Origin of the sequence: Nocardioides zhouii, from assembly GCF_004137345.1 — a bacterium.
Taxonomy (GTDB): Bacteria; Actinomycetota; Actinomycetes; order Propionibacteriales; family Nocardioidaceae; genus Nocardioides; species Nocardioides zhouii.
This window is the reverse complement of the sequence record NZ_SDWV01000002.1, coordinates 171,983-227,093: the sequence shown is the minus strand read 5'-3', so window position 1 is coordinate 227,093 and position 55,111 is coordinate 171,983. Positions and strand designations below refer to the sequence as shown.

60 protein-coding genes (2 of these 60 cut by a window edge) are annotated in these 55,111 nt (G+C 71.7%); 43 read left to right on the top strand and 17 right to left on the bottom strand.

Translation table 11 applies throughout. From position 1 onward, the window contains the following. The 6 genes from folP to EUA94_RS02850 form a co-directional block, all read left to right on the top strand. Positions 1-279, top strand: partial view of a dihydropteroate synthase gene (gene folP / locus EUA94_RS02875; protein ID WP_129424655.1) — the final stretch only. 534 nt of this gene lie to the left of the window's left edge; 279 of the gene's 813 nt are visible here — the last part of the coding sequence; its start codon lies off the left edge, out of view; its stop codon occupies positions 277-279. Beyond that, on the top strand, positions 276-650 hold the full coding sequence (gene folB / locus EUA94_RS02870; RefSeq protein WP_129424473.1) for a dihydroneopterin aldolase: 375 nt from the start codon (positions 276-278) through the stop codon (positions 648-650). Before folP ends, folB begins: the two co-directional genes overlap by 4 nt. Then, complete coding sequence (gene folK, locus EUA94_RS02865; RefSeq protein WP_129424471.1) at positions 643-1,212, top strand: 2-amino-4-hydroxy-6-hydroxymethyldihydropteridine diphosphokinase; 570 nt, start codon at positions 643-645, stop codon at positions 1,210-1,212. Before folB ends, folK begins: the two co-directional genes overlap by 8 nt. Positions 1,213-1,236: 24 nt before the next feature. Further along, positions 1,237-1,728: a DUF3180 domain-containing protein gene (locus tag EUA94_RS02860; RefSeq protein WP_129424469.1), complete on the top strand. Its 492-nt coding sequence runs from the start codon at positions 1,237-1,239 to the stop codon at positions 1,726-1,728. A gap of 9 nt (positions 1,729-1,737) precedes the next feature. Further along, positions 1,738-2,355, top strand: a complete 618-nt coding sequence (locus EUA94_RS02855) for a hypothetical protein (protein ID WP_129424467.1) — start codon at positions 1,738-1,740, stop codon at positions 2,353-2,355. 338 nt (positions 2,356-2,693) lie between these two features. Then, positions 2,694-3,776 (top strand): GNAT family N-acetyltransferase, encoded by a 1,083-nt coding sequence (locus EUA94_RS02850; RefSeq protein WP_207210371.1) that lies wholly within the window; start codon positions 2,694-2,696, stop codon positions 3,774-3,776. A gap of 27 nt (positions 3,777-3,803) precedes the next feature. Here the strand turns inward: EUA94_RS02850 and EUA94_RS02845 are convergent, their stop codons facing one another. Beyond that, positions 3,804-4,787, bottom strand: a complete 984-nt coding sequence (locus EUA94_RS02845; protein WP_422879877.1) for an ABC transporter ATP-binding protein — start codon at positions 4,785-4,787, stop codon at positions 3,804-3,806. Between the two features lie 3 nt (positions 4,788-4,790). Between EUA94_RS02845 and EUA94_RS02840 the strand changes: the two genes are divergently transcribed. Genes EUA94_RS02840 through EUA94_RS02830 form a run of 3 tightly spaced genes read left to right on the top strand, consistent with a single transcriptional unit; the run spans position 4,791 to position 7,254 of the window. Then, on the top strand, positions 4,791-5,489 hold the full coding sequence (locus EUA94_RS02840) for an ABC transporter permease (protein WP_207210370.1): 699 nt from the start codon (positions 4,791-4,793) through the stop codon (positions 5,487-5,489). Next, positions 5,486-6,250 (top strand): ABC transporter permease, encoded by a 765-nt coding sequence (locus EUA94_RS02835; RefSeq protein ID WP_129424466.1) that lies wholly within the window; start codon positions 5,486-5,488, stop codon positions 6,248-6,250. Before EUA94_RS02840 ends, EUA94_RS02835 begins: the two co-directional genes overlap by 4 nt. Positions 6,251-6,303: 53 nt before the next feature. Continuing rightward, positions 6,304-7,254 (top strand): ABC transporter substrate-binding protein, encoded by a 951-nt coding sequence (locus tag EUA94_RS02830; RefSeq protein ID WP_129424464.1) that lies wholly within the window; start codon positions 6,304-6,306, stop codon positions 7,252-7,254. 20 nt (positions 7,255-7,274) lie between these two features. Here EUA94_RS02830 and EUA94_RS02825 read toward each other — a convergent pair whose 3' ends face one another. Continuing rightward, on the bottom strand, positions 7,275-8,390 hold the full coding sequence (locus EUA94_RS02825; protein WP_129424462.1) for a glycosyltransferase family 2 protein: 1,116 nt from the start codon (positions 8,388-8,390) through the stop codon (positions 7,275-7,277). A gap of 35 nt (positions 8,391-8,425) precedes the next feature. Here EUA94_RS02825 and EUA94_RS02820 point away from each other — a divergent pair, with 35 nt between their 5' ends. The 10 genes from EUA94_RS02820 (at position 8,426) to EUA94_RS02775 (ending at position 19,673) form a co-directional block, all read left to right on the top strand. Beyond that, a complete protein-coding gene (locus EUA94_RS02820; RefSeq protein WP_242494638.1) occupies positions 8,426-9,541 on the top strand; it encodes a sulfotransferase family protein in 1,116 nt (371 codons plus the stop codon). After that, complete coding sequence (locus EUA94_RS02815) at positions 9,538-10,488, top strand: glycosyltransferase (protein ID WP_129424460.1); 951 nt, start codon at positions 9,538-9,540, stop codon at positions 10,486-10,488. The genes EUA94_RS02820 and EUA94_RS02815 overlap by 4 nt, the downstream gene beginning before the upstream one ends. Positions 10,489-10,712: 224 nt before the next feature. Further along, positions 10,713-11,612, top strand: coding sequence for a Rossmann-like and DUF2520 domain-containing protein (locus EUA94_RS02810; protein WP_129424459.1), 900 nt, complete (start codon positions 10,713-10,715; stop codon positions 11,610-11,612). Next, positions 11,609-12,547 (top strand): pantoate--beta-alanine ligase, encoded by a 939-nt coding sequence (gene panC / locus EUA94_RS02805; protein WP_129424457.1) that lies wholly within the window; start codon positions 11,609-11,611, stop codon positions 12,545-12,547. Before EUA94_RS02810 ends, panC begins: the two co-directional genes overlap by 4 nt. A 5-nt stretch (positions 12,548-12,552) precedes the next feature. Beyond that, positions 12,553-12,969, top strand: a complete 417-nt coding sequence (panD, locus tag EUA94_RS02800) for an aspartate 1-decarboxylase (protein ID WP_129424455.1) — start codon at positions 12,553-12,555, stop codon at positions 12,967-12,969. 22 nt (positions 12,970-12,991) lie between these two features. Next, positions 12,992-14,725: an L-aspartate oxidase gene (locus tag EUA94_RS02795; protein WP_129424453.1), complete on the top strand. Its 1,734-nt coding sequence runs from the start codon at positions 12,992-12,994 to the stop codon at positions 14,723-14,725. Then, positions 14,722-15,621, top strand: a complete 900-nt coding sequence (gene nadC, locus EUA94_RS02790) for a carboxylating nicotinate-nucleotide diphosphorylase (RefSeq protein ID WP_129424451.1) — start codon at positions 14,722-14,724, stop codon at positions 15,619-15,621. The genes EUA94_RS02795 and nadC overlap by 4 nt, the downstream gene beginning before the upstream one ends. After that, on the top strand, positions 15,618-16,388 hold the full coding sequence (locus tag EUA94_RS02785; RefSeq protein WP_129424449.1) for a type III pantothenate kinase: 771 nt from the start codon (positions 15,618-15,620) through the stop codon (positions 16,386-16,388). Before nadC ends, EUA94_RS02785 begins: the two co-directional genes overlap by 4 nt. 111 nt (positions 16,389-16,499) lie before the next feature. After that, positions 16,500-16,826: a histone-like nucleoid-structuring protein Lsr2 gene (locus tag EUA94_RS02780; RefSeq protein WP_129424447.1), complete on the top strand. Its 327-nt coding sequence runs from the start codon at positions 16,500-16,502 to the stop codon at positions 16,824-16,826. Between the two features lie 249 nt (positions 16,827-17,075). Then, the gene (locus EUA94_RS02775; protein ID WP_129424445.1) at positions 17,076-19,673 is read left to right on the top strand and encodes an ATP-dependent Clp protease ATP-binding subunit; all 2,598 of its coding nucleotides are present in this window, start codon (positions 17,076-17,078) and stop codon (positions 19,671-19,673) included. 15 nt (positions 19,674-19,688) lie between these two features. On the opposite strand, the gene EUA94_RS02770 is transcribed toward EUA94_RS02775, so the two are convergent. Continuing rightward, positions 19,689-20,570, bottom strand: coding sequence for an HhH-GPD family protein (locus EUA94_RS02770; protein ID WP_129424443.1), 882 nt, complete (start codon positions 20,568-20,570; stop codon positions 19,689-19,691). 67 nt (positions 20,571-20,637) lie between these two features. Here EUA94_RS02770 and EUA94_RS02765 point away from each other — a divergent pair, with 67 nt between their 5' ends. Continuing rightward, complete coding sequence (locus tag EUA94_RS02765; protein WP_129424441.1) at positions 20,638-21,450, top strand: hypothetical protein; 813 nt, start codon at positions 20,638-20,640, stop codon at positions 21,448-21,450. 264 nt (positions 21,451-21,714) lie between these two features. Here EUA94_RS02765 and disA read toward each other — a convergent pair whose 3' ends face one another. After that, the gene (disA, locus tag EUA94_RS02760) at positions 21,715-22,797 is read right to left on the bottom strand and encodes a DNA integrity scanning diadenylate cyclase DisA (RefSeq protein ID WP_129424439.1); all 1,083 of its coding nucleotides are present in this window, start codon (positions 22,795-22,797) and stop codon (positions 21,715-21,717) included. Positions 22,798-22,900: 103 nt separating this feature from the next. Beyond that, a complete protein-coding gene (radA, locus tag EUA94_RS02755; RefSeq protein ID WP_129424437.1) occupies positions 22,901-24,301 on the bottom strand; it encodes a DNA repair protein RadA in 1,401 nt (466 codons plus the stop codon). 540 nt (positions 24,302-24,841) lie between these two features. Between radA and EUA94_RS02750 the strand changes: the two genes are divergently transcribed. The 3 genes from EUA94_RS02750 (at position 24,842) to EUA94_RS02740 (ending at position 27,706) form a co-directional block, all read left to right on the top strand. Further along, positions 24,842-25,885 carry a LacI family DNA-binding transcriptional regulator gene (locus tag EUA94_RS02750; RefSeq protein WP_129424435.1) on the top strand — a complete coding sequence of 348 codons (1,044 nt, stop codon included), beginning with the start codon at positions 24,842-24,844 and terminating at the stop codon, positions 25,883-25,885. A 64-nt stretch (positions 25,886-25,949) separates the two neighbouring features. After that, positions 25,950-26,450, top strand: coding sequence for a SigE family RNA polymerase sigma factor (locus EUA94_RS02745; protein ID WP_129424433.1), 501 nt, complete (start codon positions 25,950-25,952; stop codon positions 26,448-26,450). Continuing rightward, positions 26,447-27,706, top strand: coding sequence for a hypothetical protein (locus tag EUA94_RS02740; RefSeq protein WP_129424431.1), 1,260 nt, complete (start codon positions 26,447-26,449; stop codon positions 27,704-27,706). The genes EUA94_RS02745 and EUA94_RS02740 overlap by 4 nt, the downstream gene beginning before the upstream one ends. Before the next feature lie 6 nt (positions 27,707-27,712). Here EUA94_RS02740 and EUA94_RS02735 read toward each other — a convergent pair whose 3' ends face one another. The 3 genes from EUA94_RS02735 to EUA94_RS02725 all read right to left on the bottom strand — a co-directional run bounded on the left by EUA94_RS02735 (position 27,713) and on the right by EUA94_RS02725 (position 29,908). Continuing rightward, a complete protein-coding gene (locus EUA94_RS02735) occupies positions 27,713-28,396 on the bottom strand; it encodes a class I SAM-dependent methyltransferase (RefSeq protein ID WP_242494637.1) in 684 nt (227 codons plus the stop codon). Between the two features lie 2 nt (positions 28,397-28,398). Further along, positions 28,399-29,037, bottom strand: coding sequence for a VOC family protein (locus tag EUA94_RS02730; RefSeq protein WP_129424429.1), 639 nt, complete (start codon positions 29,035-29,037; stop codon positions 28,399-28,401). 94 nt (positions 29,038-29,131) lie between these two features. Next, complete coding sequence (locus EUA94_RS02725; RefSeq protein ID WP_129424427.1) at positions 29,132-29,908, bottom strand: DUF3109 family protein; 777 nt, start codon at positions 29,906-29,908, stop codon at positions 29,132-29,134. A 45-nt stretch (positions 29,909-29,953) separates the two neighbouring features. Here EUA94_RS02725 and EUA94_RS02720 point away from each other — a divergent pair, with 45 nt between their 5' ends. The 5 genes from EUA94_RS02720 to EUA94_RS02700 all read left to right on the top strand — a co-directional run bounded on the left by EUA94_RS02720 (position 29,954) and on the right by EUA94_RS02700 (position 34,050). After that, positions 29,954-30,898: a Ppx/GppA family phosphatase gene (locus tag EUA94_RS02720; RefSeq protein ID WP_129424426.1), complete on the top strand. Its 945-nt coding sequence runs from the start codon at positions 29,954-29,956 to the stop codon at positions 30,896-30,898. A 3-nt stretch (positions 30,899-30,901) separates the two neighbouring features. Then, complete coding sequence (locus tag EUA94_RS02715) at positions 30,902-31,705, top strand: sugar phosphate isomerase/epimerase family protein (RefSeq protein ID WP_129424424.1); 804 nt, start codon at positions 30,902-30,904, stop codon at positions 31,703-31,705. Between the two features lie 7 nt (positions 31,706-31,712). Next, positions 31,713-32,306, top strand: coding sequence for a TetR/AcrR family transcriptional regulator (locus EUA94_RS02710; RefSeq protein WP_129424422.1), 594 nt, complete (start codon positions 31,713-31,715; stop codon positions 32,304-32,306). Between the two features lie 278 nt (positions 32,307-32,584). Continuing rightward, entirely contained in the window at positions 32,585-33,316 is a 732-nt protein-coding gene (locus tag EUA94_RS02705) for an ABC transporter ATP-binding protein (RefSeq protein WP_129424420.1), read from the top strand. Next, the gene (locus EUA94_RS02700) at positions 33,313-34,050 is read left to right on the top strand and encodes an ABC transporter permease (RefSeq protein ID WP_129424418.1); all 738 of its coding nucleotides are present in this window, start codon (positions 33,313-33,315) and stop codon (positions 34,048-34,050) included. The genes EUA94_RS02705 and EUA94_RS02700 overlap by 4 nt, the downstream gene beginning before the upstream one ends. Before the next feature lie 12 nt (positions 34,051-34,062). Here EUA94_RS02700 and EUA94_RS02695 read toward each other — a convergent pair whose 3' ends face one another. Continuing rightward, positions 34,063-34,440, bottom strand: coding sequence for a hypothetical protein (locus EUA94_RS02695; RefSeq protein ID WP_129424416.1), 378 nt, complete (start codon positions 34,438-34,440; stop codon positions 34,063-34,065). A gap of 83 nt (positions 34,441-34,523) precedes the next feature. On the opposite strand from EUA94_RS02695, the gene EUA94_RS02690 reads away from it, so the two are divergent. From EUA94_RS02690 to EUA94_RS02680, 3 genes are read left to right on the top strand one after another with little or no spacing between them, the layout of a single operon-like run. Further along, positions 34,524-35,459 (top strand): proline dehydrogenase family protein, encoded by a 936-nt coding sequence (locus EUA94_RS02690; protein ID WP_242494636.1) that lies wholly within the window; start codon positions 34,524-34,526, stop codon positions 35,457-35,459. A gap of 41 nt (positions 35,460-35,500) precedes the next feature. Continuing rightward, positions 35,501-36,301, top strand: coding sequence for a pyrroline-5-carboxylate reductase (proC, locus tag EUA94_RS02685; RefSeq protein ID WP_129424414.1), 801 nt, complete (start codon positions 35,501-35,503; stop codon positions 36,299-36,301). 34 nt (positions 36,302-36,335) lie between these two features. Continuing rightward, entirely contained in the window at positions 36,336-37,481 is a 1,146-nt protein-coding gene (locus EUA94_RS02680) for a Kelch repeat-containing protein (protein WP_129424412.1), read from the top strand. A 4-nt stretch (positions 37,482-37,485) separates the two neighbouring features. Here the strand turns inward: EUA94_RS02680 and EUA94_RS02675 are convergent, their stop codons facing one another. Genes EUA94_RS02675 through EUA94_RS02660 form a run of 4 tightly spaced genes read right to left on the bottom strand, consistent with a single transcriptional unit; the run spans position 37,486 to position 39,488 of the window. Further along, positions 37,486-38,154 carry a TetR/AcrR family transcriptional regulator gene (locus EUA94_RS02675; RefSeq protein ID WP_242494635.1) on the bottom strand — a complete coding sequence of 223 codons (669 nt, stop codon included), beginning with the start codon at positions 38,152-38,154 and terminating at the stop codon, positions 37,486-37,488. A 10-nt stretch (positions 38,155-38,164) separates the two neighbouring features. Then, positions 38,165-38,650 (bottom strand): hypothetical protein, encoded by a 486-nt coding sequence (locus tag EUA94_RS02670; RefSeq protein WP_129424409.1) that lies wholly within the window; start codon positions 38,648-38,650, stop codon positions 38,165-38,167. After that, entirely contained in the window at positions 38,647-39,066 is a 420-nt protein-coding gene (locus EUA94_RS02665; protein WP_129424407.1) for a thiol-disulfide oxidoreductase DCC family protein, read from the bottom strand. Before EUA94_RS02665 ends, EUA94_RS02670 begins: the two co-directional genes overlap by 4 nt. Further along, positions 39,057-39,488: a hypothetical protein gene (locus EUA94_RS02660; protein ID WP_129424405.1), complete on the bottom strand. Its 432-nt coding sequence runs from the start codon at positions 39,486-39,488 to the stop codon at positions 39,057-39,059. Before EUA94_RS02660 ends, EUA94_RS02665 begins: the two co-directional genes overlap by 10 nt. Positions 39,489-39,606: 118 nt before the next feature. Here EUA94_RS02660 and EUA94_RS02655 point away from each other — a divergent pair, with 118 nt between their 5' ends. The 5 genes from EUA94_RS02655 (at position 39,607) to EUA94_RS02635 (ending at position 43,565) form a co-directional block, all read left to right on the top strand. After that, positions 39,607-40,788, top strand: a complete 1,182-nt coding sequence (locus EUA94_RS02655) for an acetoin utilization protein AcuC (protein WP_129424403.1) — start codon at positions 39,607-39,609, stop codon at positions 40,786-40,788. A gap of 190 nt (positions 40,789-40,978) precedes the next feature. Continuing rightward, positions 40,979-41,185 (top strand): helix-turn-helix domain-containing protein, encoded by a 207-nt coding sequence (locus EUA94_RS02650; RefSeq protein WP_129424401.1) that lies wholly within the window; start codon positions 40,979-40,981, stop codon positions 41,183-41,185. A gap of 109 nt (positions 41,186-41,294) precedes the next feature. Next, on the top strand, positions 41,295-41,396 hold the full coding sequence (locus EUA94_RS02645) for a 30S ribosomal protein bS22 (RefSeq protein WP_008356322.1): 102 nt from the start codon (positions 41,295-41,297) through the stop codon (positions 41,394-41,396). Between the two features lie 11 nt (positions 41,397-41,407). Continuing rightward, positions 41,408-42,385: an NAD-dependent epimerase/dehydratase family protein gene (locus EUA94_RS02640; RefSeq protein WP_129424399.1), complete on the top strand. Its 978-nt coding sequence runs from the start codon at positions 41,408-41,410 to the stop codon at positions 42,383-42,385. Continuing rightward, positions 42,378-43,565 carry a lysophospholipid acyltransferase family protein gene (locus tag EUA94_RS02635; RefSeq protein ID WP_242494634.1) on the top strand — a complete coding sequence of 396 codons (1,188 nt, stop codon included), beginning with the start codon at positions 42,378-42,380 and terminating at the stop codon, positions 43,563-43,565. Before EUA94_RS02640 ends, EUA94_RS02635 begins: the two co-directional genes overlap by 8 nt. Positions 43,566-43,587: 22 nt before the next feature. On the opposite strand, the gene EUA94_RS02630 is transcribed toward EUA94_RS02635, so the two are convergent. The 3 genes from EUA94_RS02630 to EUA94_RS02620 all read right to left on the bottom strand — a co-directional run bounded on the left by EUA94_RS02630 (position 43,588) and on the right by EUA94_RS02620 (position 46,646). Then, entirely contained in the window at positions 43,588-44,832 is a 1,245-nt protein-coding gene (locus tag EUA94_RS02630; protein ID WP_129424397.1) for a DUF5667 domain-containing protein, read from the bottom strand. 82 nt (positions 44,833-44,914) lie between these two features. Beyond that, positions 44,915-45,673 carry a sigma-70 family RNA polymerase sigma factor gene (locus tag EUA94_RS02625; protein ID WP_129424395.1) on the bottom strand — a complete coding sequence of 253 codons (759 nt, stop codon included), beginning with the start codon at positions 45,671-45,673 and terminating at the stop codon, positions 44,915-44,917. Between the two features lie 88 nt (positions 45,674-45,761). Next, a complete protein-coding gene (locus EUA94_RS02620; protein WP_242494633.1) occupies positions 45,762-46,646 on the bottom strand; it encodes an HAD family hydrolase in 885 nt (294 codons plus the stop codon). 52 nt (positions 46,647-46,698) lie between these two features. On the opposite strand from EUA94_RS02620, the gene EUA94_RS02615 reads away from it, so the two are divergent. The 7 genes from EUA94_RS02615 (at position 46,699) to hemB (ending at position 54,375) form a co-directional block, all read left to right on the top strand. Beyond that, complete coding sequence (locus EUA94_RS02615; protein WP_129424391.1) at positions 46,699-48,246, top strand: class I adenylate-forming enzyme family protein; 1,548 nt, start codon at positions 46,699-46,701, stop codon at positions 48,244-48,246. Positions 48,247-48,310: 64 nt separating this feature from the next. After that, positions 48,311-48,562, top strand: a complete 252-nt coding sequence (locus EUA94_RS02610) for a glutaredoxin family protein (RefSeq protein ID WP_129424389.1) — start codon at positions 48,311-48,313, stop codon at positions 48,560-48,562. A 264-nt stretch (positions 48,563-48,826) separates the two neighbouring features. After that, entirely contained in the window at positions 48,827-49,501 is a 675-nt protein-coding gene (locus EUA94_RS02605) for a redox-sensing transcriptional repressor Rex (RefSeq protein WP_129424387.1), read from the top strand. Beyond that, a complete protein-coding gene (locus EUA94_RS02600; RefSeq protein WP_129424385.1) occupies positions 49,498-50,787 on the top strand; it encodes a glutamyl-tRNA reductase in 1,290 nt (429 codons plus the stop codon). The genes EUA94_RS02605 and EUA94_RS02600 overlap by 4 nt, the downstream gene beginning before the upstream one ends. Further along, positions 50,784-51,728, top strand: coding sequence for a hydroxymethylbilane synthase (hemC, locus tag EUA94_RS02595; RefSeq protein ID WP_129424383.1), 945 nt, complete (start codon positions 50,784-50,786; stop codon positions 51,726-51,728). Before EUA94_RS02600 ends, hemC begins: the two co-directional genes overlap by 4 nt. Then, a complete protein-coding gene (locus EUA94_RS02590; protein ID WP_129424381.1) occupies positions 51,725-53,380 on the top strand; it encodes a bifunctional uroporphyrinogen-III C-methyltransferase/uroporphyrinogen-III synthase in 1,656 nt (551 codons plus the stop codon). The genes hemC and EUA94_RS02590 overlap by 4 nt, the downstream gene beginning before the upstream one ends. Continuing rightward, positions 53,377-54,375: a porphobilinogen synthase gene (hemB, locus tag EUA94_RS02585; protein WP_129424379.1), complete on the top strand. Its 999-nt coding sequence runs from the start codon at positions 53,377-53,379 to the stop codon at positions 54,373-54,375. Before EUA94_RS02590 ends, hemB begins: the two co-directional genes overlap by 4 nt. Before the next feature lie 181 nt (positions 54,376-54,556). On the opposite strand, the gene EUA94_RS02580 is transcribed toward hemB, so the two are convergent. Continuing rightward, on the bottom strand, positions 54,557-55,111 hold the end of the coding sequence (locus EUA94_RS02580; protein ID WP_207210369.1) for a lytic transglycosylase domain-containing protein. 642 nt of this gene lie beyond the right edge of the window; only the last 555 of its 1,197 coding nucleotides appear in the window; its start codon lies off the right edge, out of view; its stop codon occupies positions 54,557-54,559.

The window sequence follows — 55,111 nt, the reverse complement described above, 5'->3', positions numbered from 1 at the left end:
CCGCACCACAACTGGGAGCTGCTGGCGGCGCTCGACGTGCTGGCAGGGCTCGGCTGCCCGCTCCTGGTCGGCGCCAGCCGCAAGTCGTTCCTCGGGTCCCTGCTGGCAGACGAGGGCAGTCCCCGACCGGTCGACGAGCGCGAGCACGCCCACGCCGCACTCGTGGCGCTGCTGGCCGCCCGCGGCGTCGACTACCTCCGCGTGCACGACGTACGCGCCACCCGCGACGCGCTCGCCGTCGTTGCGGCGATGTCCCCCGACGAAGGAGAAGAGCGATGACCGACGAGCTGTCCGTGACCGGGATCGAGTGCTTTGCCCATCACGGTGTCTTCGACTTCGAGAAGCGGGACGGCCAGACCTTCGTCGTCGACCTCGTGCTCGGCCTCGACACCCGCGGGGCGGCCGCGTCGGACGACCTGGCGCAGACCGTGAACTACGGCACGTTGGCGCTCGACGTGAAGGCCGCGGTGGAGCGCGATCCGGTCGACCTGATAGAAACCGTGGTCCAGCGCATCGCCGATGTGTGCCTGTTGGAGAGTCGTGTTGAATGGGCGCGAGTCACGCTCCACAAACCTGATGCACCCATCGACGCGACGTACTCGGATGTCGCGCTGACGATCACCAGAACGCGAGGCAACGCTCATGACTGAGACCCCCAACCCCAACATCGTGGACACCGACTCCCTCACCGGCGAGATGCACCCGATCCGCCGCGTGGTCCTCGCCCTCGGGTCCAACCTCGGGGAGCGCCTCGCGTCCCTGCAGGGCGCGGTGGACGCACTCGCCGACACCCCCGACTTCTTCGTCACCGGCGTCTCGCCGGTCTACGAGACCGACCCGGTCGACGCGCCCGAGGGCTCCGGCCCCTACCTCAACGCCGTGCTGCTGGCCGACACGACGCTCCCCGCCGCCCGCCTCATGGAGCGAGCGCTGGCCGTCGAGGACGCCTTCGAGCGCGAGCGCAGCGAGGTCCGCAACGCGCCCCGCACCCTCGACGTCGACCTGATCGTGGTGGGCGACCGGCGCTCCAACGAGGACTTCCTCCGCCTGCCCCACCCGCGCGCCCACGAGCGTGCCTTCGTCCTCCAGCCGTGGCACGACCTCGAGCCCGACGCCGTCTTCCCCGACCGTGGCCCGATCGCGGACCTGCTCGGCGCGACGGACTCCACGGGAGTGCGCAAGCGCGAGGACATCGCGCTCGAGGTCGAATGACCACGACCGAATGAGCGAGACCGCGTGAGCGAGACCGGTCCGGAGGACCCTCCGGAACCGCGCGGCACGCTCCACCCCACCTCCGCCCGCGCCCTCACGGCCTGTGTCGTCGTCGGGCTGCTCGGCGGGTGGGCGATCCACCCCGTCATGAGCCGCGTCGCCGGCCGCCCGCCGCTCGTGTCGTGGACCCAGGCCCTGTCCCTGGTCCTGGTCGCGGTGATCATGGGCTTCCTCGCGTGGCACACCTGGCAGACCGTGCACGTGCGCGGCGAGCGCTTCGAGCCGCACCAGGCGATGAACCGGCTCGTGCTGGCCCGCGCGTGTGCGCTCGGGGGCGCGCTGGTCACCGCCGGCTACGTCGGGTACGCCGTCAGCTGGCTCGGTGACGGGTCCCAGCTCGCCGACCGGTGGATCCTCCGGTCGGTCGTCGCGGCTCTCGGCGGGCTCGGCGTGATGCTCGCCTCGCTCGCCCTCGAGCGTGCGTGTCGCGCCGACGGCGGTCGGCCGCAGCCCTAGTCTGACCCCATGCCTTCCCAGCAGCCCCAGCAGACACAGGCGTCACGTACGCCCGCTCGCCGGCGCCAGCGCAGCACGCGCCTGGTCGTCGCCATCGCCCTGCTCGCGGTCGCTGCCGCGGTCGTGCTCGGCGCCCTCGCGTCCTCCTCCGCCGTCCTCACCGCCGTCGCCGCCGTCCTGGCCGTGGTCGCGGGTGCCGCCGCCACGCGCATCACCCACACCGAGCTGATGCTGGCCCGGGTCGAGGCCGCGCAGGACCGCGCCGTCCAGGCCCAGGAGTACCGCGCCATCACCGAGCGTCGTACGGCCGAGTCGGCCGCGTTCGCCGCCGACATGCGCCGCAAGATCGTCGAGCGCGAGGAAGCGCTCGATGTCCTCGAGCGCGCGCTCTCCACGGCCCAGAAGAACGCCGCGGAGCAGACCGTGAAGCGCGCCCAGGAGGCCCGCCGGGCCGACTCCGCCGAGCGGGGTCGCACCACCGCCGAGCTCGGTCGCGACCAGGCCGACCACCGCGCCGCCGAGGCCATCGTGGCCGTCGCCGAGCTCGAGGCCGAGGTCGACGCCCTCCGTGCCGAGGTGGAGGCGCTCCGCGCAGCCGCCGCCCGGCGCGACCACCGCAGCGCCTGATCCGCACCTTCATCGCTCGCCTGCCGAGCGGTGTGCGAGACATGTTCTGACCCCTCGGAACCTGCGCCGCGCACCGCTGGAGCCGTACGCCCGTTGCGAGCGGTGAGTGAGACATCTTCCGAGCGCTGAGAACCTGCGCCACGCACCGCTGGTGCCGTACGCGAGCGGTGCGTGAGGAGGGCTCCGAACCGCCGGCATCCGCCTCACACACCGCCCATCGGCGTGTCCTCGTACGACGCGCCGGCGAGCGGTGGCTGAGGGGTGTTCGGCGGCCCCGGAATGCCCGTCACACACCGCTCGGCGCGGACTCCCATCCGCGTGCGGAAGGATGGTCCCTCGTGATCCCCGACGACAACCGGTTCGCGAGCGACCCCGACGACGTGCTGCCCCAGGACCCGGGCCTGCCGGAGGGCTGGGTCGCGGACGTCCCCGACGGCACGGACCACGGGACGGTCGAGCGGCTGACCGAACTCCTGCGCGCCCACGAGCGCGCCGGACGTGGGTGGGCGGGGGCCGGTGAGGAGGACGTCCTCGTCGAGGTTTCCGACCGCGGCCTGAGCACGCGCGAGAACCTCGTCGTACGCGATCCCGAGGGCCGCATCCAGGCCTGGGGGAGCGTCCACGACCGCGCCGAGGGCCGGATGCTCTTCGTGCACGTCGTCGACCGCGAGATCGACGAGCGGCTGGCCGACCGGTGCAGCGAGGTGCTCTTCGAGTGGGCCGACGCGCAGGCCAAGGCGGTCGGCGCGGCCCGCGGACTGCCGACCCAGCAGGTCGACACCGGCGCCTTCGCCGACGACGAGCGCCAGCACGGCTGGCTCGCCGACGCCGGCTTCGACCGCGTCCGCACCTGGTGGCAGATGAGCCGGTCGGTCGAGTCCGCGGAGTCCGAGCTGGTGCCCGACCCCGCGCGATGGGAGCGCAACGGCGTCGTGTTCCGGCTGGTCGAGCGGCAGGGTGACGGCCTGCCCGACGAGGCCGACCTCCGCGCCGTCCACGAGGTGCTCGAGGGCGCGTTCACCGATCACTTCAACTCCGCCGAGGAGACCTTCCACGAGTTCATCCACCGGCTGCGCGAGGACCCCGGTCACCGCTGGGACCACTGGTGGCTCGCGGAGATCATCGACGGCGACGAGCCCGAACCCGCCGGTGCCCTCGTCGGCACGGTGAGCGAGTCCTCGACGGGCCCCGACGGGTCGTACGTGTCCTACCTCGGCGTCCTCGAGTCGGCGCGGGGGCGCGGCGTCGCCACCGGGCTGCTCCGCACGATCATCGCCGACGCTGCCTCGCGGCAGCGCGACCGCGTCGGCCTCGAGGTCGACGCCGACTCACCGACCGGTGCCGACGGGCTCTACACCTCGTTGGGGTGGGGCACGAAGTACGTCACCGAGTCCTGGCACCGGGATGTGCCGGTCACGTAGAGCGCGAGGAACGAGCGCTCGGGAGACTCAGCGCAGCGACTCGCGCAGCGCGCGGTGCACCCCGGCCGGGGTGAGCACGCCGACGAAGGTCGGGCCGCGGCGTACGCCGATCATCGGCTTGTCGTCGCGGAGCATCGCGGCGAGCGCCTGCTCGAGCGAGGAGTCGATGTCGATCGCCGAGCCCAGGTCGCCGGTGGCGATGCCGTCGAGCGGCTCGAGGTGCTCCTCGCGGAGCCGCGTGACGGTCAGCGTGCGGAGGCCGCCGGCGCCGACGAAGTCGGCGACCTGCTCGTCGGCCGGGTGGGCGAGGAGCTCAGACGGTGTGGCGTACTGCGAGAGCACCCCGCCGCCGGCGAAGACGGCCACGCGGTCGCCCATCCGGATCGCCTCGTCGATGTCGTGGGTGACGAGGACGACGGTCTTGCCGAGCTCGGCCTGGAGCCGGCGGAACTCGTCCTGAAGCCGGCCGCGGACCACCGGGTCGACGGCGCCGAAGGGCTCGTCCATCAGCAGGACGGGCGGGTTCGCGGCCAGCGCACGTGCCACGCCGACGCGCTGCCGCTGACCACCCGAGAGCTCGTGCGGGTAGCGACGGGCGTACTGCTTCGGGTCGAGGCCGACGGTGTCGAGCAGCTCGTGGGCCCGCTCCCGCGCGGTCGCCTTCGACTCGCCGTAGAGCAGCGGGACGGTCATGACGTTCTGCTCGATGCGCTGGTGGGGGAACAGGCCGATCTGCTGGATGACGTAGCCGATGCCGCGGCGCAGCTCGACGGGGTCGGCGTCGGTGACGTCCTGGCCGTCGAGCCAGATGCGGCCGGTGGTGGGCTCGATCAGGCGGTTGATCATCTTCAGCGTCGTGGACTTGCCGCACCCTGACGGACCGACGAGGCAGACCATCTCGCCGCGGGCGACCTCGAGGTCGAGCTCGTGGACTGCGACCGTGCCGTCGGGGTAGGTCTTGCCCACTCCCTCGAGCCGGATCATCGCGTCGCCGCTCCGTGTAGCGTCCATGCGGTGACCTTACTGGGAGCCGCCGACGACCCGAGCTGCTACAGCCGCCTCGTCAACGACTGGGTCTGCATGGACTACGTCACCGACCGGCAGCAGGAGATCGTCGAGGCGACGATCCAGCACATCGGCATCACCGTCGTGTCCGTCGTGCTCGGGCTGCTCATCGCGTTCCCGCTCGCGCTGCTGGCGCGTCGGGTGCCGCGCCTCGAGTCGGCGATCCTCGGCATCACCACCGGGATCTACACCGTGCCGTCGCTGGCACTCTTCCCGCTCCTCGTGCCCTTCACCGGACTGACGGCGACGACGGTGGTGATAGGGCTGGCGCTCTACGCGCTGACGATCCTCGTGCGAAGCCTGCTCGAGGGGCTGCGGTCCGTGCCCGACGACGTACGCGAGTCCGCGACGGGCCTCGGCTACGGCCGCGGCCAGCTGCTGCTCAAGGTCGAGCTCCCGCTGGCTCTTCCGGTCGTGATGGCCGGCCTCCGCGTCGCCACGGTCTCGACGGTCGCGCTGACGACGGTCGGCTCGCTCGTCGCGTACGGCGGGCTGGGCAACCTCATCAAGGACGGGGTGCTCACCAACTTCCGCGCCGAGCTCTTCACCGCCTCGCTGCTCTGCGTCGTGCTGGCCTTCGCCCTCGACGCGCTGCTGGTGCTGGTGCAACGCATGCTGACGCCCTGGACGAGGGGAGTCCGCGCATGAGGGTCTTCTCCGACATGTGGGCCTACCTCTCCGACGGCGCCAACTGGGCGGGGAGCGACGGCATCGCCGCCCTCCTCGGCCAGCAGCTGCTGCTCACGGTGACGGCGCTGCTGATGGCCATGGTCGTCGGCCTGCCGATCGCCCTGTGGCTCGGCCACCTCGGTCGCGGTGGCTTCCTGGCGATCAACATCTCCAACGTGGGCCGCGCCATCCCGACCTTCGCGCTGCTGGCCCTGCTGGTCGTCGCGTCGTGGCCGGGCACCGACGTGCTCGGCCCGTACGGCCGTGCCGGGCTGGCCACGCTGATCGCGCTGACGCTCTTCGCGCTGCCGCCGATCATCACGAACTCGTACGTCGCCATGCGCGAGGTCGCGCCCGACGTCCGGGAGGCCGCCCGGGGCATGGGCATGACGGGGCAGCAGCGCTTCTGGCGGGTCGAGCTGCCGCTCGGCCTGCCGCTCGTGGTGTCGGGCCTCCGGCTCGCACTGGTGCAGGTGTGGGCCACCGCGACCATCGCCGCGCTCGTCGCCGGGCCGGGGCTCGGCCAGATCATCACCGACGGCTTCTTCCGCTCCAACTACGGCAAGGGCATCGCCGGTGCGCTGGTCGTGGCGGCGGTGGCGCTCGTCCTCGAGCTGCTGGCCGCGCTGGTCCAGCGGGCGGTCGACCCCACGCGTCGTGGCACCCCTTCAGGTGGTCACACGGACGCGTTGTCGGTGACCGGGGCTACCGTTGAGTCGCCCGCCGAATCCGTCGGCTGACGACGCACATCCGGACACGCGCAGCCGACGCTGCGGGACACAAAAGGAACACCATGCACCTCGCACGCTCCCTGGCCGCGGTCCTCGCCGCCAGCGCACTCGCCCTCACCGGCTGCGCCGGTGACGACCTCGCCGACGACAACGCCTCCGACGACTCGAGCCCGTCGGCCAGCGCCGACAAGGGCTCGGTGACCATCGCCGGCCAGAACTTCCCGGAGGCGACCCTCGTTGCCTCGATGTACGAGCAGCTCCTCGAGGACGCCGGCTACACCGTCGAGACCAAGCTCGTCGACTCCCGTGACGCCTACATGCCGACGTTCCCGGGCGATGTCGACATCGTCCCCGAGTACGTCGGCGGCATCGTCAACTTCCTCAACTCGCAGGAGAACGGCGACTCCGCCGAGCCGTTCGAGGCCGGTGACGGCCAGCAGCTGGCCGACGACGGCGCCGACCTCCTCGAGGCAGCCGGCATCGAGCTCCTCGACGTCTCGCCGGCCACCGACACCAACGCCTTCTTCGTCACCCAGGAGTACTCGGACGCCGAGGGCGTGACCACGCTCTCCGACCTCGAGGGCACGAGCGTCGTACTGGCCGCTGCCCCCGACTGCGAGGGTCGTCTCGACTGCGAGGGCGGCCTCTCCGACGAGTACGGCATCGACGTCACCAAGGTGCTCGAGCTCGGCTACGCCTCGGACCAGACCTACCAGTCGGTCATCGACGGTGAGTCCCAGCTCGGCGAGACCTCGACCACCGACGGCACCCTGGAGTCCCAGGGCCTCGTCGTCCTCGAGGACGACAAGGCGATCCAGCCCGCGCAGAACCTCGTGCCGGCGATCTCGGCCGACTTCCTCGAGGCCAACCCGGACGTCGCCGACATCCTCAACCCGCTGATGGCGGCCCTGACGACCGAGGGGCTCACCGAGCTCAACGGCCAGATGGCCGTCGACCGCGCGAAGCCCGAGGACGTGGCCAAGGAGTTCCTCGAGTCCGAGGGCCTGCTCTGAGACGTGCGGCGTATCGAGATCTAGTGAGTGACTTCGTGGTCCCGGAGTGCCAAGGCCTCCGGGGCCACGGTCGTCTCGTCGAGCACTGACGGCGGCACCCAGAGCCTCCAGTCACCCGTCGCGACGTCCTGGACGCGGGGCGCCGGTCCGTCGAGGGTGGCGACCCACTCCATCAGGGCGGTGATCTCCGCGCGCCGGTCCTCCTCGACGAGCCAGCCGGCGAGCCGGTGGACCGGCGGCAGCCCGCTGTGCACCAGCGACCGCTGGCCCCACAGCTCGAGCACACCCGCCCGCAGCAGCCGCCACCACTCCTCGGGCGCCCCGGGCACCAGCAGGAAGTAGCGCCAGAGGTCGCCCGCCAGGACCCGATCGACGAAGACCTCCTCGACCTCGGCCGAGCCGTACGCCCGCACCGAAGCCAGTGACTGGCGCTTCGTCTCCCAGCGGTCGGCGAGGTCCTGCACCGACGAGGCGCGGGTCTGGGTGATCGATCCCTCGCGGATCCGCCAGTGGTACGTCGTCTCGGGCAGCACGTCGAACCGGCCCGCGAGGAACGCGCGGGTGGTCGTCGGCTGGTCCTCGTAGCGCACGCCCTCGGGCCAGGTCAGCCCCGCGGAGTCCCAGAACGACCGGCGGAACACCTTGTTCCACGCGAACACGTCGCCGAGGATCTCGGGCCGGTCCTCGACCCGCGCGCCGCGGAGGGGCCGGTGGAGCCGGCGCATCCACGGCGGCTCGACCAGGTCGTCGCCCTCCCAGCGCACGATCGAGCCGGTGGCGAAGTCGGAGCCCGAGTCCTGGAGCGCGGCCACCAGGTCGGCGTACGCGGTGGGCGGGAGCACGTCGTCGGAGTCGAGGAAGGCGAGGTAGTCGCCGCGCACCTGCACCGTGCCGAGGTTGCGGGCCGCGCCGAGGCCGCCGTTGACCGAGTGGACAACGGTGATGCGCGAGTCGCGGTGCGCCCACTCGTCGGCGATCTCCCCGGTGCGGTCCGTCGAGCCGTCGTCGACGATGACGGCCTCCCAGCGGCGGTGCGTCTGGGCGAGGAGGGACCGGATGCAGTCGTCGAGGTAGTCCTCCACGCCCCACGCGGGGATCACCACGCCGAGAAGGGGAGCGCGGGAGAAGAGGCTCATGAGGCCGGACCCTAGCCGCCGGTAGGCTGCCCGCCGTGACTGAGCAGGCCAGAGCGATCGACGAGATGAACCCCGACGGTGTGCCGCGGAAGGTCCTCTTCGTCGCCGGTGCCGGTCGCAGCGGCACGAGCACGCTGGCGGGCGTCGTCTCCCGGCTCGGCATGCACGTCCCGCTGCCCGAGGTGCCGCCCGACGACTCCAACCCGCGCGGCTTCAGCGAGCCGCAGTGGGTGGTCGACGTCCACGACGAGTGGCTCGCCGAGGCGCTCGTGCAGGTCAGCGACTCGCGTCCCAACGCCTGGTTCGACACCGGGCGCATCTGCAGCCGCGAGCCCGCCCGGATCCGGGTCAGCGAGTGGCTCGAGCCGCACTTCGACCAGCACCCCGAGCTCGTCATCAAGGACCCGCGGCTCAGCTGGTTCCTCGGCCTGTGGCGCGTCGCCGCGATCCGCACCGGCGCCACCCCGGTCTTCGCCACGATGCTGCGCCCGCCGGCGGAGGTCGTCGGCTCGAAGCAGAAGTACTACGCCAACAAGCTCGGCTCGGCACACCTGGCCGCGAGCTGGGTCAACATGCTGCTCCACACCGAGCGCGCCACTCGCAGCGTCGAGGGCCTGGGCGACGGCGGAGCTGGTCAGGGCCGGGTCTTCGTGCGCTACGAGGACCTGCTCACCGACTGGGTGAAGACGACCACGGCGCTCGGCCACTCCCTCGACCTCCAGACGATCATCCACACCCGCAGCGACCAGATCCGCGAGGTGCACCGCTTCATCGACCCGCACCTGCGCCGCGTCACCTCGACCCTCGACGACCTCGCCCTGCCGAAGCGGCTGCACGACCTCACCGGCCAGACGTGGGAGGAGCTCAACAAGCTCGCCGACGAGGGCGGCGACACCGCCGAGGCGCACGCGACGTTCGACCAGCTCCGGGAGGCGTACGTCGAGCTCTACGAGGAGGCCGAGGCGATCAGCCGCTCGACCGCCGAGCACGCGCGCCTCCAGGCGAGGCGCCGGGCGCGGGCCGAGGGTGCCGACGAGCCCCGCTCGCTCGCCGACCGCGTGCCCCACGACGTACGCGCCGCGATCCCGCCGTCGGTGCGGCGCGGGATGCGCAAGGCGCTGGGCCGCTCCCGCGAGCCGGGCGAGCAGTGACCGTCCCGATCGGCTCGGGGCACGGCCTCACCAACCTCGAGGGCCACGAGGACTTCGACATCGTCTGGCCATGGAACCAACCGGGCGGACTCCGCCGCGGCGCCACCGCGGTGCTGCGCGTCAAGAACGAGGCGCCCGGCCTCCGCTTCGTGCTGCCGCCGCTGCTGCGGGCGTGCGACCACGTGCTGATGGTCGACAACGGGTCGGACGACGGCACCGGCGACGAGGCGTTGCGCGTCGCCGCCGAGCACGGCCTCGCCGACCGGTTCACCCTGAAGGAGTACCCCTTCCAGGTCGCGCGCGCCGGTGGCGAGCACCTCTCCGTCAACGAGCGGTCGGTCCACTCGCTCGCCTACTTCTACAACTGGTGCTTCTCCCACGTCCGCACCCGCTACTCGTGGAAGTGGGACGGCGACATGGTCCTCACCACCGAGGGCGAGGTGTCGATGGCCGACCTGTCGTGGCAGGTCGGGATGGCCGAGGCGGTCATCCGGTTCCCGCGCCACGGGCTCTACATCGAGTCGGACCGCAAGGCCTACCTCGACCTCGGCCTGCGCAACATCGAGGAGTGGGGCTTCCCGATGAGCCCCGACTACGTCTACACCAAGGCGCCGGAGTGGGAGATCCGTACGACGCCGGACCGGATCGAGCAGTTCGCCCTGCCGCAGGGCCTCTGCGTCGAGCTCAAGTGGCTCGACGGCGACGAGTTCGCCCACTGGACCAACCCGGAGGCCTTCGCCACCTCGATCCGCAACCGCCGCAAGCGGCGCGAGTGGCTCGTGTGGAACGCGCTCCACGACGGCGAGGTCCCCGAGGGCGTCGTCGAGATCGTCGCGCCCGAGGGCGTGCACGTGGTCGACCACGTCACCCACACCTGGCTGCCCCGCGCGCCCCGCCCGTTCGTGGTCGACGACCCCGACCACGCCCAGCTCCACCTGCGCGCCTGACAGTCCGCGCCCGCGCTCGGCATCTAGGGACGTTCTGGTAGGTCGATCGAGCTCTCCACCTACGAGAACGTCCCTAGATACCCGGGCGGCGACGGGGCGTACGTCGCGGGCGACGTGGCGTGCGTCACCCCTTCGGGGCGTTCCACCGCGGAATCGGCAGGCGTACGCTCGAGGTTGATCGCAGTAGATCGGTACCCGCGAGGGACTGAAACGAAGAGGTCGACATGACGAAGCACTCCATTGGCGTGATCGGCGCAGGCCGCGTCGGCGCCGTCCTGGCCGCCGCGCTCCGCGCCGCGGGCCACGAGATCGTCTCCGCTGCCGGCGAGTCCGACGCCTCGCGCCGGCGGATCGAGGCGCTGCTTCCCGGGGTCGAGGGGGCCAAGCCCACCGACGTCGCCCGCGGGTGCGACCTCCTGCTGCTGACGGTGCCCGACGACATGTTGTCCAACGTCGTCACGATGCTCGCCGCGAGCGGAGCGATCCGCGAGGGCCAGGTCGTCGTGCACACCAGTGGGCGCCACGGCCTCGCCGTGCTCGCGCCCGCCCGCGCGGTCGGCGCCCGCACCATCGCGATGCACCCGGCGATGACCTTCACCGGCACCGCCCTCGACCTCACCCGCCTCTCCGGCTGCGTCTTCGGGGTCACCGCCGACGACGCCGACCGGGCCCTCACGGAGAGCCTCGTCGCCGACCTCGGCGGGCGCCCGATGTGGGTCCCCGAGGACCGTCGCACGCTCTACCACGCAGGCCTCGCCCACGGCGCCAACCACCTCGTCACCCTCGTCACCGAGGCCATGGAGATCCTGTCCGCGGCCGGAGCCGACGCCCCGGCCGCGACCCTGCGCCCGCTGCTCACCGCAGCGCTCGACAACGCGCTCGACCACGGCGACGCGGCGCTGACGGGCCCGATCGTCCGTGGCGACGTCGAGACGGTGCGGGCCCACCTCGCCGACCTCGTCACCACCGCGCCGCAGACGCTGCCGTCGTACGTCGCCATGGCCCGCGCCACGCTCGACCGCGCCGTCACCGACGGGCGGCTCCTGCCGATCCGCGCGTCGAAGATGCTGCGGGTGCTCGACGCCGCCGAGGTCGCCGCCCCGGTGGACCACCGCGCTCGATGACCTCGAGCCCCGTCCTCGCCCACACCCGCGAGGAGCTCGCCGACCTGCTCGCCGACGCCCGCCGGGCAGGCGCGCCGGTCGCGTTCGTGCCGACGATGGGCGCGCTCCACGAGGGCCACGCCAGCCTGATGCGTACGGCCCGCGAGGCGACGGCCGGGCCTGTCGTGGTGAGCATCTTCGTCAACCCGATGCAGTTCGCCCCGACCGAGGACCTCGACCGCTACCCCCGCACCCTCGAGGCCGATCTCGAGGTCTGCGCGGCCCAAGGGGTCGACGTGGTCTTCGCGCCCGCGGTCGAGGAGATGTATCCCGGCGGCTTCACCCACGACTCCGTCCACGACGGCGTGACGGTGGCGCCCGGTGTGCTCGCCACGATCCTCGACGGGAAGTCCCGCCCGGGACACTTCGACGGCGTGCTGACCGTCGTCGCCAAGCTCTTCGGCCTGGTCCGCCCCGACGTCGCCGTCTTCGGGCAGAAGGACTACCAGCAGCTCACCCTGATCCGGCTGATGGTCCGGGACCTCTGCCTGGGCATCGAGATCATCGGCGGCGAGACGGTCCGTGAGCCCGACGGCCTCGCGCTGTCGAGCCGCAACCGCTACCTCGACGCCGACCAGCGGCGTACGGCCGTCGCGCTGAGCCGGGCGCTGCGGGCTGCCCGGGAGCGAGCGGCGTACGGCGTGCCCGCCGCGCGCTGGGCCGCGATGTCGGTCCTCAAGGACGAGCCGGGACTCGAGCTCGACTACCTCGCCCTCACCTCGACCGACCTCGGCGAGGCACCGGAGACCGGCGAGGGCCGGATCCTGGTGGCCGCGCGCGTGGGGACGACGCGCCTGATCGACAACATGCCGATCGTGTTCGACCGGATGACTCCAGATCTCGTGACGGCGGGGACCGCATCCGCGGCCTCGACCACCTCGGAAGGGAACGGCTGAGACTGATGTTGCGCACCATGATGAAGTCCAAGATCCACCGGGCCACGGTCACCCAGGCCGACCTCCACTACGTCGGCTCGGTGACGGTCGACGAGGACCTGCTCGACGCCGCCGACCTGCTGGCCGGCGAGCTCGTCCACATCGTCGACGTCACCAACGGCGCCCGCCTCGAGACGTACACGATCGCCGGCGAGCGCGGCTCCGGCGTGATCGGCATCAACGGCGCCGCGGCCCGACTCGTGCACCCCGGCGACACCGTCATCCTCATCGGCTACGGCCAGATGGAGACCGCGGAGGCCAAGCAGCACCAGCCGCACGTCGTATTCGTCGACGCCGACAACAAGATCATGGCGACCGGCTACGACCCCGCCGAGACCTTCGGCGAGAAGTCCCTCACGCGCGGCGACCTCCTCGCCCGATGACCGCACTCGCTAGCCTCCACGAATGACTCGACACCGGCCGGTCCCCGGCCGCCTGCGCGCACCGGCGCCCGGCTGGACCACCCGCGCCGACGTCGTGGTCGTGGGCTCCGGCATCGCCGGGCTGACGGCCGCGCTCCGCATCCACGCCGCCGACCCCTCGCTGCACCTGCTGGTGGTCACCAAGGACGTCCTGGCCGCCGGCTCGACGCAGTGGGCGCAGGGCGGCATCGCGGCCGCGCTGGGCCCGGGCGACACCCCCGAGCAGCACGAGCGCGACACCCTCGTGGCCGGTGCGGGCGCGTGCGACGTCGAGGCCGTACGCGTGCTGGTGACCGAGGGCCCGGAGGCGGTCCGCGAGCTGATCGCCCTCGGCACGCAGTTCGACCACCACCCCGACGGCGAGCTGTCGCTGACCCGCGAGGGCGGCCACCACCGCGACCGGATCGCCCATGCGGGCGGCGACGCCACCGGCGCCGAGATCCAGCGCGCCCTCATCGCCGCCGTCGAGCGGGCGCCGGAGATCGAGGTCATCCAGCACGCGCTCGCGGTCGACCTCCTCCGGTCGGCCGACGGATCCGTCGCCGGGCTCACCCTCCACGTGCTCGGCGAGGGCCAGCACGACGGCGTCGGTGCCGTGCACTGTCGCGCGGTGGTGCTCGCCTCGGGTGGTCTCGGCCAGGTCTTCAGCCAGTCGACCAACCCCAGCGTCTCCACCGGTGACGGGATGGCGGTCGCGCTGCGCGCCGGAGCGCGGTTGCGCGACCTCGAGTTCGTCCAGTTCCACCCGACCGTGATGTGGCTCGGCCCCGACTCGCAGGGCCAGCAGCCGCTGATCTCCGAGGCCGTGCGCGGCGAGGGCGCGTTCCTCGTCGACTTCGAGGGCACGCGCTTCATGCAGGGCGAGCACGAGCTCGCCGACCTCGCGCCGCGCGACGTGGTCGCCAAGGCCATCACCCGCCGGATGATCGAGACCGGGAAGCCGCACATGTGGCTCGACGCGCGCCACCTGGGGCTGCCCGCGAGCGAAGCGAGCCCCCTCGGTGATCGAGTAGGCGGCGAGGCACGAGACGCCGTATCGAGATTCTGGAGCAAGCGCTTCCCCACGATCCTCGGCGTGTGCCGCGAGCACGGCGTCGACCCCGTCACCGAGCTCATCCCCGTCGCCCCGGCCCAGCACTACGCCTCCGGCGGCGTCGCGACCGACCTGTGGGGGCGTACGTCCGTGCCCGGCCTCTACGCGACCGGCGAGGTCGCCTGCTCCGGGGTGCACGGCGCCAACCGGCTGGCGTCCAACTCGCTGCTCGAGGGCCTGGTCTTCTCCCGCCGCATCGCCGACGTGCTGCCCGGCGAGCTGCGGGCCTGGGCCGAGCCGGCCGTCGACCACCGCTCCGAGGGCCTCGTCGACGGTGAGCTCCGCCGGGCGATCCAGGACGTGATGACCACCCGTGTCGGCGTGCTGCGCACGGCCGCCGGGCTCGCCGAGGCGATCGCATTCCTCGGCACCCTCGATCCCGGCGACCCGGATGTCGGCCCGCCGGCCTGGGAGACCAGCAACGTCCACACCATCAGCACCGCCCTCGCCGCGGCCGCCGCGCTGCGCACCGAGACCCGCGGCTCCCACTGGCGCGAGGACTTCCCCGACCGCGACGACGCGAAGGCCGGGCACGTCGACTCCTGGCTCGAGGGCGACGGCACCATCAGCGTCGAGTGGACGTACGCCCTCTCGACCGACCCGAGCACGGAGGTGCCGGCATGACGAGCATCGAGGACGTCCCCGCTGACGTCCGAGCCGACCTGGCCGCCGCGGGTCTCGACGAGGGCCACGTCTGGGACACCGTGGTCCGCGCGCTGCGCGAGGACCTGCCCGACGGTCCGCCCGACCCCACCAGCTGGGCCACGATCTCCGAGGGCGCCACGGCGGAGGCGGTGTTCGCGGCACGGGAGCCCGGCGTCGTCGCCGGCCTGGCCGTGGCTGCCGTCGTCTTCCACATGCTCGGCACCGAGGTGTCCGACCGCGTCCCCGACGGCACTCGCGTCGCGAAGGGCGATGTCGTCATGCGCGTCGCCGGACACACCCGCCAGCTCCTGGTCGCCGAGCGCACGGCGCTCAACCTCGCCTGCCACCTCTCCGGCATCGCGACGGCCACCTCGCACTGGGTCGAGGCCCTCGCCGGCTCGACGACCCGCGTCCTGGACACCCGCAAGACCCTGCCTGGCCTGCGCGCCCTCCAGAAGTACGCCGTCCGCTGCGGCGGCGGCGTGAACCACCGCTTCGGGCTCACTGACATGGCGATGGTCAAGGACAACCACGTGATCGCCGCCGGGGGAGTGCTGCCGGCGCTGGCGGCCATCCGGTCCGGCTACCCAGGCCTGCCCGTCGAGGTCGAAGTGACCACCCTCGACCAGCTCGACGCCCTGCTCGCGCTGCCCGAGCCCCCGGAGCGGATCCTGCTCGACAACATGAGCGACGAGCTGATGACCGAGGCCGTACGACGTACGGCCGGGCGGGTTCCGCTCGAGGCCAGCGGCGGGATCACCCTCGAGCGCGCCGCCCGGATCGGGGCGACCGGCGTCGACTTCGTGTCGGTCGGCGCCCTCACCCACTCCGTCATCGTGTTCGACATCGGCATGGACCTCATGGAGACGCGATGAGTTTGCTCGCGGCCGACATCGGCAACAGCCACACGTTCCTCGGTCTCCTCGACGGCGACGAGGTCACCGCGCACTGGCGCGTCAACACCGACGAGCGCCGGACCGCCGACGAGTGGTCGGTGCTGCTGCGCGGGCTGCTCGCGGAGCGGGTGGCCGACGTGGACGGCATCGCGGTCTGCGCGACCGTCCCGGCCGTCCTGCACGAGTGGCGCGAGATGCTCGAGCGCCACTTCGGTGACGTGAAGGCCATCGTGGTCGAGCCCGGCGTCCGCACCGGTATCCCGGTGCTGATGGACAACCCGCGCGAGGTCGGCACCGACCGCATCGTCAACTCGCTCGCCGCCGCCACCCTCCACGGCGGACCGGCCATCGTCGTCGACTTCGGCACCGCGACGACGTTCGACGTGGTCAATGCCCAGGGGCAGTACGTCGGCGGCGCGATCTCGCCCGGCATCGAGATCTCCCTCGAGGCGCTGGGCCGCCGCGGCGCGCAGCTGCGCAAGGTCGAGCTCGTACGACCGCGATCGGTGATCGCGAAGAACACCGTCGAGGCCCTCCAGAGCGGAATGCTCTTCGGCGTCGCGTCGCAGGTCGAGGGCCTGGTCGCGCGGATGATCGCCGAGCTCGGCGAATCTCCCGAGGACGTCACCGTCATTTCGACGGGTCATTGGGCGACGCTTCTCGTCGATGATTGTTCATGTTTCAACGTGCATTCCCCGTGGCTCACCTTGCAGGGCCTGCGTTTGGTGTTCGAACGCAATTGCTGAATGAACGCGTCAAGGATTCCTGACAGTTTGCCGCCATTCAACAATTGCTGCCACACTGCATTCGAAGCGTTTAAGCCCCTGAACGCTCGATAGGAAAAGGGAATACACACCATGGCACAAAAGGTAAACATTGTCCTTGTCGATGACCTCGACGGAACCGAGGCGACCGAGACCGTGACGTTCGGCCTCGACGGATCGACGTACGAGATCGACCTCAACGACGCCAACGCCGCCGCCCTTCGTGAAGCCCTCAGCGGCTACGTCGGCCACGCCCGCAAGAGCACCGGCGGCTCGCGCCGCACCCGCCGCTCCGCCGGCTCCGCCTCGACGTCCAACACCAAGGACGTACGCGAGTGGGCCAAGGGCCAGGGCATGGACGTCTCCGAGCGCGGCCGCATCTCCGCCGACGTGCAGTCGGCGTACGACGCCGCCCACTGACGTACGCGCGCCCCTGCTCCACCCTTGATCCGCGCTTGTAACGCCGGGTTAGTGCTTGTACCCACCCCCTTGCTCGGGGGTGGGTACAGCCATTAACCCGGCGTTACAGCGTCCGGGGTCGTTCGCTGTGAGCGGACGGCCTCGTGTCGTGGGCGGGAACACGTAGGCTGATCCCGGGCGTTGAGCCCAGTGTCCGCACTTCCGTCCCGGCGGGGGATCGGCGGACCACGCAGACGTAGAGGAGCGCACATGTTCGAGCGGTTCACCGACCGAGCCCGGCGAGTTGTCGTGCTGGCCCAGGAAGAGGCCCGCATGCTCTCCCACAACTACATCGGGACCGAGCACATCCTGCTCGGCCTCATCCACGAGGGCGAGGGCGTCGCCGCCAAGGCCCTCGAGTCCCTCGACATCTCCCTGGAGGCCGTGCGCGCCCAGGTCGAGGAGATCATCGGCCAGGGCCAGCAGGCGCCGTCGGGCCACATCCCGTTCACGCCGCGCGCCAAGAAGGTGCTCGAGCTCTCGCTCCGCGAGGCGCTCCAGCTCGGCCACTCCTACATCGGCACCGAGCACATCCTGCTCGGCCTGATCCGGGAGGGCGAGGGCGTTGCCGCCCAGGTCCTGCAGAAGCTCGGCGCCGACCTCAACCGGGTGCGCCAGCAGGTCATCCAGCTGCTCAGCGGCTTCCAGGGCAAGGAGTCGGCCGCGTCCGGCGCCCAGACCTCCGGCTCCGGTGGCGAGGCGCCGTCCAGCTCGCTGGTCCTCGACCAGTTCGGCCAGAACCTCACGCAGGCCGCCCGCGAGGGCAAGCTCGACCCCGTCATCGGGCGCGAGCAGGAGATCGAGCGCGTGATGCAGATCCTGTCGCGCCGTACGAAGAACAACCCCGTCCTTATCGGCGAGCCCGGCGTCGGCAAGACCACGATCGTGGCCGGCCTGGCGCAGGACATCGTCAAGGGCAACGTGCCCGAGACGCTGAAGGACAAGCAGATCTACACGCTCGACCTCGGCGCCCTGGTGGCCGGTTCGCGCTACCGAGGTGACTTCGAGGAGCGCCTCAAGAAGGTGCTCAAGGAGATCAAGACCCGCGGCGACATCGTGCTGTTCATCGACGAGATCCACACCCTCGTCGGCGCCGGTGCGGCCGAAGGCGCCATCGACGCCGCCAGCATCCTCAAGCCGATGCTGGCCCGCGGCGAGCTGCAGACCATCGGTGCGACCACGCTCGACGAGTACCGCAAGTACCTCGAGAAGGACGCCGCGCTCGAGCGCCGCTTCCAGCCGATCCAGGTCGCGGAGCCGTCGATCGCGCACACGATCGAGATGCTCAAGGGCCTGCGTGACCGCTACGAGGCGCACCACCGCGTGACCATCACCGACGGGGCCCTGGTCTCGGCGGCGACGTTGGCCGACCGCTACATCTCCGACCGGTTCCTGCCGGACAAGGCGATCGACCTCATCGACGAGGCCGGTTCGCGGTTGCGCATCCGCCGGATGACTGCCCCGCCGGACCTGCGCGAGTACGACGAGAAGATCGGTGACGTACGCCAGCGCAAGGAGGCGGCCATCGACGGGCAGGACTTCGAGGCCGCGGCCCGCCTGCGCGACGAGGAGAAGCAGCTCTCCGCCCGCCGTGCCGAGCGTGAGAAGCAGTGGCGCGCCGGCGACCTCGACGAGATCGCCGAGGTCGACGAGGAGCTGATCGCGGAGGTCCTGGCCGTCGCCACGGGCATCCCGATCGTCAAGCTCTCGGAGGAGGAGTCCACCCGTCTGCTCAAGATGGAGGACGAGCTCCACAAGCGCGTGATCGGCCAGGAGGAGGCCGTCAAGGCCCTCAGCCGTGCCATCCGGCGTACGCGTGCGGGTCTCAAGGACCCCAAGCGCCCCGGCGGCTCGTTCATCTTCGCCGGCCCGTCCGGTGTCGGCAAGACCTGGCTGTCCAAGACGCTCGCCGAATTCCTCTTCGGTGACGAGGACGCGCTGATCCAGCTCGACATGAGCGAGTTCTCCGAGAAGCACACCGTGTCGCGTCTGTTCGGTTCGCCGCCCGGATACGTCGGTTACGAAGAGGGCGGACAGCTCACCGAGAAGGTGCGCCGCAAGCCGTTCTCCGTGGTGCTGTTCGACGAGGTCGAAAAGGCCCACCCCGACATCTTCAACAGCCTGTTGCAGATTCTCGAGGAAGGCCGCCTGACGGACTCGCAGGGTCGCGTCATCGACTTCAAGAACACCGTCATCATCATGACGACCAACCTCGGCTCGCGTGACATCGCCAAGAGCGTCAACCTCGGCTTCGGTGCCATCGGCGCAGACGCGGCGGGCTCCTACGAGCGGATGAAGACCAAGGTGTCGGAGGAGCTCAAGCAGCACTTCCGGCCCGAGTTCCTGAACCGTGTCGACGAGATCGTCGTGTTCCCGCCGCTGTCGCAGGAGCAGATCGTCGCGATGGTCGACAACATGATCGCGGCGGTCGAGCTGCGCATGAAGGACCGCGACATGTCGCTCGAGCTCACCCAGCCCGCCAAGGCGCTGCTGGCCGAGCGAGGGTTCGACCCGGTGCTCGGTGCGCGGCCGCTGCGTCGCACGATCCAGCGCGAGATCGAGGACGTCCTCGCCGAGAAGATGCTCTTCGGTGAGGTCGGTCCGGGACAGATCATCCTGGTGGACGTCGAGGGCGAGGGCCCTGCGGCCACGTTCACCTTCAAGGGACAGAAGAACTCCCGGGTCCCCGACCTGCCGCCGTTCGAGACCGCCGACCTGGGGCTCGAGCCGCAGCGTGACGACGAGGGCAACCTCGAGGGTCCCGACGACAGCGTGGGACCGGTCGACGTCCCGCGCGACCCCGCCTGACCCTGCCTCACCTGATCACCCCGGGAGCGACCAGCGCCCCGGGGTGATCTGCGTCAGCAGGCCGTCGGCGACCAGTCCGGGGAGGCAGCGCTCGCGCTGCTCCCGCTCCGGCCAGGCCTGCTCGACCTGGGCCGTGCTCACGGACGACTGGTCGCGGGCGAGCGCCATGATCCGCCCGCGGCACTGGCGGTCGGTGCCCGCCCACGCCTGGCCGCGGCGCGGCGGGCCGTCGTACGCCGGGAAGCCGGCGGCGCGCCACGCACAGAGCTCGGCGATCGGACAGGTGTCGCACGACGGCTGGCGTGCGGTGCAGACGAGCGCGCCCAGCTCCATCGTCGCGACCGCCCAGGTCGCCGCGGTGGCCGGGGCGTCGGGGAGCAGCGAGGTCGCCACGTCACGCTCGGCGCGGGTCACCGCGGGCGCCGGGAACTCGACCCCGGAGACCGCGCGGGCGAGCACGCGTCGGACGTTGGTGTCGAGGACCACGTGGCGCTGGCCGTACGCGAAGCTGGCGATGGCCGAGGCGGTGTAGTCCCCGACGCCCGGCAGCGCCAGCAGGTCGGCGTACCACGTCGGCACCGCGCCGCCGTGGCGCTCGACGATCGCGACGGCAGCAGCGTGGAGGCGCAGCGCGCGTCGCGGGTAGCCGAGCCGGCCCCACATCCGCACAGCCTCGCCCGTGGACTCCGCGGCGAGGTCGGCCGGTGTGGGCCAGCGCTCGAGCCATGCGGCGTGCACAGGCAGCACCCGGGCGACGGGGGTCTGCTGGAGCATGAACTCGCTGACCATCACCGACCAGGGCGTGGCGGCGACCCCGCGCCACGGGAGGTCCCGTGCGTGGTCGTCGTACCAGTCGAGCACGGCGTCGTGGAGTGCGCTGGCGGCAGGGGCGTCCATCGCGGCGATCGTAGGTGAGCCGGTGCGCCTCCGCCGAGACGGGCCGGTTCCTCCCTAACCTGACCCCATGCCGTCGACCGTGCGACCTCGCGGGCCGCTCCCGGCCCGGGTCTACTGGACCCGACGGATCGTGGTGCTCGCGATCCCCCTGCTGCTCGTGGTGGTGCTCGCGCGCGTGCTCGGCGGGTCGTCCGACGGCCAGGACGCCTCGACCGGTACGGCGACGCAGGCCGGCGCCACCGTCGACGACATCGCGCCCGCCACCTCGGGGCCGACCGCCGGTGCCACGACGGAGGGCAAGAAGGGCCGCAAGGGCAAGAAGAAGCGCAACCAGGAGACCGCCCCGCCGGAGCCGGTGCTGGCCGAGCCCAGTGGCCCGTGCACCGAGTCCGACATCGTCGCGACCCCGGCCATCACCACGGCCGCCGGCGGCGTCGGCGCGACCGTCCCGATCACGATCAACCTGCGCACCAAGGTCGCCGAGGCGTGCACCTGGCAGGCGTCGGCGACGACGATGACGGTGACGATCACGTCGGGTGACGACTACATCTGGAGCACCCGCGAGTGCCCTGTGGCCATCGCGCCCCAGGACGTGGTCGTCCGGTCGGCCGTGGACGCACCGGTCGTGGTGACCTGGTCGGCGAAGCGCTCCGACGAGACCTGCTCCGACCGCACCGCCTATGCCATGCCGGGCTTCTACCACGTGGCCGCCGCCGCCCTCGGCGGCGAGGCGACCGACGTCCAGTTCGAGCTGGTCGCGCCCCAGCCAGGCGTCATCACCCAGACCGCCGAGCCCGAGCAGCAGGGTGGCAAGAAGAACAAGAACGGCGACACCGCCCACACCCCCGGTGAGGACGGCGCGGGGAACTCCGCCGGCTGACGTGCGTCCGGGTCGTCAGTTTCCCCGGGTACCCGGGGAAACTGGAGGTTCCAGTGCGAAACTTCGCGGGCAAGGCTCCAGTTTGGATATGGAAGCTCGGAACCAGTGGGTCGTACGCCGGTGCGCTGGCCCCAGCTCCCGATGGTCATTCCTGTGAGGCGAGATCTCGACGCGGCCGTCACGACCTCGTTCCTCGGTCGTGGGCCTTGCTCGATCTGGCCGAGCCCACGCCGCCAGCTCGTGCCTCGCTGACGGCTGCTCGGCTCAGATGTACCGCTCGGTGATGCTGGACTCGGCGAGGCGGGAGAGGCCCTCACGGACGCTGCGGGCGCGGAGCTCGCCGACGCCCTCGACGGCCTGGAGGTCGTCGATGCCGGCTGACAGGAGCTGCTGGAGGCCGCCGAAGTGCTCGACCAGGCGGTCGACGACGGCGGCGGGGAGCCGGGGGACCTTGGCGAGCAGCCGGTAGCCGCGGGGCGCGACCGCGGCGTCGAGGTGCTCCGCGCCGCCGAGCCCGATGACCCGCGCGACGGCGGCGGGGTCGACGAGGTCGGTCGGAGAGAGTCCCTCGAGCTCGGCGAGGTGCAGCTCGGGGCTGTTCTGGCGGCGCTTGCCGGTCGGCAGGTAGTCGCGGACGACGAGCTCGCGCTCGGCATCGACACCGGTGACGAGCTCCTCGAGCTGGAGGGACAGCAGGCGGCCGTCGGTGCCGAGCTCGAGGACGTAGTCCTCGATCTCGCGGGCGATGCGGATGACCATCTCGAGGCGCTGGGCGACGACGGCGACGTCGCGCACCGTGACCAGGTCCTCGATCTCGAGGGCCGACAGCGTCGCGGAGACCTCGTCGAGGCGCATCTTGTAGCGCTCGAGGGTCGCGAGGGCCTGGTTGGCGCGGGAGAGGATCTTGCCGGAGTCCTCGAGGACGTGGCGGATGTCGCCGACGTAGGCCGCGATGATCTGCATCGACTGCGACACCGAGATGACCGGGTGGCCGGTCTGCTTGGCGACCCGCTCGGCCGTACGGTGCCGGGTGCCGGTCTCCTCCGACGGGATGGTGTGGTCGGGCATCAGGTGGACCGCGGCTCGGTGGACCCGGGTGATGTCCTTATCGAGGATGATCGCGCCGTCCATCTTCGCCAGCTCACGCAGCCCGGTCGCGGTGAACGGGACGTCGAGGGTGAAGCCGCCGGTGGCGATCGAGTCGACGGTCTTGTCCTGGCCCAGCACGATCAGGGCGCCCGTACGACCGCGCAGGATCCGCTCGAGTCCGTCGCGCAGCTGCGTACCCGGTGCGATGGAGGCCAATGTCGCGCGCAGGCGAAGCTGCTCGTCGATGCGCTCTGCCACCGGTCCTCCACATGTGTCTGTGCCGGCACTACCCCCGGGCACCCCGGTGAAGTGTAGGGCGCGCCAGCGCAATCGAGCGTTCCGTCACAAAGCCGTGACCTAGCTAGAGCGGCGGCGTGAGCTCGAGGGTGAGGAGGGCGCCGAAGACGTCGTCCACCTCGACCACCCGGAGGCCGTCGACCACCCGCCGGCTCGGGATGCCGCGCTCGCTGGCGAGCGTACGACCGCGCGGGACGACGGCGACCTTGAAGCCCAGCCGGGCCGCTTCCGCGATCCGCTGGGGCAGGTCGCGGACGCGGCGGAGCTCGCCGGCGAGACCGATCTCCCCGATGGCGACGGCACCCCGCGGCGCAGGCACGCCCAGGTGAGAGCTGGCGACGGCGACGGCGATGGCCAGGTCGGCAGCTGGGTCGTTGAGCTTGGCCCCGCCGACGGTCGCGACGAACGTGTCGCTGCCCGCGATGCGCAGCCGGGCGTGGCGGGTGAGGACGGCGAGCACCATGTCGACGCGGGACGACTCGACGCCCGAGACGGTGCGGCGCGGCCGCTCCAGGGGCGAGGGCGTCAGCAGCGCCTGCACCTCGGCCAGCAGCGGCCGACGGCCCTCCATGGTCACGGCCACGCAGGTGCCCGACACGTCCTGGGTGTGGTGCTCGACGAACAGCCCGGTCGGGTCGGTGACGGCGGCGATGCCCTCGGACGACAGGTCGAAGCAGCCGACCTCGTCGACCGGGCCGTAGCGGTTCTTCATCGCCCGGAGCATCCGGAAGCGGGAGTTGCGATCGCCCTCGAAGTGGAGCACCACGTCGACGAGGTGCTCGAGGACGCGCGGGCCGGCGATGGAGCCGTCCTTGGTGACGTGGCCGACGAGCACGGTGGTGATGTTGCGCGTCTTGGCCACCCGGATCAGGGCCGCGGCGACCTCCTTGACCTGAGTGACACCGCCGGGCACGCCGTCGATGCCGGACGCGCCGATCGTCTGCACCGAGTCGACGACCACCAGGGTCGGCCGCACCTCCTCGATGTGGGTGAGGACCGCACCGAGGTCGGTCTCGGCGGCCAGGAACAGCTCGTCGTGGACGCCGCCGGTGCGGTCGGCGCGCAGCCGCACCTGGGCGGCCGACTCCTCGCCGGTGATGTAGAGGGTGCGCTGCCGGGTGCGGGCGGTCTGCGCCGCGACCTCGAGCAGCAGCGTGCTCTTGCCGACGCCGGGCTCGCCGGCGAGCAGGATCGCGGCCCCGGGCACGAGGCCACCACCCAGCACGCGGTCGAGCTCGGGCACGCCGCTCGTCCGGGCGACCGACTCGGTGATCGAGACCTGTCCGATCGGGACCGCGGGGGTGGAGACGGGGCCCGCGGCGGCGCGCAGGGTCGGCGCGCCGACCTCTGCGACCGAGCCCCACGCCTGGCACTCGCCACACCGGCCGACCCACTTGACCGCCTCCCAGCCGCACTCGGTGCAGCGGTAGGTGGAGCGGGCTTGGCGCGGGGCCTTCGTGGACATGGGAGCCACGCTAGGCGAGGGCACCGACAGTGCTGCGCACCCGCACCGGAGGGCTCGGCACGCGTACGAGGGGGCACCGGTTGGTCTGGTCCACTTCTCCACATCGAGTGCCTCCGGCCTGTGGAGCACGCGCCGATCCTGTGGACGAACCCCGCCGATCTGGGGATGGACCGGCTCCATCGGTGGACGGGCGGTGGACAGGGATCTCGGTCCACCGAACCCCTTGCGCGCCGTCGCCGCGACCGCGTAGAACGTCTCCTACGCCGCCCCGCAAGGGGAGGCGGGATGACTCGGAGACGAGGGTCCATCCGGACGGGTTGGCTTCGGCCGACCAGCCGCCGCGACTGGGTGACGCAGCCGCGGGGACCAACGGTGAAGAGGCGTCGACCGGAGGTCGTCACACGATCCGGTCAAACCGAAGGGCCCTTGCGACTCATACTCGCGAGGGCCCTTCACCTTTTTCGGCGCCTGCACCCTTACCTGATCCGCCGACACCCGGGCTTATGCTTCACGCAGTTGGATCGATCAAGGGGGGGTGCCATGGTTCGCAGCGACCATCGGCCCGGCAGCCAGCTGCCGGTCACGCCGACGACCCTCGCCGACGTCGCCGAGCGCGCCGGGGTCTCACGCCAGACGGTCTCCAACGCGGTCAACAACCCTGACCTGCTGCGCCCCGACACCCTCGAACGGGTCCGGCAGACCATCGCCGAGCTGGGCTACTCGCCCAACCGCGCGGCCCGCAACCTACGTACGCGCACGTCCTCGCTGATCGGGCTGCGGTTCACTCCCGCACAGGAGGGCACGGCGAACGCGATGATGGACCGCTTCGTCCACTCGCTGGTCGAGGCGAGCGACGAGGCCGGCTACCACGTCCTGCTCTTCCCGGCCGACGACGAGGACCCGATCGGCGGCTACGACAACCTGCTCCGCTCGACCGCCGTCGATGCCTTCGTCGTCACCGACACCTACCTCGGCAACCCGCAGGCCGCCTGGCTCAGCCAGCAGCGCGCGCCCTTCGTCGCCTTCGGTCGTCCGTGGGACGACGACGTCGCCCGCCACGTCTGGGTCGACGTCGACGGCGCCGCCGGCACCCGCCTCGCCACGCAGCACCTCATCGACCGCGGCCACACGCGCATCGCGTGGATCGGATGGCGCAAGGACTCGCCCATCGGGGAGGACCGCCGCGCGGGCTGGGTCTCCACGATGCACGCCAACGGCCTGCCCACCACGGGGATGGCCTCCCGCGTCGAGGACGTCGTGCACAGCGGCGCCGAGGCGGCCGCGGTGCTCCTCGACGAGTCCGAGCCGACCGCCTTCGTGTGCGCGTCCGACACCCTCGCGATGGGCGTCCTGCACACGCTCTGGATCCGCCAACTCGCCCCCGGCCGCGACATCGCGGTGGTGGGCTTCGACGACTCCCAGGTCGCGCAGGTCTTCCCGGTGGGCCTGACGTCCGTACGCCAGCCGCTCGAGGACGTCGCCGTCGAGATCGTCCGCACCCTGAGTGCGCTGCTCTCCCACCAGCCGGTCGAGACGCGCGGGGTGCTCCTCGCGCCGACGCTGGCGATCCGCGGGTCCAGCTAGTCAACCGGACGGGTCGCGCCGTCGTCTCCACAAGCAGAGACCTCCACCGACCCGAGGAGATGCCGTGGCCCGTCGTGACGACGACTTCGTCGCCTTCGTCGACGCCCGGTCCGCGGCGCTGCTGCGGACCGCACGACTGCTCACCGCTGGTGACCAGCACGCCGCCGAGGACCTGGTGCAGACCGCGTTGGAGAAGGCGTACGTCGCCTGGGCGCGCATCGAGCGCAAGGGTGCGCAGGAGGCCTACGTCCGCTCGATCATGACGCGGGCCGCGATCGACCGGACCCGGCAGCGGACCCGGCGCGGCGAGGTGGTCACCGACAAGGTGCCCGACGTGCCGGTCCACCAGGCCGGCCCCGAGGACCGCGACCACGTCTTCGGTCTGCTCGAGCTGCTCTCGCCGCGCCAGCGCGCGGTCGTGGTGCTGCGCTACTACGACGACCTCTCCGAGGCCCAGATCGCCGAGGCGCTCGGCTGCAGCGCCGGCGCCGTGAAGGCCCACGCCTCCCGCGCGATGGCGGTCATGCGCGCCTACTCCACCGACCTGTCAGGAGCTCGCCGATGACGCCCGACACCCTGCTGCGTACGCAGCTCAGCACTGCCGTCCAGGACACGACGGTCCCGCCCGGCCTGGCCGACGGCGCCGTGGCGGGCGGACGCCGACGACGGCGACGGCGCGCGGTGGCGGGCGGCCTCGCCCTGGCGGCCGTGGTTGTCCTCGCCACCACGGTGGTGCAGATCCCCGGCAACGGACCCCTGGGGCGTGACGGCGAGGTGGCCTCCGGCACGAGCGCCGAGCTCGCGGACGGCCTGGCCTGGGCGCGTGGCCTGCCGCAGGGCGATCCCCCGGCGCTGCCGTTCTTCGGTGAGGGCGGTCTGTGGAGCGAAGGTCAGATGCACGACACCCTCGGCGAGGAGGTCAACTACTCCTACCCGCCGCAGGAGGTCGTCGGTGGGTGGCTGGTGGTGACTGGGCAGGACGAGGAACGACTCGGGCTCGCGGTGATGGCGCCCGACGGATCGTTGCGAGCGCTGCCGACTGGCACCTCCGTCGAGGGACTCGGCGACGCAGGGGTGGTGGTGTCGGCCGACGGGCGACGCGCCGCCTACGGGTCCTGGGTGGTCGACCTCACCACGATGCAGGCGACGGCGGTCCCGCACGTCCCCGGGTCGGGGGCCGACGACGCTGGCACCCGGATCCGGATGGTCGGCTTCACCGCCGACGGCCTGGTCTACGAGGGTGCTTCGTTCGACGAGGGCTTGGGCGCCACCTGGCTGCTGCGTGACGACGGGACGACCGTGCCCGTGCAACCGCCCGAGGGCAGCCACATCAGCGACGCCGACGCCGCCGACGTCGCCGTGCGCTACGACTACGTCGGCGACACCGACACCTGCGTGACGACGTACCTCCTCCGCGGCACCGCATGGGAGGAGTGGCGCAGTGACTGCATGGGTCAACCCCTCGGTGGAGCAGTCGGCGTCTCGCCCGCGGCGGAGTGGCTCATCACCGACGACCTCCCGCGCGTGTGGAGCATCGCGGACGGCAGGTGGCACCGCCTCGACATGCCGGCCGGCGTCGCCCGCGCACAACTGGACGCGCAGCGGGGCGGCGCGGTCTGGGAGAGCGACGACAGCTTCCTGCTGCCCGTCGCCGATCGATGGACCGGCCCGACGTCGCCTGAGCCCGAGTTCGTGCAGCACGTGCAGGTGGTGCGGTGCTCCCTGTCGACGAAGACCTGTGAGCGCGCGGGCGACGAGCAGTACCTGCCCGTCGTCACCACGATGTGGGGCACCTCCCAGCTCAGGTTTGCCCACCCCTGATCGCGGCTAGAAGTGCCGCCACCACAGGTTGATGGCGTAGTCGACCGCGGTGCCGTTGTGGGAGGACAGCGCCTCCTCGGCCGCCTCGGGCGGCAGCTCGATGCGGACGACGGACTCGAGGTCCGAGCGCGACTCGAACGACCAGTCCATGTCGATCCGGCGACGCTCCCAGCCGTGGGTCGACCAGAACCGTTCGACCGCCACCGGGTCGACCATCGGGTAGCCGCGGGCGAACCAGCGGCCGAAGGTGGACCGCGTCGGGTCGTTGTCGATCACGAACGCCGTACCGCCGCGGCGTACTACCCGGTCGAGCTCGCGCAGCCCGGGCTCGGAGCCGGGCCCGAAGAAGTAGGCCCAGCGGGCGTGGGCCACGTCGACCGACGCATCAGCGAGAGGCAACGACTCGGCCATCCCCTTGACCACCTTCACGTTGGCCAGCTTCTTCGTACGCCGTCGCGCGAGCGGCACCAGCGGGGCGTACGGCTCGACCCCGACCACGCTCGCGGCCGATGCCGCCCACAGGGGCAGGTGGAAGCCGGTGCCGCAGCCGATGTCGAGGAACGCGCGTCCCGACCAGTCGGCGACCTCGCGCATCGCGGCCTCGATACGGCCGTGCGGGTCGGCGGCCCGGTTCTCGAGCTCGTAGAGCCCGGGGGTGTGCCAGATGTTGGGGGAGGGGCGGGGCTTCAAGCTCAGATGCGCACGAGGCCGGCGGGCGTCTGCAGCTGCACCGCGACGATGCCGGGGGTGCCGTTGGGGGCGACCCAGTCGACCTTGATGTCCTCGAGCGGGGCCTCGACGGTCTCGCCGAGCCACTCGCTCACCCGCTGCGGGTCGCCCGCGATCTCCAGGCAGGCCAGGGAGAAGTCGCCGCTGGCGCCGTTGCTGGGGTGGAGCTCGACCGGCGACTGCCAGTGGATGAAGTAGGGGAGCTGCGGGTCGTTGAGGAGGCCGTTGACGCCGACCTGCTGCCACAGCAGCTCGGTGCCGTCGGGACGGTGGCGGTTGCCCTTGACGGCCTCGCGGCCCAGGCGGCTCTCGACCGGCTCGAGCTCCTCGACGGAGACGACCCAGCCCAACCAGCCGCCGCCGAGGGCGGAGCGGGCACGCACGGCCTGCCCGAAGGGCGCCTTGTCGCTCGCGGGGTGGTCGAGCACCTCGACGATCTCCATGTAGGTCCCGCCGGCGAGCGGCAGGATCATGTTGCGGGTGCCGAAGCGGGGGTGCACCCCGCCGCTGACGAACTCCGTGCCGAGCAACCCCCCGATGCGCTGGGCGGTGCTGGCAAGTCCATCAGGTCCGGCGGCGAAGCTGACGTGATCCAGGCGCATGCAGAGATTCTGACCCCGGTTCGTCTCGACCGGTGACACCGGGGTCAGGTTCTCTTGACGTCGAGCAATCTCGAGGTGTGGATTCCCCGGTTGCTCAGCGGGGATCTGCCGGGTGGAGGGCCAGCGCCGAGCGGGAGCGGACGTGCGCCTCGCAGTGGCGGGTCAGCTCGGCGTACGCCTCCGGTCCCATCAGCTCGACGAGCTCGGCCTCGTGGGTGACGAACACCGGCTCGAGGGCGACGTGCGCCTCGGTGTTGCCCGAGCAGTACCAGTCGAGGTCGTGGCCGCCGGGGCCCCAGCCGCGACGGTCGTACTCGCCGATCGAGACCTCGGTGTACGCCGTCCCGTCCTGCCGCTCGACGGAGCGGTACTGCCGGCGGATGGGCAGCTGCCAGCAGACGTCGGGCTTGGTCTCGAGCGGGTTGCGGCCCTGGCGCAGGGCCAGGCCGTGGAGCGCACACCCGGCGCCGACGTGCCCGCTGTCGTTGGTGAAGTCGGTGCGGTTGTGGAAGACGCAGGCCCGCTGCCCGTCGACCTCGACCGCGAGCGTCTTGCGCTCACCGTCGTCGTCGGTCTCGACCCAGTCGGACTTCTTCACCGCGCGGCCCGGGTGCAGCTGCCAGTCGTCGGGGGTGAGCTGGGCGACGAACCCCGCGACGCGCTTCTCGTCGTCCCGGTCGGCGAAGTGCGCGCCGAGGGTGCAGCAGCCGACGTCGGGGGCGTCGGCGTAGATGCCCGCGCAGCCCTGCCCGAAGATGCACATGTAGGCCGAGGTCAGCCAGGTCAGGTCGCAGCGGAACACCTGGCCCTCGTCGGCCGGGTCGCCGAACTCGACGTACGCACGGGGAAAGACCAGGTCGACTTCGGGCACTCGCAGAGCCTAGTCGCGCGACCATGGCCTAGTAGCGTGGCGGGCATGCGCCTGGGAGTGCTCGACATCGGTTCCAACACCGGCCACCTGCTCGTGGTCGACGCGCACGGTGGCGCCGCCCCGCTGCCCGCCTCCTCGCACAAGCAGCCGCTGCGCCTGGCCGAGCACCTCGACGACGACGGCGCCGTCACCAAGAAGGGCATCAAGGCCCTCACCGACTTCTGCGCCTCCGCGACCGAGATCGCCGAGGACAAGGGCTGCGAGGAGATGCTCGGCTTCGCAACCTCCGCGGTTCGTGACGCCGTCAACTCCCACGAGGTCCTCGAGCACGTCGAGAAGCACAGCGGCGTCACCCTCGAGGTGCTCTCCGGCGAGGACGAGGCGCGCCTGACCTTCCTGGCCGTACGCCGCTGGTTCGGCTGGTCGGCCGGCCGGCTGGCGGTCTTCGACATCGGCGGCGGGTCGCTCGAGATCGCCGGCGGCACCGACGAGAACCCCGACGTCGCCTGGTCGCTGCCCCTGGGCGCGGCCCGGATGGCGCGCGCGTGGTTCGGCGGCGAGCGACCCTCCGACGACGACATCCGCGAGCTGCGCCGCCAGATCCGGGCCGAGATCGCCCGCGACGCCGGCCACCTGCTGCGGCCCGGCGTCCCCGACCGTGCCGCCGCGACGTCGAAGACGTTCCGCTCGCTGGCGCGGATCTGCGGTGCCGCGCCGAGCGGAGACGGTCAGCTCGTGCCGCGGGTGCTGGAGCTCGCAACCCTGTCGGAGTGGATCCCCAAGCTCATGGACATGTCGGCCGACGACCTCGCCGACCTGCCGGGCGTCTCGCCGAGTCGTACGCACCAGATCGTCCCCGGTGCGCTGGTCGCCGAGGCGTGCATGGACATCTTCGACCTGACCGAGCTGGAGATCTGTCCCTGGGCACTGCGCGAGGGCGTCATCCTCGAGCGCCTCGACCAGATCTCGGTCGTGACGAGGTCGCGCTGACCCATGGCCTCATCCAAGGGCCCGCTGATCGGCCTCTCCACCGCCTCGGTCTACCCGGAGTCGACGGCCCATGCCTTCGGCTGGGCCGCGTCGCTGGGCTATGACGCCGTAGAGGTGATGGTCGGCATCGACGCGCTCAGCCAGCAGGTCGACGCGGTCAAGAAGCTCAGCGACCACCACCAGGTGCCGATCTGCGCGGTCCACGCTCCGTGCCTCCTCTTCACCCAGCGCGTGTGGGGCACAGACCCCTGGGGCAAGCTCGAGCGGTCGGCGGAGATGGCCGAGGCGGTCGGCGCCGACGTGGTCGTCGTACACCCGCCGTTCCGGTGGCAGAAGGACTACGCCGCCGGCTTCGTCGAGGGCATCGCGTCGCTGGAGGCGCGTACGGGCATCGCCTTCGCGGTGGAGAACATGTATCCGTGGCGGGCCTCGTCGCGCCGCGGGATGGAGATGTACCTGCCGGGCTGGGACCCGAGCACCGAGGACTACGCCCACACCACGATCGACCTGTCGCACGCCGCGATCGCGCGCAGCGACGTGATCGAGATGGCCGAGCGGATGGGCGACTCGCTGCGCCACATCCACCTGACCGACGGCTCCGGATCGGCGAAGGACGAGCACCTCGTGCCGGGTCGCGGCGTGATGCGGGCCGAGGAGTTCCTGCACCACCTCGTCGGCACCGGGTTCGCCGGCCACGTGGTGCTGGAGATCAACACCCGGCGCTGCGCCGACCGCACCGAGCGCGAGGCCGACCTGGCCGAGTCGCTCGCGTTTGCCCGTACGCACCTCGGCGTGACGACCCCGTGAGCATCCGGTGACCGCCCGCGCGTCGCGGGGCCGGCGCCCTGGCGCACCGGACACCCGGGCCGAGGTGCTCGCCGCCGCGCGGGCGTCGTTCGCCGAGAAGGGTTTCCGGGGTACGACGATCCGCGCCGTCGCGTCCGCCGCCGGCGTCGACCCCGCGCTGGTGCACCACTACTTCGGCACCAAGGACGACCTCTTCGTCGCCGCGCTCGAGATCCCCGTCGACCCGCGCGAGATCCTCGCCCCGGTGGTCGCCGCCGGCCCGGACGGCGCCGGCGAACGGCTGCTGCGGACGTTCCTCTCGGTGTGGGACGACCCCGCGATCCAGCCCGGCCTGCTCGCCCTCGTCCGCTCGCTGATGGCCGACGACAGCGCGGGCCTTGTGCGCGACGGCTTCATCCCGGTCGTGGTCGGCCCGGTGCTCGCCTCCCTCGTCCGCGACCGCCCCGAGGTCCGGGTCCCGCTCGTCGCCAGCCAGATGATCGGGCTGATCGTCGCGCGCTACGTCATCGCGGTCCCGCCCCTCGCGCAGATGCCCGCCGAAGACCTCGTCGCCCGGGTCGGCCCGGTCCTCCAGCACTACCTCACCGGCGACCTGCCGTAGCCCGGCGTACGCCTTGCTGGGCGGTGCGTGAGGGGGATTCCCCACGCCCGGAATCCTCCTCGCCCACCGCTCGTACGCTCAGCCCGGCCGTTCCCCCGAGCGGTGGTCCACCCACATTCGCCTGTTGCGGAATGTGGCTGCGTCACCGCTGGTCGGCGCGCCAGAGGGGACACGCTCGTGGGAGGTGGTCCACCCACGTTCGGCGACCAGGAAATGTGGGTGGACCACCGCTCGGCGGAGGGTTGACGGAAGCACCTCCCGCGAGCACAATTCAACACATGATGAAAAACGTCGTGGAGGTGCGTGACCTCGTCGTCGTACGCGGGTCGCGGGAGGTGCTGCCGGGGATCTCGCTGGACGTGCCGGCGGGCGTGACGGGGCTGCTCGGGCCGAGCGGGTGCGGCAAGACCACGCTGATGCGGTGCCTCGTCGGTGCGCAGCAGGTGCGGTCGGGGACCGTCGAGGTGCTGGGGGAGCCGGCCGGCAGCGCGCCGCTGCGTACGCGGATCGGCTACGTCACCCAGGCTGCGAGTGTGTACGACGACCTCACCGTGGCGGAGAACCTGAGGTTCTTCGCCCGGGTGCTCGGCGTCGAGCCCGCGCAGGCCGACGAGGCGATCGCGTCGGTCGACCTCGCGAGCCACCGCGACCAGGTGGTCGCCCGGCTCTCCGGAGGGCAGCGCAGCCGGGTCAGCCTCGCCGTCGCGCTGCTCGGCAAGCCTGACCTCCTGGTGCTCGACGAGCCGACCGTCGGCCTCGACCCGGTGCTGCGTCGCGACCTGTGGGAGCTGTTCCACCGGATCGCCGACGCCGGCGCGGCGGTGCTCGTGTCGAGCCACGTGATGGACGAGGCCGAGCGCTGCCACCGGCTCCTCCTCATGCGCGAGGGCCGCATCATCGCCGACGGCTCGCCCGACGAGATCCGCGAGCGGACCGGGGCCACCGACATCGAGCAGGCCTTCCTGCACCTCGTCGAGACCCAGCCGAGCGGAGAGGGGGACGCAGCATGAACGCCCGCATCACCCTTGCCGTCGCCGGCCGCGTGCTGACCCAGGTCCGCCGCGACCACCGCACCCTCGCGATGCTGCTGGTCGTCCCGTGTGTCCTGATCAGCCTGCTGTGGTGGATGTTCGACGATCTGCCCGGAGGGATGTTCGACCGCTTCGGGCCGGCGCTGCTGGCGATGTTCCCCTTCATCGTGATGTTCCTCGTCACGAGCGTGACCACCCTGCGCGAGCGCAGCAGCGGCACCCTCGAGCGGCTGCTGACGATGCCGATGGGCAAGCTCGACTTCCTGCTCGGCTACGCCCTCGCCTTCGGCCTGCTCGCCGCCGTGCAGGCGGCGCTGGCGGTCGGGGTGAGCGTCGGGCTGCTCGGCCTCGACGTCAACGGACCGGTCTGGCTGCTCGGGCTCGTTGCCGTCGTCGACGCCGTCCTCGGCACGGCTCTCGGCCTTCTGGTGAGCGCGTTCGCGACCACGGAGTTCCAGGCGGTCCAGTTCATGCCGGCGTTCGTCCTCCCGCAGATCCTGCTGTGCGGCCTCTTCGTCCCGCGGGACGCGATGCCCGGCGTGCTCGAGGCGATCAGCAACGTCCTGCCGCTGTCGTACGCCGTCGACGCGATGCAGGAGCTCGTCGGCCGCGCCGACCAGGTCGAGGTGTGGCGCTCTGTCGCGGTCGTGGCCGGCTTCGCGCTGGCCGCGCTCGCGCTGGGCGCCGCGACGCTCAGGCGGCGGACTCCTTGAGCCCGGTCCAGGCTAGGCCCGGACCGTGCCGACCCGCGTGAAGAGCCACGCCGCGACCGCGAAGAGGGCGGCGTACAGCCCGGTCAGCATCACCACGTCGAGCACCGACGCGCTCGCCTCGTCGAGGGCGACGAGCACGAGCGCCACCGCTCCCGCGACGAGCGTCGTCACGGCCGACGCCGCGAGCGCCGTTGCCATCCCGGTGGGCCGGAACCGGGTCGCGACCGCCACGGCCAGGCTGACGACCGGCGCCGCGAGGTAGAGCCAGTCACGGTCGCCGTCACCGACGATGCCGAGCGCTCCGATGCCGAGCAGCAGGAAGAGGACGGTGCCGATCGAGACGCCCAGTGCGAGGACGTAGCGCTGGGTCGTCGAGGTCTGGAAGGTCATGCCCCCGACGCTAGGTCCGCACCCCGTCGGAAGGGGTGGAGGAGGTGTGAAAGTTCGGTGGGGATCGGCGTAGCCTTCGCTCCATGTCGTTGCTCCGCCAGCCGATCCTGCTCCTCGCCCGCAGCCAGGGCGTCAAGAAGCTCGTCTCGACCATGCCCGTGTCGAGCGGCATCGTCACCAGCTACGTCCCCGGTGAGAAGACCGCGGACGCCGTACGCGCCACGTCGACGCTCGTCGACCACGGCCTGCGGGTGACGCTCGACTACCTCGGCGAGGACACCACCGACGCCGCGCAGGCCGAGGCCACGGTCGCGGCCTACAAAGACGTCCTCGCGGACCTCGCGTCCAAGGGCCTCGCCGCGCACGCGGAGGTCTCGGTCAAGCTCAGCGCGATCGGCCAGTTCCTGCCCGACAGCGGCCACAAGGTCGCGCTGGAGAACGCCCGCGACATCTGCCGCGCGGCCCGCAACGCCGGCACCACGGTCACCCTCGACATGGAGGACCACACCACCACCGACTCGACGCTCTCGATCCTGCGCGAGCTGCGCAAGGACTTCCCCGAGACCGGCGCCGTGCTGCAGGCGATGCTGCACCGCACCGAGGCCGACTGCCGGGCACTCGCGTACGAGGGCTCGCGCGTGCGGCTCTGCAAGGGCGCGTACATGGAGCCGGAGGCGGTCGCCTTCCAGGAGAAGCTCGACATCGACAAGTCCTATGTCCGCTGCCTCAAGGTGCTGCTGGCCGGACAGGGCTACCCGATGATCGCCACCCACGACCCGCGGATGATCCATATCGCCTCGTCGCTCGCGAGCCGCTTCGGCCGTCGGGCCGGCACCTACGAGTTCCAGATGCTCTACGGCATCCGCCCCGACGAGCAGAAGCGCCTCGCGACGGCCGGCGAGACGGTGCGCGTCTACATCCCCTACGGCACCGAGTGGTACGGCTACCTCATGCGCCGCCTGGCCGAGAAGCCCCAGAACCTCGCGTTCTTCGCGCGCTCGCTGGTCTCGAAGAAGTAGCAAGACCGGAGCCTCCCCGCGCCACGCAGTAGATTGCGGCCATGAGCACAGCGATCATCGGCGCCGGCGTGATGGGGGAGACCCTGCTGTCCGGACTCGTACGCGCCGGGCGCCGCGTCGACCAGCTGATGGTCGGCGAGAAGCGCGCCGAACGAGCCCGTGAGCTGGAGGAGCGCTACGGCGTGGCTGTCGTCTCCAACCGCGAGGCCGCAGCGAAGGCCGACACCGTGGCACTCGTGGTCAAGCCGCAGGACATGGGCGACGTGCTCGACGAGATCGCTCCCGACCTGCGACCCGGCCAGCTGCTGGTCTCGCTGGCCGCCGGCATCACGACCGCATTCATCGAGTCGCGCGTGCCCGAGGGCGTCGCCGTCGTACGGGTCATGCCCAACACCCCCGCCCTGGTCGACGAGGGCATGGCGGCCATCTCCCCGGGGTCGCACTGCGACGAGGCCCACCTCGCCGAGGTCGAGTCGCTGATGGCTTCGACGGGCAAGGTGCTGCGCATCCCCGAGAAGCAGATGGACGCGGTCACCGCGATCTCCGGCTCCGGCCCGGCCTACATCTTCTTCGTCGTCGAGTCGATGATCGAGGCCGGCGTGCACCTCGGCCTGCCGCGCGCCACAGCCACCGAGCTGGTGGTGCAGACGCTTGTCGGCTCGGCCGCCATGCTCCGCGAGACCGGCACCCACCCCGTCGTGCTGCGCGAGCAGGTCACCTCGCCCGGTGGCACCACCGCCTCAGCGCTGCGCGAGCTCGAGATCCACAAGGTCCGCGCGGCATTCCTCGCCGCGATGGAGGCCGCGCGCAACCGGTCCCGCGAGCTGGCCGAGGGCATCTGAGGAACCTGGCCGGCCGCGCGGGCGTCCACCTGACATGAGCCGATGCGCGCGTGCCCTCGTGGCGGGCACGGTGCTGCTCGCCCTCACCTCCTGCGGTACGGCGCCGGGGCCGCGATCGGGCGAGGAGGGCGCGGCCGCCACGAACGCTGCCCGTTGGGAGCGGGTTGAGAGCTTCCCGCTGTCCCCGCGCACAGACCCGGTCGTGGCCTGGACGGGCTCCGAGGTCATCGTGGTGGGCGGCAACACCGGCTATGTCTGCCCGCCCAACGCGGACTGCATGACCCCGACGGACCTGGCGTCCGACGGAGCCGCGTACGACCCGGCAACGCGGTCGTGGCGATCGCTGGAGCCTGCCCCAGTCGGACTGTGGAACAGCTGGGGCAGCGACTGGGACTCCGCGCTGGTCGGCGCGGTGCTCGTCGTACGCGGGACGAAGAACGGGACGTGGCAGGGCTACGACGTCGCCGGCGACACCTGGTCGACCCTGACGCCTCCCGCCGGGTTCGAGGGACAGCTCTCCGAGAGTGGTGGCCGCCTCTGGGCACTGGCGGACCACCGCATCCTGAGCTGGGACCCCGCGACGGACGACGTCCGCGTGGAGGCGTCGTACGCGCCGCCGCGTCCGCTGCAGGACGCCCAGCTCTTCGTCACGCCGGCGGGGCCGGTCCTCTCCGGGTCCCGCTACCACGACGCTGCGCCCGACGAGCCCACGCTCACCCAGGTCGATGTCCCCGACGGGACTGGCGGCTGGCGGCGCTTCGTCACCGGACAGGTCGGCTGGCTCAGCCACTGGGACGGGACCCGCCTGGTCGGGGTCGAGCCCGGAGAGGTGGACGGCGGAGAGGTCAACGGCTGGGACCGGGCCTACCCGTTCGCCGGCACGCTCGACCCGGTCACCGGTGACTGGCAGCCGCTCGACGTCCCGGCCCGCGACTGGCAGTCCGACGACTGGCTGGTCTCCGCCGACGCCGGCACCCGCATCGTCAGCTACGGGCAGTTCCTCGACACCGCGACCGGCACGTGGCTCCGTGTCGGACGACCGGATTCCGACCTCGACCACAACCTGGGTGCCACGTGGGCCGACGACCGGCTCTTCGTCGTCGGCGGCGTGGACGAAGCGGCGGGGTTCGAGTCGCCGGGCCGACCCGAGGCCTGGCTCTGGACCCCGCCCACCCGGTGAGTCCTCAGGTCCCCCGCAGCTGGCGGACCAGCCCGAGGCCGTCGTCGACGAGCCCGCGCACCAGCGGCAGCCGCGTGAGTCGTACGGAGCGGTCGACGATCGGGACCAGTCCGGCCACGAGCGTGCGCGTACGCCGCTGCCCAGGGCTGTCGTCGTACACCCAGAAGAGCACGACGCCCATGTGCAGCAGCCACAGCAGCTCGGGCAGCTCCTGACGCAGGCCGGGCGCGACCTTGAGGTCCGAGCCCTCGACGGCGCGACGCATCAGCTCCGTGCTGGCCTCGCGGGCGGGCCCCGACTCGGCCGAGAAGGGCGAGAGGGGCGATCGCGGGTCGGCGGCGTTGCGGAAGAACTGGCCGCCGAAGTCGTGGAACGGCTCGGCCACGTCGAGGAACGAGGCCATCACCCCGTGCAGCCGGTCGGCGAACGCCGGCCGGTCGTACGCCGACTCGGCAGCCGCCGCGTGCTCGACCTGGAGCTGGTCGTAGAACGCCTGGACCAGCTCCTCCTTGCCGGAGAAGTAGTAGTACGCGCTGCCGAGGGACACCCCGGCCTCGTCCGCGATCGCGCGCATCGTGGTGGCGTCGTAGCCGCCGCTGCGGAACAGTGACAGCGCAGCGTCCACGATGCCGGAGCGGGTCTGCTCGGCCTTGCCGGATCGCTTCGTGGGCACGGACGCCACCCTAGGAGACATCGGGGCGGGGCATGGTCCGGGTCGCTGCCCGGGCGGCCAGGGGGCCACCGAGCAGCGACGCCGCCGGGAGCCACACCAGCTCGAGCCACTCCTCGCCCCGGGGCAGGTGGCTCGGGAGACCCGGCGGCTCTCCCGTGAGCACCGAGAACGCGGCGACCATCGCCAGCGGGGGGAGCAGGACGCCCAGGGCGAAGGCGCGGCGCCGCGCCTCTAGTGCGGACACGTGGCGACCGACGAGGAACACCAGGGGCAGGCCTGCCAGGAGCCCGACGCCGGCGCCGACGAGACCACCGAAGACGACGGCCAGCAGGAGGACGGGAACGGCGCCGGCCAGCACGTGGCCCACGGACGGCACCGGTCCGTCGACGGTGAGGACGACCATCAGGACCTCGAAGGCCACCGCGGTGCCCGACAGCGCGCCGATCAGCGGCCCCGTGAGGATCCAGCGGAAGTCCGGTCGGTAGTCCGGGTTCATGGCGTCGCCTCCGGGGTCGTCGGAGTGCAGCAGGCGTCGGTGCAGGGCTCGTACGTCCTGGGCCGCCGGGGCAGGCTCGACGTCGCGCCGCGGAGGCCCGCCGCGAGGTAGGCCGCCCCCTTTGCCAGCGGCAGCCGCGAGGGCCTGGCCAGCGACTCGGCGAGCGCCCGGTGGGGGGCCGTCGCCCAGAGGCACATCACCCAGGCGTGGCCCTCCGTCCACACGGCGCCCGCGTCGCTGACCACGGTCACCTCCTCGAGCGTGCGCTCGGGGTCGAGCGATGGGAAGCGTCGTCGTGCTGCGGTCGACCCGGCCGGTACCAGGTCGAGGTCGACCAGCAGGGGCTGGCGACCCAGCCACGAGCTGAACGCGCGGCACAGCGGGCACGCGTCGTCGTAGAGCACCGTCAGTCGCACGGGACGTCACCCGTCGTAGCAGGGGCGACCGGGCCGTGGTCCCACTGCGGCGCCAGCGGCGGGGTGCGCAGGCTCTCCATCCGGACCCGGCGTCGGATCGAGTTGAAGACGTAGACGTTCGTGAAGTGGATGAGACCGAGCACCACCATCACGACGCCGACCTTGAGGCTGACGACCTCCATCAGGCTGGGCAGGTCGACGACCAGCTCGCCGGTCCGGAGGTAGAGCAGCACGAAGCCCACGTTGAGCAGGTAGAAGCCGACGACGAGGAGCTTGTTGATCGCGTCCGCGAGGGCGGCGTTGTCGCCGAACACGTCCTCGAGAAAGACGCGGCCGTTGCTCGAGAGGGTGGTCGCGACCCAGATCGTGAGGGGCACGGTGATGGCGAGGTAGGTGAGGTACGACGTCGCGGTCCAGTCCACGGTGGAACTCCTTTGAACGTGTTCAAAACTCTGGCGCGCTGAACGTAGCACAGATTTGAACGTGTTCAACTATGTCCGCTAGATGGATCGACCGGAGCGCGGGGGTAACGTCCGCCACATGGAGTGCGCCGGTCCCACGTCTGTCGTCTTCGACTCGACGCTCACCGACTACAACTTCGGGCCCACGCACCCGATGTCCCCGGTCCGTGTCGACCTGACGATGCGACTGGCCGAGGAGCTCGGCGTCCTCGACGGGCTCAAGCGCGTCGACGCCCCGATGGCCACGGACGCGCAGATCGCGACCGTCCACGAGCAGGGGTTGATCGACGCGGTCACCAAGGCCGGCACGACGCCGGGCCACGAGGACCACGCCCGCGGGCTCGGCACCGACGACGACCCGGTCTTCCCCGACATGCACCTCGCCAGCGCGCACGTGGTCGGCGCGAGCCTCGAGGCCTTCCGCCAGGTCTGGAGCGGCGAGTCGCTGCACTCGGTCAACATCGCCGGCGGCCTGCACCACGCGATGCCCGACCGCGCGAGCGGGTTCTGCATCTACAACGACGTCGCCATCGGCATCAAGCAGCTGCTGGCCGACGGCGCCGAGCGGGTGGCGTACGTCGACATCGACGTCCACCACGGCGACGGGGTGGAGTCGATCTTCTGGGACGACCCGCGGGTGCTGACGATCTCGCTGCACGAGACCGGCCAGATGCTCTTCCCCGGCACCGGCTTCGCCACCGACACCGGCGGCGAGAACGCCGAGGGGACGGCGGCCAACGTCGCGCTCCCGCCCGGCACGTCGGACGCGGGCTGGCTGCGCGCGTTCCACGCCGTCGTACCCCCGCTGCTGCGCGAGTTCCGACCGGAGGTGCTGGTCACCCAGCACGGCTGCGACTCCCACATGAACGACCCGCTCGCCCACATGATGCTCAGCGTCGACGGCCAGCGCGCGGCCTACCTCGCGCTCCACGAGCTGGCCCACGAGGTCTCCGGCGGCAAGTGGGTCGTCACCGGCGGTGGCGGCTACTCGATCATCGACGTCGTGCCGCGCGCCTGGGCGCACCTGCTCGCCATCGCGTCGGGCCGCCCGCTCGAACCCACGCTCGAGACCCCGCCGGCGTGGCGGGCGTACGTCGAGGAGGTGCTGGGCGCGACCGCTCCGCACCGGATGACCGACGGGCGTACGCCCGCGTTCCGCGACTGGGCCGACGGCTACGACCCGGACTCGTGGCTGGACCGGGCGATCCACGCGACCCGCATGGAGGTCTTCCCGCTGCACGGCCTGGACCCGCTTCCCTGACGCTCAGGGAGCGTGGGGATGAGCGGGAAAAGGTAAAGATTCAACACGCCACGCCGCCAGTCCCACAAGTTTCTTTGGCATTCCTCTTCCCCACCCGTCACGCGAGCCCTAACCTCAGTCGAAAGCGGCACGCCTGTGACGCCGGTGGGGAAGCCGGCGCCGTTCCGCGCAGAAGGATCGGTGCACCACCATGGCTGAGAACACCCCTGGAGACATGTCCGAGGCCCGGTTCCTGACGATCGCCGAGGTCGCGTCCAAGATGCGCGTCTCGAAGATGACCGTCTACCGGCTGGTTCACGGCGGAGAGCTGCCCGCAGTCCGCGTCGGCCGCTCGTTCCGGGTCACCGAGGACGACGTCAACGAGTACCTGCGCAAGAGCTTCTACAACGCGGGCTGAGCGCTCCGCGACCACCGGGGCGACCGATTCCTCGGTCCCCACCCCTGACAAGTAGGGTGTGCGGGGTCCGGCCGACGAGCGTCGGCCGAAAAGGAAGGTCTGATCCACTGTGGGTTCTGTCATCAAGAAGCGGCGCAAGCGCATGGCCAAGAAGAAGCACCGCAAGCTGCTCAAGAAGACGCGCGTCCAGCGCCGCAAGCTCGGCAAGTAACACCCTCGACCATGGGGCGGGTCGTGCTGGTCACCGGGATCTCCCGGGACATAGGGCGACGCTTTGCGCGCGCCGCGGCCGGCGACCCGTCCATCGATCGAGTGATCGGTGTGGACGTCGTCCCGCCGCGCGGCGACATCGGCGACGTCTCCTTCGTCCGCGCTGACATCCGCAATCCGGTCATCGCCAAGGTCCTCGCCAAGGAGGACGTCGACACCGTCGTCCACATGAGCGTGATCGCCACCCCCGGCTCGGCCGGCGGGCGGGGGACGATGAAGGAGCTCAACGTCATCGGCTCCATGCAGCTCCTCGCTGCGTGCCAGAAGTCGACGACCGTCGACCGCCTCGTGGTGAAGTCGACCACCACGGTCTACGGCTCGAGCCCGCGCGACCCGGCGATGTTCACCGAGGACATGGGGCCCAAGCGCCTGCCGTCCTCCGGCTACGCCAAGGACGTCTTCGAGATCGAGGGCTACGTCCGCGGCTTCGCCCGCCGTCGCCCCGACGTCGACGTCACCATGATCCGCGCGGCCAACGTCATCGGTCCCCACGTCTCGAGCCCGCTGACCAACTACTTCCGCCTGCCGGTCATCCCGCGCGTGCTGGGCTTCGACCCGCGCCTGCAGTTCCTCCACGAGGACGACCTGATGCGGGTGCTCCGCCACGCCGCCACGCACGCGGTCCCCGGCACCTTCAACGTCGCCGGCGACGGGCTGCTGACCCTGGCCCAGGCCGTACGCCGGCTCGGCACGCCCTCGGTCGCGATGCCGCGGTTCGCGGTCGGCCGCCTTGGCGCGACGATGCGCCAGGCCCGGGTGTCGGACTTCTCGCCCGAGCAGCTGGGCTTCCTGACCTACGGTCGAGGGGTGGACACCACCCGGATGCGCACCGACCTCGGCTTCGAGCCGGCCTTCACCACGGCTGAGGCGTTCTCCGACTTCATCCGTGCGGTCGCACCCGACGTGAGGGAAGGAGCCGGTCGTGCCTGAAGAAGCCCAGCGAGGTTCGGGGGAGGACGCGGTCGTCATCCCGATCGGCACCGGAGGCCGTCCCGGTCGCGGGACGGGCAGTGCCCGGCCGTCGTCGGCCGCCCGCAACCTGTCGTCGGCTGCCCGCAAGCCGGCAGCAGCCCGGCCGCGGCCCGCTGCGGCCGCTGCCGCCAAGCCCAAGCCCGCGCCGAAGAAGCGCGCGGCCGCAAAGCCCGCCGTACAGACCGAGGCGCCGCCGCAGGAGCAGCCGGCCGCTGCGTCCCTCCACGAGCCCACCCCGAGGACCGGGATCCCCGTCGGCGACTGGCTCGCGGCGCTGCAGGGTGCCGCGCTCGAGGTCTTCGGCGACGACTGGGAGCGCCGCGCCGCCGAGCTGATGGCGTTCGTACGCCGGCGGCTCGAGGGCGACTACGAGGTCGACGACTACGGCTTCGACCGCGAGCTCACCGAGCGCTTCTTCATGGCGGCGCTGCGGCCGGTCGCGGAGAAGTGGTTCCGGCTCGAGGTGCGCGGCCTGGAGAACATCCCGGCCGAGGGTGGGGCGCTGGTGGTGTCCAACCACTCCGGCACCGTGCCGCTCGACGGGCTGATGACCATGCTGGCCGTCCACGACAAGGCCCACCGCTCCCTGCGCCCGCTCGGCGCGGACCTCGTCTTCAAGATGCCCATCATCAGCTCCCTGGCCCGCAAGGGTGGCGCCACCCTCGCCTGCGTCGAGGACGCCGAGCGGATGCTGTCCGGCGGCGAGCTGGTCGGGGTCTGGCCCGAGGGCTTCAAGGGGATCGGCAAGCCGTTCAGCGAGCGCTACAAGCTGCAGCGGTTCGGCCGCGGCGGGTTCGTGTCCGCGGCGCTGCGCACCGGCGTACCGATCATCCCGCTCTCCGTGGTGGGTGCGGAGGAGATCTATCCCCTGGTCGGCAACGTCCCGTCACTGGCTCGACTGCTCGGCGTTCCCTACATCCCGATCACGCCGTTCTTCCCGTGGCTCGGGCCGCTGGGCATGGTGCCGCTGCCGTCGAAGTGGATCCTGGAGTTCGGTGAGCCGATCCGCACCGACTCCTACGACGCGGGCGAGGCCGAGGACCCGATGCTGGTCTTCAACGTCACCGACCAGGTGCGCGAAACCATCCAGCACACCCTCTTCGACCTGCTGCGCGAGCGCGACGGCGTCTTCAGCTAGCAGGCCCGACCCGGGGTGGAGGTCAGGGCAGCAGGCCGCCGGTCGCGTTGCCGAGCACGCCACCGGTGAGGCCGTCGGCGGTCCCGGTCACCTCGCCGATCAGTCCGCCCGTGGCGTCGTCGACCGCGCCGGTGAGCCCACCGAGCGCCCCGCCGGTCACGCCGTTGAGCTGGTTGGCCAGGTCCCCGGTGGTGCCGGTGACGCCGTCGACGACGCCCTCGACCGGCTTGGTCGGGTCGTTCTTCGTCGGGTCGGGCTTCGTGGTCTCGGGCACGACGAGCTCCGGCGTCCTCACCGGCGACGTCGGGCTCACCGTCGGGCTCACCGTCTGCTCGGGCAGCAGCGCCTCGGGCGACTGGAGCGCCTTGGGGATGGTGATGCCGGAGACGTCCTGGCCAGAGACCGGTGCGGCCTCGAGGGTGAGCTCGTCGCTGTCGAGACCCGTGAGCAGGTCTGTCGGTGCGCTGCTGAGCACGAAGTCGGGGGTGGAGGTCAGCTCGCCGGGACACAGGCCGCACGCGGTGCTGATCTCGGTGTCGAGGTCGGTCAGCGTGCGCCCGGCCGCGAGGAGCTCGTCGCTGGCACTCGCCGGCAGCTCGCCCTGCAGCGCCTCGAGGCGGTCCATGCTGGCCGAGGTGAACTCGCGGGCCACCTGGACGTCGGCGTCGGAGCCGGTCGCGCTGTAGGACGTCAGCAGGCTGCGTACGCCGTCGCCCGACTGCTCGGTGAAGGTGTCGAGGGTGTCGGGGATCAGCTGCACGGTGCCGTCGCCGGCCGAGAGCTCCTCGAGCTCGGTGAGCCGGGTGCTGGCCTGGGCGAGGAGCGTACGTCCGCGCGCGGCGTCGTCGCCCGCGAGCTGGACCTGTGCGGACTCGATGCCGCGCTTGACGCCGTAGAGGGACTCGCCCGGCAGCGACGTCTGCGCGGCGACGGCCATCGTGGCGGTTGCGCCGATGAGGGCGGCGCCGCCCAGCAGGGTGGCGACGCGACGGTCGCGGGGCCGCGTGGTGGCCGGCATGGCGAGGCGCTGCGGCGCAGCGGGCTGGCGCAGCAGGACGGTGTCGGCCTCGGCCATCAGGCTCTCGCGCAACGAGCTGACGAACTCGGCCCGCGGCGTGACGCGGGGAACGGTCCGGAGGTCGGCGACCACGGCGACCAGGGCGGCGAACTGCGCAGCCTCCCGGTCGGAGAGGGGGGCGTCCAGGCCTCGGGAGAGGAGTGCCTCGAACTCGTCGGCACGTCGTCGTACCGAGAAGGCGGATGTCATCGCGCCCTTCCTGTCTCGCAGCTGGTGGTTGCTCCCACACAGACGAACGAACGGGATGGGGCGCGGGTTACGGGTGAGGTCATCAGTCTCTCAACCCCTCCGGCAGCAGCTTCGCCAGATTGCGTACGCCGCGCAGCTGGAGCTGCTTCACGGCGCCGTCGGAACGGCTGAGGGCCTTCGCCGTCTCGGCGATCGACATCCCCTGCAGGAAGCGCATGATCAGGCACTCGCGCTGCTCGTCGGGCAGCTTCGTGAGGGCGGTGAGCAGCGCCTCGTTGGTCAGCCCGGCGAGCACGGCGCTCTCCGGGCCCTCGGTCGCGTCGTCGTGCGGCGACATGTCCTCGGTGGTCATCTCGAGGCGCGTGCGGCCGGCCTTGAAGTGGTCGGTGGTGAGGTTGCGGGCGATGGTCATCAGCCAGGCGCCGAAGTCCTTGCCCTGCCACCGGAAGTTGTTCATGCTCCGCAGCGCGCGGAAGAAGGTCTCCGAGGTGAGGTCCTCGGCGAGCGCCTGCGAGCGCGTGCGGTAGTAGAGGAAGCGGTAGACCGACGCCTGGTAGTGGTCGTAGAGCAGCCCGAAGGCGTCCTTGTCGCCCGCGCGGGCCAGCTCGACGAGCGCGATCAGGCGCTCGCGCTCGGCACCGTCGAGCTCCGAGGAGGTGGCCTGGTCCTCGTCGCCGACCGGGCTGGAGCCGGAGGCGCCGCCGCGGCCCTCGCCGGTCGGGAGCGGGGCCGATCCGGGCAGGGCCGTCTCGGCGTAGAGGATGCCGCCGGCGAGCTGCGGCGAGAGGGCAGCCCACACCGCACGCCGAAGCGCGTCGAGGCCTTCCTCCAGGGCATGCATGCGGTGGTCCCTCCCAGTTGCAGCAGTCTTCACGATAAACGGCTGCAGCGTCCCTGTGAACCCGTGAGTAACTACGAGTTACACAAGGTCAGGAACGGTCGCGCCCCCGGACGCTGACGCCCGCGGCGACTGCTCCGGACACCGCGCCGGCCACGGCGGCCGCCACCAGCCCGGCGCGGGCGGCCTTGCGACCGGTGCGGTAGTCCCGGATCCGCCAGCCCTGGGCCTTGGCGTGCGACCGCAGTCGCGAGTCCGGGTTGATGGCGCAGGGGTCGCCGACCAGGGAGAGCATCGGGAGGTCGTTGCTGGAGTCGGAGTACGCCGAGCAGCGCGCCAGGTCGAGCCCCTCGCGAACCGCCAGCGCCTTGATCGCCTCGGCCTTCGCCGGGCCGTGCAGCAGGTCGCCGACCAGCTGGCCGGTGTAGACGCCGTCGACGTGCTCGGCCACGGTGCCCATGGCGCCGGTCAGTCCGAGCCGCCGGGCGATGATGCTGGCGATCTCGATGGGGGCCGCCGTCACCAGCCAGACCCGCTGCCCCTCGTCGAGGTGGAGCTGGGCGAGCGCCCGGGTGCCGGGCCAGATGCGGTGCGCCATCGCCTCGTCGAAGATCAGCTCGCCGAGCTCCTCGAGCTCGGCGGTCGTGTGCCCGGCGATGAAGGAGAGCGCGGAGGCGCGGGCCTCGGCCACGTGGGCCGGGTCCTCGACGCCGACGATCCGGAAGTAGGCCTGCTTCCAGGCGGCGCCGGCGATCTCGCGAGTGGTGAAGAACTTGCGGCGGTGCAGCCCGCGCGCGAAGTGGAAGATGCTGGCGCCCTGCATGACCGTGTTGTCGACGTCGAAGAACGCCGCGGCGCTCGGGTCGCTCGGCAGGGTGAGCGCGCTCTCGACCTCCGCTGCTGCTGCCGCGGCCTCGCCCGCGAGCACCGAGCGCTGCTGCAGGTTGAGCCTGCGGGGTCGCTCCGGAGGGGTCACCGGAGCAGCGTAGCCGTGCCTCTGGGGCGCCAGGCTGTGGAAGTATCGGCGCATGCCGCGCAACGACGTCTCCACGTTCGTGGCCGAGGCGGCGGTCGACGTCCCCGAGCGACAGGCCCTCGTCGAGAGCGGCGGTCGCACCCTCACCTGGGCCGGCCTGGAGGACGAGGTCGCCCGGATCGCGACCGGGCTCGGCGCCCACGGCATCCGCGCCGGCCAGCGGGTGATGATCGTGATCGGCAACCGGATCGAGTTCGTGACGGCCTACCTCGGCGTGCTGCGTGCGCAGGTGGTGGCCGTCCCGGTGAACCCCCGCTCGGCACCGGGCGAGGTGGCTCGGATGATCGCCGACTCCGGCACCCGGCTCGTCGTCGTCGACGAGACCGCGCTCGACGTCGTCCGCGCGGCGCTGGCCGAGATGCAGGACGTCGCCGCCCCCATCGTGGTCGTGACGGGAGCCGAGCCCGGGCCGGGCGAGATCGGGTTCGACGCGCTGCGCGCGGACGTCGTACGCCCCGTGCCGCCGCTGCCGGACCCGGAGAAGCTCGCCGCCCTCCTCTACACCAGCGGCACGTCCGGTCGCCCGCGCGCCGCGATGCTCAGCCACCGCGCGCTCCTCGCCAACATCGAGCAGGTCGCCGCCGTCGAGCCGCCGATGATGCATGGTGACGACGTCGTGCTCGGCGTGCTGCCGCTCTTCCACGTCTACGGGCTCAACGCCGTCCTCGGCGGGGTGCTGCGGCACCGCGCGCGGCTGCTGCTGGTCGAGCAGTTCGAGCCGCAGGCGGTGCTGGACCTGATCGACGACGAGGCGTGCAGCGTCGTCCCGATCGCCCCACCCGTCTTCACCCACTGGCTGCCCGACGAGCACCTGCGCGAGCGCCTCGGCCCGGTGCGCCTCGTGCTGTCCGGATCGGCGCCGCTCGAGCCGGAGGTGATCGAGCAGTTCACCTCGATCACCGGCATCCCGGTGCACCAGGGTTACGGCCTGACCGAGGCCTCGCCGGCCGTCACGAGCACACTCTGCAGCCGGACCAACCAGGCCGGCTCGGTCGGTGCAGCGCTGCCCGGCATCGAGCTGCGGCTCGTCGACGAGACCCGGCGCCCGGTCAGCGGCGAGGACCCGGGCGAGATCCAGGTGCGCGGCGCCAACCTCTTCAGCGGCTACTGGCCCGACGCGTCCGACGGCCCGGACGCCGACGGCTGGTACGGCACCGGTGACGTCGGCTTCCTCGACCCGAGCGGCGACCTCTTCCTGGTCGACCGGGTCAAGGAGCTCGTCATCGTCAGCGGCTTCAACGTCTACCCGACCGAGGTCGAGGACGTCATCCGCGAGGTCGACGGCGTCTCCGAGGCCGCGGTCATCGGCGTCCCCGACCCCGAGACCGGCGAGGCGGTGGTGGCGTACGTCGTCGCGTCCCGCCCGATGACGCACCTCGAGGAGGCCGTACGGGCGCACACGATCGTGCGGCTGGCCCGGTTCAAGCAGCCGACGCGCATCGAGGTCGTCGACACCCTCCCGCTCACCGTCACCGGCAAGGTCCAGAAGGGACGCCTGCGCGGGATCGAGCGGCGCCGGATCGACGAAGGTCTCCTGTGATGACCACCCCACGCCGTTCTTCTCCTCCGCTTCGCTCCCCCGAACAACGCCGCGGGGACCCCGGATGAGCGCAGCGCGCGTCACCCTCTACTCCCGCGCCGGGTGCCACCTGTGCGAGGCCGCGCGCGAGATCGTGGCGCGGGTCTGCGCAGACCTGGGGGAGTCGTACGACGAGGTCGACGTCGATGCCGACGGTGACCTCGCGGACCGCTTCGGCGACGAGGTCCCGGTGACCTTCGTCGACGGCCGGCAGCACGACTTCTGGCGGGTCGACGAGGCCCGCCTCCGCGCCGCCCTCGCTCCGGTGGTCGAGTAGTCCCCCAGACCGAGCCGACCGACGGACCCAACGATCCCGCGGCGGCCGCAGGCAGGCGTATGCGGTCGGGGGCCGGGTGCGTTCGGTCCGTTGGCCCGCCCGAAAAGCGCGGCGGTCACCACACGAAGAGGGCGGTGTCGACACCCGCCACGGGTGGGTCATCTCACATGTGCTAGCCGCCCGTTCTCTCGTTTTGTTCTCCCGTTCACAAACTCCTACAGTGACGGGGTCACGCGAGGTTCGCGGGACTGGAAAGAAGCAGCTGTGACCGCACGGACCCCCGACTCTGCCCGGGACATTCCCGAGGCAACCGTCGCTCGGCTTCCCGTGTACCTGCGTGCCCTCATCGGCCTTGCCGAGGACGGCACCACCACCTGCTCCAGCGAGGAGCTCGCGGCCACGGCAGGCGTCAACAGCGCCAAGCTGCGCAAGGACCTCTCCTACCTCGGCAGCTACGGCACCCGCGGTGTCGGCTACGACGTGGAGTACCTCCGCTACCAGATCGCCCGCGAGATCGGCGTGACGCACGACTGGCCCGTGGTCATCGTCGGCATCGGAAACCTCGGCCACGCGCTCGCCAACTACTCCGGGTTCCGCAGCCGCGGGTTCCGCGTCGTCGCGCTGCTCGACGCCGACCCGACCCGCCACGACGAGGTCGTCGCCGGGCTCGACGTGCGCTCCTTCGAGGACCTCGAGTCGATCGTCAGCGACAACGACGTGTCCATCGGCGTCATCGCCACGCCCGCCGTCGCTGCCCAGGCCGTCGCCGACCGGATGGTGGCCGCGGGCATCACCAGCATCCTCAACTTCGCGCCGAGCGTCCTCGCGGTGCCCGAAGGCGTCGGCGTACGCAAGGTCGACCTGTCGATCGAGCTGCAGATCCTCGCCTACCACGAGCAGCGCAAGGCGGTCGCGCCCGGATCGGAGGACGCGTCATGAGCGTCCTCGTCGTGGGGATCTCCCACAAGTCCGCACCGGTCGAGCTGCTCGAGCGACTCGTCCTCGACGCCGACGCGACCGCGAAGCTGATCGCTGACGTCGTCGCCGGCGAGCACGTCACCGAGGCCACCGCGATCGTCACCTGCAACCGGCTCGAGGTCTACGCCGAGGTCGACCGCTTCCACGGCAGCGTCGAGGACCTGTCCGGACTCCTCGTCGCGCGGGCCGAGCAGTCGGCCGAGGCGCTGCTGCCGCACCTCTACGTCCACTACGACGAGGGCGCGGTCTCGCACCTCTTCCAGGTTGCCGCCGGCCTCGACTCGATGGTCGTCGGCGAGGGCCAGATCCTCGGCCAGACCCGGGACGCCCTGCGCGTCGGCCAGGAGCACGGCACGGTCGGCCCGGCACTCAACACGCTCTTCCAGCAGGCCCTGCGTGTCGGCAAGCGCGCCCACGCCGAGACCGACATCGACCGGGCCGCCCCGTCGCTCGTCAGCGCCGCGCTCGAGCGCAGCTCGGTGCCCGTCGCGGGTGCCCGCGCCCTCGTGATCGGCGCGGGTGCGATGGCGTCCCTCGCCGCCGCCCACCTCTCCCGCGGCGGTGCTGCCAGCATCACCGTGCTCAACCGCACGTCCGCCAGCGCCGACCGGCTCGCCGCGGAGTACGGCGCCTCGTCTGCCCCGCTGTCGGCGCTCGCCGACGAGCTGCCCCGGGCCGACCTCGTCGTGTCGTGCACCGGTGCCCCCGAGCCGCTCGTCCGGCTCGGCGACGTGGTCACGGCCCGTGCCGGCGACCAGCGCCCGCTGTCCGTCATCGACCTCGCATTGCCCCACGACGTCGACCCGTCCGTGGCCGACCTGCCCGGCGTCGACCTGATCAGCCTGGCCGGCCTCGCCGACGAGCTGCGCGGCCTCGAGGCCACGGCCGGCGTCGAGGACGTACGCACGATCGTCGCGCAGGAGATCGCCGCCTTCCTGGCCGTACGCCGCCAGGCCAGCGTCACCCCGACCGTCGTGGCGCTGCGCTCGATGGCCACGAACGTCGTCGACGCCGAGATGGAGCGGCTCGCGACCCGCCTCCCCGCCCTCGACGAGGCCACCCGCGCCGAGGTGCTCCAGACCGTGCGTCGCGTCGCCGACAAGCTGCTCCACGAGCCGACGGTCCGGGTCAAGGAGCTCGCCGACGCCGAGCCGGCCGTCTCCTACACGGCCGCGCTGGCCGAACTGTTCCGCCTCGACCCCGAAGCCGTGGACGCCATCTCCCGGGCGGAGGGCAAGCAGCCATGACAGTCGCACTCCGCCTCGGCACGCGCGCGTCCGCACTGGCCACCACCCAGTCCGGCCTTGTCGCCGACCTCATCCGCGAGCGCCTCGGCCGCGAGGTCGAGCTGGTCACGGTCTCGACCGAGGGCGACCGCAGCGCCGCCCCGCTCGCGACCATCGGCGGCACCGGAGTCTTCGTCAGCGCCCTGCGCGACGCCCTCCTCGCCGGTGAGGTCGACGTCGCCGTCCACTCGCTCAAGGACCTCCCCACGACACCCGCCGACGGCATCGCGCTGGCCGCGATCCCGCTGCGCGAGGACCCCCGCGACGCCGTCGTCGCCCGTGACGGCCTGACGCTCGGCGAGCTGCCGGTCGGCAGCCGTCTCGGCACCGGCTCCCCGCGCCGGGTGAGCCAGCTCGAGGCGCTCGGCCTCGGCCTCGCCATCGAAGGCATCCGCGGCAACGTCGACACCCGGATCCGCAAGGTCCGCGACGGCGAGGTCGACGCGGTCGTTCTCGCCCGGGCCGGCCTGGCCCGCCTCGGCCGCCTCGACGAGATCACCGAGGTGCTCGACCCCCTCCAGATGCTTCCCGCCCCCGGGCAGGGTGCCCTCGCCGTCGAGTGCCGCTCCGGCGACACCGACCTCGTGGCCGCCCTGGCCCAGCTCGACGACGCCTCCACCCGTGCCGCGGTCACCGCGGAACGCGCGGTGCTCACCACCCTCGAGGCCGGTTGCTCCGCCCCGGTGGGTGCTCTGGCAGAGGTGGTCGAGGGCGAGGACGGGGAGGAGCTGTGGCTACGCGCCGTGGCCCTCTCCGAGGACGGTGGCCTGTCCGTACGGATGAGCGCCACCGGCCCGGTCACCGAGGCCGAACAGCTCGGCAGACGACTCGCGAGCGACATGCTCGACGACGGAGCAGCAGACCTGATGCACGCACCACCAGTGAGGAACCAGCACGCATGACGCGAGTACAGACCCCGCAGGCCAACAGCCACGACAAGGGTGCGACCCAGGGCTGGGTGTCGTTCGTCGGCAGTGGACCCGGTGACCCGGGTCTGCTGACCGTGCGTGCCGTGGAGCTCCTGCAGAGCGCCGAGGTCATCGTCACCGAGGCCCCCGACCACCTCGACCTGGTCCGCTCGGTCCTCGGCCTCGCCGAGGGCGCGGACGGCCAGTGGGACGGCCCGGAGATCGTCGACGGCGGCTTCGGCGAGGACGGCCAGCCGCTCACGCACGCCGCCCGCGCCAAGGTCGTCGTACGCCACGGCAAGAAACAGCGCGTGGTCCGCCTGATGACGGGCGACCCCTTCCTCTATGCCTCCGGCCCCGAGGAGGCGCAGGCCTGCGTCAAGGCGGGCGTCGGCTTCGAGGTCGTCCCGGGCGTCTCCTCGGTGAGCGCGGTCCCGGCCTACGCCGGCATCCCGCTGACCACCAAGCGCCATAAGGAGATGGCCGTCGTCACCTGCGGCGAGAAGATCGACTGGTCGGTGTACGGCGACGACCGCACGCTCGTCCTCCTCTCCGGCGTAGGCACCATCGCCCAGACCGCCGAGGCCCTGATCGAGGCCGGCCGCTCGCCGCAGACGCCCGTCGCGATGACCCGCGTCGGCACCACGACGGAGCAGCAGACCCTCATCTCCACGCTCGAGCACATCGCCGCCGACGTACGCTCCGCGCGCATCGCGCCGCCGGCGATCACCGTGATCGGCGACGTCGTCGACCTGCGCGAGACCCTGTCGTGGTTCGAGACCAAGCCGCTCTTCGGCTGGCGCGCGCTGGTGCCCCGCACCAAGGAGCAGGCCGGTTCGCTGTCGCGCCGGCTGCGCGACTACGGCGCGGTGCCCGAGGAGGTGCCGACCATCTCGGTCGAGCCGCCCCGCAACCCGCTCCAGATGGACAAGGCCGTCCGCGGTCTCGTCGAGGGCCGCTACGAGTGGATCGCGTTCACCTCGGTCAACGCGGTCAAGGCCGTACGCGAGAAGTTCGAGGACTACGGCCTCGACGCCCGCGCCTTCTCCGGCCTCAAGATCGCCGCTGTCGGCGACAAGACGGCCCAGGCCATCGCCGACTGGGGCCTGCGTGCCGACCTCGTCCCGTCCGGTGAGCAGTCCGCCGCCGGCCTGCTCGAGGACTGGCCGCCGTACGACGACGTGCTCGACCCGATCAACCGGGTCTTCCTGCCGCGCGCCGACATCGCGACCGAGAACCTGGTCGCCGGCCTGATCGACCTCGGCTGGGAGTGCGACGACGTCACGGCCTACCGCACGGTGCGGGCCACGCCGCCACCGGCTCCGGTTCGCGACGCGATCAAGACCGGCAAGTTCGACGCGGTCGTCTTCACGTCGTCCTCGACGGTGCGCAACCTGGTCGGCATCGCCGGCAAGCCGCACCCATCGACGATCATCGCCGTGATCGGCCCGGCCACCGCGAAGACGGCGGAGGAGCACGGCCTGCGGGTCGACGTGCTCTCGCCGACGCCCGACGTGGAGGTCCTGGTCGACGCCCTCGCCGACTTCGGCTCCGCCCGCCGCCTGGCGATGCTGGAGAACGGCGAGCCCGTCACCCGGCCGAGCGAGCGCACGGCGTCGGGTCGCCGGAAGGCACGCGCCAAGTGACCGAGGAGCACCGCGAGCTCGAGACGCCGCTCGTCCGGCCCCGACGGCTGCGGCGCACTCCTGCGCTGCGCCGGATGGTGGCCGAGACGTCGGTGCAACCGAGCTCGCTGGTGCTCCCGGTGTTCATCCGGGAGAACGCGACCGAGCCCCGGCCGATCTCCTCGATGCCCGGCGTGGTGCAGCACTCGCGCGACTCGCTCAAGCGCGCCGTCAACGAGGCGGCCGAGCTCGGCCTGGGTGGCGTGATGCTCTTCGGCATCCCGGAGACCAAGGACGCCACCGGCTCGGGCGGCATCGACCCCGCCGGCGTGCTCAACCTCGCGATCACCGACGTGGTGGCCGAGGTCGGCGACCAGCTCACCGTGATGTCGGACCTGTGCCTCGACGAGTTCACCGACCACGGACACTGCGGTCTGCTGACGCCCGACGGTGACGTCGACAACGACCAGACGCTGGAGGCGTACGCCCGGATGGCGCTCGCGCAGGCCGCGGCCGGCGTCGACATGGTCGGTCCCAGCGGGATGATGGACGGCCAGGTCCGCGTGGTGCGGCAGGCGCTGGACGCCGCAGGAGCCCACCACGTCTCGATCCTCGCCTACTCCGCGAAGTACGCCTCCGCGTTCTTCGGGCCGTTCCGCGAGGCCGTCGACTCCTCGCTCGTCGGCGACCGCCGCACCTACCAGCAGGACCCGGCCAACGCCGTCGAGGGCGTACGCGAGGTGCTGCTCGACGTGGAGCAGGGCGCCGACATCGTGATGGTGAAGCCGGCCCTCGCCTACCTCGACGTCGTACGCCGTGTGCGCGACGCCGTCGACATCCCGGTCGCGGCCTACAACATCTCCGGCGAGTACTCCATGGTCGAGGCCGCCGCCGCCAACGGCTGGATCGACCGCGAGGCCGCCATCCTGGAGACCCTCACCTCGATCCGCCGCGCGGGCGCGGACGTGATCCTCACCTACTGGGCCTCCGAGGCCGCCCGCCTGCTGCGCCGCTGACCGTCGTCCGGCCCCGCCGGAGCGGTGGTGGAGCCACCTTCTCGGCTCGGAGAGTGTGGCTGGGTCACCGCTGGCCAGCGTGCCCTCGTACGACGCGCGGGGTGGCGGTTGTGGTGCCACATGTCGGCAAGACGGACTGTGGCTGGGCCACCGCTCACGACGGATCGATCCGGGGCGACCCTCAGGGGTTGAGGAGCTTGTTGGCGCAGTCCAGCAGCTCGTTGGGGCCGGTGAGCGGGAGGTCGATGACGCCCTGAGCAGTGCACATCGCGAGGGCCTCGGCGAGCGTGAGGGTCTGCGTGATCGTGGCCGTCGGGAGCGGCGGCAGCGTCGTCGGCACGACGGTCTGCGTCGGCGTCTGGGTCGGCACCGGGTTGGTCGTCGGGTTCTGGGTGGGCGACTGCGTCGGCGTCTGAGTCGGGGTGGGGGACTGCGTCGGGCTGGGCGTCTGAGTGGCAGACGGAGTCTGCGTGGGCGTCGGGGTGTTGCTGCCCTTGCCGCCGCCCTTTCCTCCGTTGTCGCCGCCGCTCTTGCCGCCGTTGTCACCCTTGCCGCCGGAGCCGGAGCCGGAGCCGCTGGTCTCGGGCATGATCACGCCGGTGGTGAGGGTCGAGGTCGGCACCGCGCTGAAGTCGCCGTCCATGTAGGCCTGCATGATCGACAGGACCAGGTCGACGTACTCGTTGGAGTGGTTGTAGCGGTAGACCGAGGCGCGCTGACCCTTCTCCGCGGACAG

Bases quoted from the DNA above. Each gene is read 5' to 3' on its own strand.
- folB (WP_129424473.1), top strand. From the start codon at position 276: ATGACCGACGAGCTGTCCGTGACCGGGATCGAGTGCTTTGCCCATCAC.
- EUA94_RS02730 (WP_129424429.1), bottom strand. From the start codon at position 29,037: ATGCGCCTGGATCACGTCAGCTTCGCCGCCGGACCTGATGGACTTGCC.
- hemC (WP_129424383.1), top strand. From the start codon at position 50,784: ATGACAGTCGCACTCCGCCTCGGCACGCGCGCGTCCGCACTGGCCACC.
- EUA94_RS02715 (WP_129424424.1), top strand. From the start codon at position 30,902: ATGGCCTCATCCAAGGGCCCGCTGATCGGCCTCTCCACCGCCTCGGTC.
- EUA94_RS02670 (WP_129424409.1), bottom strand. From the start codon at position 38,650: ATGAACCCGGACTACCGACCGGACTTCCGCTGGATCCTCACGGGGCCG.
- EUA94_RS02705 (WP_129424420.1), top strand. From the start codon at position 32,585: ATGATGAAAAACGTCGTGGAGGTGCGTGACCTCGTCGTCGTACGCGGG.
- folK (WP_129424471.1), top strand. From the start codon at position 643: ATGACTGAGACCCCCAACCCCAACATCGTGGACACCGACTCCCTCACC.
- EUA94_RS02700 (WP_129424418.1), top strand. From the start codon at position 33,313: ATGAACGCCCGCATCACCCTTGCCGTCGCCGGCCGCGTGCTGACCCAG.
- radA (WP_129424437.1), bottom strand. From the start codon at position 24,301: ATGTCCACGAAGGCCCCGCGCCAAGCCCGCTCCACCTACCGCTGCACC.
- EUA94_RS02600 (WP_129424385.1), top strand. From the start codon at position 49,498: ATGAGCGTCCTCGTCGTGGGGATCTCCCACAAGTCCGCACCGGTCGAG.
- EUA94_RS02775 (WP_129424445.1), top strand. From the start codon at position 17,076: ATGTTCGAGCGGTTCACCGACCGAGCCCGGCGAGTTGTCGTGCTGGCC.
- nadC (WP_129424451.1), top strand. From the start codon at position 14,722: ATGACGAGCATCGAGGACGTCCCCGCTGACGTCCGAGCCGACCTGGCC.
- proC (WP_129424414.1), top strand. From the start codon at position 35,501: ATGAGCACAGCGATCATCGGCGCCGGCGTGATGGGGGAGACCCTGCTG.
- EUA94_RS02770 (WP_129424443.1), bottom strand. From the start codon at position 20,570: ATGGACGCCCCTGCCGCCAGCGCACTCCACGACGCCGTGCTCGACTGG.
- EUA94_RS02785 (WP_129424449.1), top strand. From the start codon at position 15,618: ATGAGTTTGCTCGCGGCCGACATCGGCAACAGCCACACGTTCCTCGGT.
- EUA94_RS02765 (WP_129424441.1), top strand. From the start codon at position 20,638: ATGCCGTCGACCGTGCGACCTCGCGGGCCGCTCCCGGCCCGGGTCTAC.
- EUA94_RS02855 (WP_129424467.1), top strand. From the start codon at position 1,738: ATGCCTTCCCAGCAGCCCCAGCAGACACAGGCGTCACGTACGCCCGCT.
- EUA94_RS02625 (WP_129424395.1), bottom strand. From the start codon at position 45,673: ATGCATGCCCTGGAGGAAGGCCTCGACGCGCTTCGGCGTGCGGTGTGG.
- EUA94_RS02650 (WP_129424401.1), top strand. From the start codon at position 40,979: ATGGCTGAGAACACCCCTGGAGACATGTCCGAGGCCCGGTTCCTGACG.
- EUA94_RS02750 (WP_129424435.1), top strand. From the start codon at position 24,842: ATGGTTCGCAGCGACCATCGGCCCGGCAGCCAGCTGCCGGTCACGCCG.
- EUA94_RS02640 (WP_129424399.1), top strand. From the start codon at position 41,408: ATGGGGCGGGTCGTGCTGGTCACCGGGATCTCCCGGGACATAGGGCGA.
- EUA94_RS02615 (WP_129424391.1), top strand. From the start codon at position 46,699: ATGCCGCGCAACGACGTCTCCACGTTCGTGGCCGAGGCGGCGGTCGAC.
- EUA94_RS02630 (WP_129424397.1), bottom strand. From the start codon at position 44,832: ATGACATCCGCCTTCTCGGTACGACGACGTGCCGACGAGTTCGAGGCA.
- EUA94_RS02845 (WP_422879877.1), bottom strand. From the start codon at position 4,787: ATGGACGCTACACGGAGCGGCGACGCGATGATCCGGCTCGAGGGAGTG.
- EUA94_RS02695 (WP_129424416.1), bottom strand. From the start codon at position 34,440: ATGACCTTCCAGACCTCGACGACCCAGCGCTACGTCCTCGCACTGGGC.
- EUA94_RS02610 (WP_129424389.1), top strand. From the start codon at position 48,311: ATGAGCGCAGCGCGCGTCACCCTCTACTCCCGCGCCGGGTGCCACCTG.
- EUA94_RS02680 (WP_129424412.1), top strand. From the start codon at position 36,336: ATGAGCCGATGCGCGCGTGCCCTCGTGGCGGGCACGGTGCTGCTCGCC.
- EUA94_RS02590 (WP_129424381.1), top strand. From the start codon at position 51,725: ATGACGCGAGTACAGACCCCGCAGGCCAACAGCCACGACAAGGGTGCG.
- EUA94_RS02830 (WP_129424464.1), top strand. From the start codon at position 6,304: ATGCACCTCGCACGCTCCCTGGCCGCGGTCCTCGCCGCCAGCGCACTC.
- panD (WP_129424455.1), top strand. From the start codon at position 12,553: ATGTTGCGCACCATGATGAAGTCCAAGATCCACCGGGCCACGGTCACC.
- EUA94_RS02720 (WP_129424426.1), top strand. From the start codon at position 29,954: ATGCGCCTGGGAGTGCTCGACATCGGTTCCAACACCGGCCACCTGCTC.
- EUA94_RS02795 (WP_129424453.1), top strand. From the start codon at position 12,992: ATGACTCGACACCGGCCGGTCCCCGGCCGCCTGCGCGCACCGGCGCCC.
- EUA94_RS02780 (WP_129424447.1), top strand. From the start codon at position 16,500: ATGGCACAAAAGGTAAACATTGTCCTTGTCGATGACCTCGACGGAACC.
- EUA94_RS02835 (WP_129424466.1), top strand. From the start codon at position 5,486: ATGAGGGTCTTCTCCGACATGTGGGCCTACCTCTCCGACGGCGCCAAC.
- panC (WP_129424457.1), top strand. From the start codon at position 11,609: ATGACCTCGAGCCCCGTCCTCGCCCACACCCGCGAGGAGCTCGCCGAC.
- EUA94_RS02690 (WP_242494636.1), top strand. From the start codon at position 34,524: ATGTCGTTGCTCCGCCAGCCGATCCTGCTCCTCGCCCGCAGCCAGGGC.
- EUA94_RS02740 (WP_129424431.1), top strand. From the start codon at position 26,447: ATGACGCCCGACACCCTGCTGCGTACGCAGCTCAGCACTGCCGTCCAG.
- EUA94_RS02655 (WP_129424403.1), top strand. From the start codon at position 39,607: ATGGAGTGCGCCGGTCCCACGTCTGTCGTCTTCGACTCGACGCTCACC.
- EUA94_RS02825 (WP_129424462.1), bottom strand. From the start codon at position 8,390: ATGAGCCTCTTCTCCCGCGCTCCCCTTCTCGGCGTGGTGATCCCCGCG.
- EUA94_RS02810 (WP_129424459.1), top strand. From the start codon at position 10,713: ATGACGAAGCACTCCATTGGCGTGATCGGCGCAGGCCGCGTCGGCGCC.